This window comes from Ferdinandcohnia sp. QZ13 (assembly GCF_031324165.1).
Taxonomy (GTDB): Bacteria; Bacillota; Bacilli; order Bacillales; family Bacillaceae_L; genus Ferdinandcohnia.
In genome coordinates, this window is record NZ_JAVIVW010000001.1 from 1,614,804 (window position 1) to 1,672,474 (window position 57,671).

The 57,671-nt window shown below is 35.7% G+C and carries 63 protein-coding genes (2 of these 63 cut by a window edge); 12 read left to right on the forward strand and 51 right to left on the reverse strand.

Annotated elements, in window-relative coordinates; translation table 11 throughout:
• The 4 genes in view from RGU12_RS07770 to RGU12_RS07785 are tightly spaced (at most 15 nt apart) and all read right to left on the reverse strand, a layout consistent with a single transcriptional unit that may run on beyond the window.
• A protein-coding gene (locus tag RGU12_RS07770) for a PHP-associated domain-containing protein (protein ID WP_309535566.1) crosses the window boundary here: on the reverse strand, nt 1–534 show its 5' portion. The gene continues 234 nt to the left of window position 1, outside the view; the window shows 534 of its 768 coding nt (coding positions 1–534); it begins with the start codon at nt 532–534; its stop codon lies beyond the left edge, outside the window.
• A gap of 15 nt (nt 535–549) precedes the next feature.
• Complete coding sequence (locus RGU12_RS07775) at nt 550–1,368, reverse strand: energy-coupling factor transporter transmembrane component T family protein (protein ID WP_309535567.1); 819 nt, start codon at nt 1,366–1,368, stop codon at nt 550–552.
• Nucleotides 1,355–3,064: an ABC transporter ATP-binding protein gene (locus tag RGU12_RS07780; RefSeq protein ID WP_309535568.1), complete on the reverse strand. Its 1,710-nt coding sequence runs from the start codon at nt 3,062–3,064 to the stop codon at nt 1,355–1,357. Before RGU12_RS07780 ends, RGU12_RS07775 begins: the two co-directional genes overlap by 14 nt.
• Nucleotides 3,054–3,929: a DUF8171 family membrane protein gene (locus tag RGU12_RS07785; RefSeq protein ID WP_309535569.1), complete on the reverse strand. Its 876-nt coding sequence runs from the start codon at nt 3,927–3,929 to the stop codon at nt 3,054–3,056. Before RGU12_RS07785 ends, RGU12_RS07780 begins: the two co-directional genes overlap by 11 nt.
• A gap of 157 nt (nt 3,930–4,086) precedes the next feature.
• Here RGU12_RS07785 and RGU12_RS07790 point away from each other — a divergent pair, with 157 nt between their 5' ends.
• Nucleotides 4,087–4,929, forward strand: a complete 843-nt coding sequence (locus RGU12_RS07790; RefSeq protein WP_309535570.1) for a MurR/RpiR family transcriptional regulator — start codon at nt 4,087–4,089, stop codon at nt 4,927–4,929.
• A 296-nt stretch (nt 4,930–5,225) separates the two neighbouring features.
• Here RGU12_RS07790 and RGU12_RS07795 read toward each other — a convergent pair whose 3' ends face one another.
• The 18 genes from RGU12_RS07795 to RGU12_RS07880 all read right to left on the reverse strand — a co-directional run bounded on the left by RGU12_RS07795 (nt 5,226) and on the right by RGU12_RS07880 (nt 21,372).
• Nucleotides 5,226–5,567 (reverse strand): hypothetical protein, encoded by a 342-nt coding sequence (locus RGU12_RS07795; RefSeq protein ID WP_309535571.1) that lies wholly within the window; start codon nt 5,565–5,567, stop codon nt 5,226–5,228.
• A 21-nt stretch (nt 5,568–5,588) separates the two neighbouring features.
• Complete coding sequence (locus tag RGU12_RS07800; protein ID WP_309535572.1) at nt 5,589–5,792, reverse strand: transcription initiation factor TFIIIB; 204 nt, start codon at nt 5,790–5,792, stop codon at nt 5,589–5,591.
• Nucleotides 5,793–7,086: 1,294 nt separating this feature from the next.
• Nucleotides 7,087–7,317 carry a hypothetical protein gene (locus tag RGU12_RS07805; protein ID WP_309535573.1) on the reverse strand — a complete coding sequence of 77 codons (231 nt, stop codon included), beginning with the start codon at nt 7,315–7,317 and terminating at the stop codon, nt 7,087–7,089.
• A gap of 277 nt (nt 7,318–7,594) precedes the next feature.
• Nucleotides 7,595–7,723: a hypothetical protein gene (locus RGU12_RS07810; protein ID WP_309535574.1), complete on the reverse strand. Its 129-nt coding sequence runs from the start codon at nt 7,721–7,723 to the stop codon at nt 7,595–7,597.
• Between the two features lie 497 nt (nt 7,724–8,220).
• Nucleotides 8,221–8,562 carry a DUF1048 domain-containing protein gene (locus tag RGU12_RS07815; RefSeq protein ID WP_309535575.1) on the reverse strand — a complete coding sequence of 114 codons (342 nt, stop codon included), beginning with the start codon at nt 8,560–8,562 and terminating at the stop codon, nt 8,221–8,223.
• Entirely contained in the window at nt 8,562–8,903 is a 342-nt protein-coding gene (locus tag RGU12_RS07820) for a PadR family transcriptional regulator (RefSeq protein ID WP_309535576.1), read from the reverse strand. The genes RGU12_RS07815 and RGU12_RS07820 overlap by 1 nt, the downstream gene beginning before the upstream one ends.
• A 289-nt stretch (nt 8,904–9,192) precedes the next feature.
• On the reverse strand, nt 9,193–9,663 hold the full coding sequence (locus RGU12_RS07825) for a DUF1648 domain-containing protein (RefSeq protein WP_309535577.1): 471 nt from the start codon (nt 9,661–9,663) through the stop codon (nt 9,193–9,195).
• 254 nt (nt 9,664–9,917) lie between these two features.
• Entirely contained in the window at nt 9,918–11,219 is a 1,302-nt protein-coding gene (gene ltrA, locus RGU12_RS07830; protein WP_396232295.1) for a group II intron reverse transcriptase/maturase, read from the reverse strand.
• 546 nt (nt 11,220–11,765) lie between these two features.
• Nucleotides 11,766–12,569, reverse strand: coding sequence for a class I SAM-dependent methyltransferase (locus RGU12_RS07835; protein ID WP_309535578.1), 804 nt, complete (start codon nt 12,567–12,569; stop codon nt 11,766–11,768).
• Between the two features lie 173 nt (nt 12,570–12,742).
• The gene (locus tag RGU12_RS07840) at nt 12,743–13,618 is read right to left on the reverse strand and encodes a GNAT family N-acetyltransferase (protein ID WP_309535579.1); all 876 of its coding nucleotides are present in this window, start codon (nt 13,616–13,618) and stop codon (nt 12,743–12,745) included.
• Nucleotides 13,619–13,777: 159 nt separating this feature from the next.
• Complete coding sequence (locus RGU12_RS07845; RefSeq protein WP_309535580.1) at nt 13,778–13,966, reverse strand: hypothetical protein; 189 nt, start codon at nt 13,964–13,966, stop codon at nt 13,778–13,780.
• A 29-nt stretch (nt 13,967–13,995) separates the two neighbouring features.
• Nucleotides 13,996–14,481: a DUF5412 family protein gene (locus RGU12_RS07850; RefSeq protein ID WP_309535581.1), complete on the reverse strand. Its 486-nt coding sequence runs from the start codon at nt 14,479–14,481 to the stop codon at nt 13,996–13,998.
• Between the two features lie 511 nt (nt 14,482–14,992).
• Complete coding sequence (gene ltrA, locus RGU12_RS07855) at nt 14,993–16,294, reverse strand: group II intron reverse transcriptase/maturase (RefSeq protein ID WP_396232295.1); 1,302 nt, start codon at nt 16,292–16,294, stop codon at nt 14,993–14,995.
• A gap of 870 nt (nt 16,295–17,164) precedes the next feature.
• Nucleotides 17,165–17,452: a hypothetical protein gene (locus RGU12_RS07860; protein WP_309535582.1), complete on the reverse strand. Its 288-nt coding sequence runs from the start codon at nt 17,450–17,452 to the stop codon at nt 17,165–17,167.
• 102 nt (nt 17,453–17,554) lie between these two features.
• On the reverse strand, nt 17,555–18,040 hold the full coding sequence (locus tag RGU12_RS07865) for a GNAT family N-acetyltransferase (RefSeq protein WP_309535583.1): 486 nt from the start codon (nt 18,038–18,040) through the stop codon (nt 17,555–17,557).
• A gap of 1,029 nt (nt 18,041–19,069) precedes the next feature.
• Entirely contained in the window at nt 19,070–19,540 is a 471-nt protein-coding gene (locus tag RGU12_RS07870) for a CcdC protein domain-containing protein (protein WP_309535584.1), read from the reverse strand.
• A gap of 210 nt (nt 19,541–19,750) precedes the next feature.
• On the reverse strand, nt 19,751–20,719 hold the full coding sequence (locus tag RGU12_RS07875; RefSeq protein WP_309535585.1) for an NAD(P)-dependent alcohol dehydrogenase: 969 nt from the start codon (nt 20,717–20,719) through the stop codon (nt 19,751–19,753).
• A gap of 77 nt (nt 20,720–20,796) precedes the next feature.
• Nucleotides 20,797–21,372 (reverse strand): Crp/Fnr family transcriptional regulator, encoded by a 576-nt coding sequence (locus tag RGU12_RS07880; protein ID WP_309535586.1) that lies wholly within the window; start codon nt 21,370–21,372, stop codon nt 20,797–20,799.
• A gap of 228 nt (nt 21,373–21,600) precedes the next feature.
• On the opposite strand from RGU12_RS07880, the gene RGU12_RS07885 reads away from it, so the two are divergent.
• Nucleotides 21,601–22,854, forward strand: a complete 1,254-nt coding sequence (locus RGU12_RS07885; RefSeq protein WP_309535587.1) for an amidohydrolase family protein — start codon at nt 21,601–21,603, stop codon at nt 22,852–22,854.
• A 122-nt stretch (nt 22,855–22,976) separates the two neighbouring features.
• On the opposite strand, the gene RGU12_RS07890 is transcribed toward RGU12_RS07885, so the two are convergent.
• Entirely contained in the window at nt 22,977–23,939 is a 963-nt protein-coding gene (locus RGU12_RS07890; RefSeq protein WP_309535588.1) for a helix-turn-helix transcriptional regulator, read from the reverse strand.
• A 109-nt stretch (nt 23,940–24,048) separates the two neighbouring features.
• On the opposite strand from RGU12_RS07890, the gene RGU12_RS07895 reads away from it, so the two are divergent.
• The 4 genes from RGU12_RS07895 (at nt 24,049) to RGU12_RS07910 (ending at nt 26,745) form a co-directional block, all read left to right on the forward strand.
• Nucleotides 24,049–24,528: a GyrI-like domain-containing protein gene (locus RGU12_RS07895; RefSeq protein WP_309535589.1), complete on the forward strand. Its 480-nt coding sequence runs from the start codon at nt 24,049–24,051 to the stop codon at nt 24,526–24,528.
• A 14-nt stretch (nt 24,529–24,542) separates the two neighbouring features.
• Entirely contained in the window at nt 24,543–25,007 is a 465-nt protein-coding gene (locus RGU12_RS07900; RefSeq protein WP_116353742.1) for a DUF8821 family protein, read from the forward strand.
• 199 nt (nt 25,008–25,206) lie between these two features.
• Nucleotides 25,207–25,410 carry a protein YkzT gene (locus tag RGU12_RS07905; RefSeq protein ID WP_309535590.1) on the forward strand — a complete coding sequence of 68 codons (204 nt, stop codon included), beginning with the start codon at nt 25,207–25,209 and terminating at the stop codon, nt 25,408–25,410.
• 210 nt (nt 25,411–25,620) lie between these two features.
• Entirely contained in the window at nt 25,621–26,745 is a 1,125-nt protein-coding gene (locus RGU12_RS07910) for a LysM peptidoglycan-binding domain-containing protein (protein ID WP_309535591.1), read from the forward strand.
• A 197-nt stretch (nt 26,746–26,942) separates the two neighbouring features.
• Here the strand turns inward: RGU12_RS07910 and RGU12_RS07915 are convergent, their stop codons facing one another.
• The 17 genes from RGU12_RS07915 to RGU12_RS07995 form a co-directional block, all read right to left on the reverse strand.
• Entirely contained in the window at nt 26,943–27,794 is an 852-nt protein-coding gene (locus RGU12_RS07915; protein ID WP_309535592.1) for a hypothetical protein, read from the reverse strand.
• Nucleotides 27,795–28,691, reverse strand: a complete 897-nt coding sequence (locus tag RGU12_RS07920; RefSeq protein WP_309535593.1) for a fumarylacetoacetate hydrolase family protein — start codon at nt 28,689–28,691, stop codon at nt 27,795–27,797.
• Nucleotides 28,692–28,701: 10 nt separating this feature from the next.
• On the reverse strand, nt 28,702–29,712 hold the full coding sequence (locus RGU12_RS07925) for a zinc-dependent alcohol dehydrogenase (protein WP_309535594.1): 1,011 nt from the start codon (nt 29,710–29,712) through the stop codon (nt 28,702–28,704).
• 86 nt (nt 29,713–29,798) lie between these two features.
• Nucleotides 29,799–31,136: a hypothetical protein gene (locus RGU12_RS07930; protein ID WP_309535595.1), complete on the reverse strand. Its 1,338-nt coding sequence runs from the start codon at nt 31,134–31,136 to the stop codon at nt 29,799–29,801.
• Nucleotides 31,137–31,152: 16 nt separating this feature from the next.
• Nucleotides 31,153–32,379: an ROK family transcriptional regulator gene (locus tag RGU12_RS07935; RefSeq protein ID WP_309535596.1), complete on the reverse strand. Its 1,227-nt coding sequence runs from the start codon at nt 32,377–32,379 to the stop codon at nt 31,153–31,155.
• Nucleotides 32,380–32,399: 20 nt separating this feature from the next.
• On the reverse strand, nt 32,400–33,050 hold the full coding sequence (locus RGU12_RS07940; protein ID WP_309536285.1) for an RraA family protein: 651 nt from the start codon (nt 33,048–33,050) through the stop codon (nt 32,400–32,402).
• Nucleotides 33,051–33,085: 35 nt separating this feature from the next.
• Nucleotides 33,086–34,339 carry an ABC transporter substrate-binding protein gene (locus RGU12_RS07945; RefSeq protein ID WP_309535597.1) on the reverse strand — a complete coding sequence of 418 codons (1,254 nt, stop codon included), beginning with the start codon at nt 34,337–34,339 and terminating at the stop codon, nt 33,086–33,088.
• 41 nt (nt 34,340–34,380) lie between these two features.
• On the reverse strand, nt 34,381–35,715 hold the full coding sequence (locus RGU12_RS07950) for a neutral/alkaline non-lysosomal ceramidase N-terminal domain-containing protein (RefSeq protein ID WP_309535598.1): 1,335 nt from the start codon (nt 35,713–35,715) through the stop codon (nt 34,381–34,383).
• A gap of 15 nt (nt 35,716–35,730) precedes the next feature.
• Complete coding sequence (locus tag RGU12_RS07955) at nt 35,731–36,822, reverse strand: aldose 1-epimerase (protein WP_309535599.1); 1,092 nt, start codon at nt 36,820–36,822, stop codon at nt 35,731–35,733.
• Nucleotides 36,822–37,910 carry an alanine racemase gene (locus RGU12_RS07960; protein WP_309535600.1) on the reverse strand — a complete coding sequence of 363 codons (1,089 nt, stop codon included), beginning with the start codon at nt 37,908–37,910 and terminating at the stop codon, nt 36,822–36,824. The genes RGU12_RS07955 and RGU12_RS07960 overlap by 1 nt, the downstream gene beginning before the upstream one ends.
• A 21-nt stretch (nt 37,911–37,931) precedes the next feature.
• Complete coding sequence (locus RGU12_RS07965) at nt 37,932–38,765, reverse strand: carbohydrate ABC transporter permease (protein WP_309535601.1); 834 nt, start codon at nt 38,763–38,765, stop codon at nt 37,932–37,934.
• A gap of 3 nt (nt 38,766–38,768) precedes the next feature.
• Nucleotides 38,769–39,710 (reverse strand): carbohydrate ABC transporter permease, encoded by a 942-nt coding sequence (locus tag RGU12_RS07970; RefSeq protein ID WP_309535602.1) that lies wholly within the window; start codon nt 39,708–39,710, stop codon nt 38,769–38,771.
• Nucleotides 39,711–39,740: 30 nt separating this feature from the next.
• Complete coding sequence (locus tag RGU12_RS07975; RefSeq protein WP_309535603.1) at nt 39,741–40,517, reverse strand: MBL fold metallo-hydrolase; 777 nt, start codon at nt 40,515–40,517, stop codon at nt 39,741–39,743.
• Nucleotides 40,518–40,547: 30 nt separating this feature from the next.
• Nucleotides 40,548–41,858 carry a M20/M25/M40 family metallo-hydrolase gene (locus RGU12_RS07980; RefSeq protein ID WP_309535604.1) on the reverse strand — a complete coding sequence of 437 codons (1,311 nt, stop codon included), beginning with the start codon at nt 41,856–41,858 and terminating at the stop codon, nt 40,548–40,550.
• A complete protein-coding gene (locus RGU12_RS07985) occupies nt 41,846–42,595 on the reverse strand; it encodes an SDR family NAD(P)-dependent oxidoreductase (RefSeq protein WP_309535605.1) in 750 nt (249 codons plus the stop codon). Before RGU12_RS07985 ends, RGU12_RS07980 begins: the two co-directional genes overlap by 13 nt.
• Before the next feature lie 42 nt (nt 42,596–42,637).
• Nucleotides 42,638–43,108 carry a RidA family protein gene (locus RGU12_RS07990; protein ID WP_309535606.1) on the reverse strand — a complete coding sequence of 157 codons (471 nt, stop codon included), beginning with the start codon at nt 43,106–43,108 and terminating at the stop codon, nt 42,638–42,640.
• A 355-nt stretch (nt 43,109–43,463) separates the two neighbouring features.
• A complete protein-coding gene (locus RGU12_RS07995; protein WP_309535607.1) occupies nt 43,464–44,237 on the reverse strand; it encodes an SDR family NAD(P)-dependent oxidoreductase in 774 nt (257 codons plus the stop codon).
• A gap of 645 nt (nt 44,238–44,882) precedes the next feature.
• Here RGU12_RS07995 and RGU12_RS08000 point away from each other — a divergent pair.
• From RGU12_RS08000 to RGU12_RS08010, 3 genes are all read left to right on the forward strand, one after another.
• Entirely contained in the window at nt 44,883–45,200 is a 318-nt protein-coding gene (locus tag RGU12_RS08000) for a PadR family transcriptional regulator (protein WP_309535608.1), read from the forward strand.
• Nucleotides 45,187–45,759 carry a DUF2812 domain-containing protein gene (locus RGU12_RS08005; protein ID WP_309535609.1) on the forward strand — a complete coding sequence of 191 codons (573 nt, stop codon included), beginning with the start codon at nt 45,187–45,189 and terminating at the stop codon, nt 45,757–45,759. The genes RGU12_RS08000 and RGU12_RS08005 overlap by 14 nt, the downstream gene beginning before the upstream one ends.
• Before the next feature lie 247 nt (nt 45,760–46,006).
• Nucleotides 46,007–46,231: a hypothetical protein gene (locus RGU12_RS08010; protein WP_309535610.1), complete on the forward strand. Its 225-nt coding sequence runs from the start codon at nt 46,007–46,009 to the stop codon at nt 46,229–46,231.
• Nucleotides 46,232–46,285: 54 nt separating this feature from the next.
• Here RGU12_RS08010 and RGU12_RS08015 read toward each other — a convergent pair whose 3' ends face one another.
• From RGU12_RS08015 to RGU12_RS08065, 11 genes are all read right to left on the reverse strand, one after another.
• Nucleotides 46,286–46,792 carry a type 1 glutamine amidotransferase domain-containing protein gene (locus RGU12_RS08015; protein ID WP_309535611.1) on the reverse strand — a complete coding sequence of 169 codons (507 nt, stop codon included), beginning with the start codon at nt 46,790–46,792 and terminating at the stop codon, nt 46,286–46,288.
• Between the two features lie 269 nt (nt 46,793–47,061).
• A complete protein-coding gene (locus RGU12_RS08020; protein ID WP_309535612.1) occupies nt 47,062–47,502 on the reverse strand; it encodes an SMI1/KNR4 family protein in 441 nt (146 codons plus the stop codon).
• Between the two features lie 20 nt (nt 47,503–47,522).
• A complete protein-coding gene (locus RGU12_RS08025) occupies nt 47,523–48,221 on the reverse strand; it encodes an SMI1/KNR4 family protein (RefSeq protein WP_309535613.1) in 699 nt (232 codons plus the stop codon).
• A gap of 176 nt (nt 48,222–48,397) precedes the next feature.
• On the reverse strand, nt 48,398–50,326 hold the full coding sequence (locus RGU12_RS08030; RefSeq protein ID WP_309535614.1) for a serine hydrolase domain-containing protein: 1,929 nt from the start codon (nt 50,324–50,326) through the stop codon (nt 48,398–48,400).
• Nucleotides 50,327–50,351: 25 nt separating this feature from the next.
• Nucleotides 50,352–50,927: a TetR/AcrR family transcriptional regulator gene (locus tag RGU12_RS08035; RefSeq protein WP_309535615.1), complete on the reverse strand. Its 576-nt coding sequence runs from the start codon at nt 50,925–50,927 to the stop codon at nt 50,352–50,354.
• A 337-nt stretch (nt 50,928–51,264) separates the two neighbouring features.
• Entirely contained in the window at nt 51,265–52,872 is a 1,608-nt protein-coding gene (locus RGU12_RS08040) for a DUF2326 domain-containing protein (protein ID WP_309535616.1), read from the reverse strand.
• Nucleotides 52,856–53,089, reverse strand: a complete 234-nt coding sequence (locus RGU12_RS08045) for an ABC-three component system middle component 7 (protein ID WP_309535617.1) — start codon at nt 53,087–53,089, stop codon at nt 52,856–52,858. Before RGU12_RS08045 ends, RGU12_RS08040 begins: the two co-directional genes overlap by 17 nt.
• Entirely contained in the window at nt 53,089–53,931 is an 843-nt protein-coding gene (locus RGU12_RS08050) for an ABC-three component system protein (protein ID WP_309535618.1), read from the reverse strand. Before RGU12_RS08050 ends, RGU12_RS08045 begins: the two co-directional genes overlap by 1 nt.
• Nucleotides 53,932–54,155: 224 nt before the next feature.
• Entirely contained in the window at nt 54,156–54,455 is a 300-nt protein-coding gene (locus RGU12_RS08055; protein WP_309535619.1) for a hypothetical protein, read from the reverse strand.
• Entirely contained in the window at nt 54,448–55,383 is a 936-nt protein-coding gene (locus RGU12_RS08060) for an LAGLIDADG family homing endonuclease (protein ID WP_309535620.1), read from the reverse strand. The genes RGU12_RS08055 and RGU12_RS08060 overlap by 8 nt, the downstream gene beginning before the upstream one ends.
• Nucleotides 55,384–55,767: 384 nt before the next feature.
• Complete coding sequence (locus tag RGU12_RS08065) at nt 55,768–56,031, reverse strand: hypothetical protein (protein WP_309535621.1); 264 nt, start codon at nt 56,029–56,031, stop codon at nt 55,768–55,770.
• Nucleotides 56,032–56,417: 386 nt separating this feature from the next.
• On the opposite strand from RGU12_RS08065, the gene RGU12_RS08070 reads away from it, so the two are divergent.
• The 3 genes from RGU12_RS08070 to RGU12_RS08080 form a co-directional block, all read left to right on the forward strand.
• On the forward strand, nt 56,418–56,987 hold the full coding sequence (locus tag RGU12_RS08070; protein WP_309535622.1) for a hypothetical protein: 570 nt from the start codon (nt 56,418–56,420) through the stop codon (nt 56,985–56,987).
• Nucleotides 56,988–57,132: 145 nt separating this feature from the next.
• The gene (locus RGU12_RS08075; protein WP_309535623.1) at nt 57,133–57,606 is read left to right on the forward strand and encodes a hypothetical protein; all 474 of its coding nucleotides are present in this window, start codon (nt 57,133–57,135) and stop codon (nt 57,604–57,606) included.
• 48 nt (nt 57,607–57,654) lie between these two features.
• A protein-coding gene (locus RGU12_RS08080; RefSeq protein ID WP_309535624.1) for an ankyrin repeat domain-containing protein crosses the window boundary here: on the forward strand, nt 57,655–57,671 show its beginning. Its footprint extends 340 nt past the window's final position; 17 of the gene's 357 nt are visible here — the first part of the coding sequence; its start codon is at nt 57,655–57,657; its stop codon lies beyond the right edge, outside the window.

Below are 57,671 nucleotides of genomic sequence, written 5' to 3' on the forward strand. Positions count from 1 at the left end.
CGCAAATGAATGGACATCCTCTTGGTTTTTCTCGATTCCTCGTGTATGCAGGTCCTTGCCATTTAAATCAAAAGCATCTAATTGAATGAGTAAAGCTGAATGTAAATCCTTCAATGGGGTACTTGGTCTAAATGGATGTGCACCGATAACCAGCATCTCATAGCGAGATACAAATTCTAATAATCTAGCAAATGGGACAAACGCTTCTTTTTCCGTATACCCCTCTAAATCATCTCGTAATGACCGAATATCCGAACGATCACCAATACAGAGGATATGCCCAACTTCTTTGATATCCACTTCCATGCCTGGAAAGACTTTTAATCCTAAAATGTTATAATATCCATCCTGGTAAGGGAAATGCTCATCTAATTTGTCATAAACCTCATGAAAATTTTTCGTATTAAAATGTTCGGTTAACGCTAGACCATCTAACCCGCTTTCTAAAGCATGGTTTGCCATTTGTATATAATATTCGACCGAAAAGTCAAATGCCTTTGCTAGCTTTCCGTGTGTATGAAAATCAAATTTCAATGTACCGCACTCCTTTTATAGAACAAAATGTAAACTATGAACAATCAGTAAATAGAAGAATGTTATTAAAATAAATGCATAATCCAAATAGGTTAGTTTTAAATAACTCGTCTTTAATTGGATGAGCTTGCGATTATTGGTTCCATAAGTAAAACCTTTTGTTTCCAATGCTTCTACCGTTGTGCGCGAACGCTTTGCCGTATTTAGCATTAACGGGTAAAAAGACCGAATAAAGATTCGTAATAAATAGACAATCTTTCGCCAGTAAAGCAGTCCACTCCGTGAAGGCGATTTCCCTCTTAATCGATAGGATAAAATAATTTGTTGAAATTCCTCGAAAAGAGTTGGCAAAATACGATAGCCATAGGCAATACTAAAGGAAAGCTTATCAGGAAAGCCCAGTCTCAGTAGGGCGTCACTGAATTTTTCAGGATTCAAACTTGAAAATACAGAAACACTTGCTAGGGAAATGCTAGCTAGTTTAATACTTAACCAGAACATAGGTAGCATGGCCTCGATGTTCCCACCAAATAATAGAGAGAGGAGAAATAATAGACCAACCTCTCCTATTAAGCCCAAAATAAGAACAGTAAGAATAAGTGGGCTAACCTTTGCTTTATAGGTTAAGAAAACCATAAAGATAAAATAGCCGACTAAGATTGTGTGGCTATAAATGAACCAAGGAACAATCCCAAAATAACAATACCAAATGAGAAGGACACGCGGATCAAGCCTGGTTAACATGTTCTCTTCCACGCTATAGGCTGTTCTAACAAGCTCATTTTTTATATATTCTAGGGAAAGCTTATCTTGAAAAAATTTAGCCAGTTCCAACTAATTCACCTCGTTCTTTAGCTAGTTTCCAACATTCAACAAAGGATTCCACTGTTAAATGGATTGGAAACTGAAGTTGATTACTAAGCGTAACGATCTGTGGAACAATTAAACCAGCACGATTCAAAATGTCTTCATGAGATAATACCTCTTCCGTTGGACCGTCATTAATGAGTTGACCATCGTGCATGACGAGAATCCGATTCGCCCATTCCGCCACAAGCTGCATATCATGTGTCGCAATAATCACTGTATCGACATGTTCTTCAAGCTTCTTAAGCATCAAAACTACTTTATTTTTCGTAGCAATATCTAGATTGGCAGTAGGCTCATCTAAAATAATGATAGATGGACTCATCGCAACACCAATCGCCAGAGAAACACGTCGTTGTTGACCACCGCTTAATAAACGGGCATCTCGATCTTGCAAGTCAATTAAATCGAAATCAGCCAAAATCCGATCAACTTTTGTTGAATAATCCTCCACTTTTCTCGCTTTTAAGTAATATTCGATTTCCTTTCGAACACTATCATCAATAAACATTTCCTCTGGATTTTGATAAATATAGGCGACATGGTTTGACATGACTTCAGGCGTAAACTTCGTGATTGGAAGATCCGTAAACTCAATATCTCCATCTGAACGTTTCACAATCCCACTTATGACTTTTAAGAGAGTAGATTTACCCGAACCATTGTTTCCAACCAAAGCAACCTTATCTCCCTTAAAAAATGTCGTCGAAACGTTTTTTAGCGCAGCCTTTGGTTGTTTTTGAATGGAACGGTAGTGAACTGTAATATCCCGTAATGAAAGAATGGGGTTTGTACTCTCTTGTTTTACGTTCTCTAGCTCATCAACAACAGGTATTCTCCCGCTAAAATAATCAACAGCTTCTTCTATAGTAATCGGATATTCAGCATTTTTATTCACATGATAAGCTGCTAAAGTAACCTGTGGTGGATAGATTTGTCGGGAAACCAACTCTTCTACTCTCGAAAGGGCATCACGTGCCTGTTTCTTCCAGAGCACTTTCCCCTTATCCATCAACACGACATTGCTACAATAGTCTGCAATAAATTCTGCATGATGTTCAATCGTGATAATCGTGATCCCATATGTTTCATTTAGCTTTTTTAAGACATCATAAATTTGCCTTGCATGATAGGGATCAAGCTGGGACACTGGCTCATCTACTATTAATAGTTTTGGTTTCATCGCAATTGCGCCTGCCAACGCAAGTAAATGCTTTTTCCCCCCACTTAACTGCCAGGTAAACTCATTCGCTACGTCAGAAAGTCCGGTTACCTCTAACGCCCATTTCCCACGTTCTTTAAAATCAGCTAACCCATAATTTAACGGTGCAAAAGATGCGTCATCGATAACGGTGGGACGTAATAATTGATTTTCAAAGTCCTGATACACATATCCAATTACTTGTGAAAGCTTTGCCACATCATGCTCAGACGTATCTAATCCATCAACAACAACGTTCCCCGAAAATTCACCAACATAAAATTGGGGTATAAGCCCATTCATCGTTTTACAAAGAGTTGATTTACCAGAACCATTTCCACCGATAATCGCGAGGAACTCCCCCTCCTCTATCGTTAAAGAAGCCCCATTTAAAACTTTGGTATCACTACCAGGATATTGAAAACATACATTTTGAATCTTAACGAATGGTTTAGCCTGCACGGTTGATATCCTCATTTGATTTGTTTTCCTTACCTTTTTTCAATAAGAATAAAATGATGCCCAATGAACAAATAGCTGCAACACCAATTACAATCCAAATCACCATATCACCATATACATCAACAAACTCTGGCTCCCAAACCGCAAATTCAATATCCATTTCACTTAGGGTTTCGGCACCAAAAGCTACAAGAGATAAAATAATGGCAGTAATCACAAATCTCGGTGTAAATACTTTTCCTGCTGAAACTCGAACTTGACTTGTGCGAGGCTTCATTCCTAGTAATGGTTCAATTTTTCCATATAATCGCGGTACTAAATACATCGTTGGAAGTAAAACAAATAATGTTCCAGAGAAGATTAAATCCGTTAGAAACTCTACCCCTTCGACCACAAAGATACTCTCTGCCAAGCCTTCGACTGCTTCGAAATCTTCTACCCCAATGACAACCTTTAAAATGTCAACCACCGTAGCAATCACGAGAAAAATACCGTAACCTGCGATCGCAGCAAATCCGACCTGTGCTGCATTTTTAGGATTGCGAACGATCATACCACCGATTGCCATTCCAAGTGAAAAAAGTATAAACTTTTCAATTTCCCCAATTCCACCAAATTGTCCAAGCATAAGTTCACCAAAGATGATTTCACCAGTTGATGCACCAATCGCAGCATAAAGCGGATGAAACAAAATACATAATGTTAAAGGTATAAATGCAAAAGCGTCAATGGACAATTCAATTGGACCTAAGTTTACTGAAGGAACCAATTCTGTAAACATGTTGCTTAACCCGTAAAGACACATTGATAAAATAAAAACCATCATTTTTTGAGACTGCGTTAATTCGTATGGCTTCGTTACCATAATAAATCCCTCCCCATGTTTTATATCAACTTCATTGTAGGTAATGATTGTAAATCTAGTATTAAGGATTTATATGGAAATTGTAATTTATTTTCAAAATAATCTTAATGAAAAAAATTTTTCATTTTGTGTTACATTAATACTGGAGGAGATTGTAATGAACTTTTCTTGTGATGTATCACAACTAACTACAAATCAAATGAAAATTGCAGATTTCATCAAGAAAATGGGAGATCGTATTTTATACTATTCTGAAACAGAGCTTGCGAAGGAATTGAGGATAAGCAATGCAACGATTTCTCGTTTCTGGAAAAAAATCGGCTATGAAAATTTTAAAGCCTTTAAATCCGATATCATTCAAAATGAACAAATAGCACCCGAGAAAAAGCTAGAGCATTCATTAACACAAATCCAAAAACAACAGGTAAAAATCCATGAACATTTGTTATCAATCATGGACCTCCAGATTACACATACACTGGAGGAACTCGATGTAAAACGATTTAAGGAAGCCATTGCCCTGATGTCTACGTGTCGGCGACTTTATATTCACGCGCCTTCCTCTGCTGAAGGAATCGCTGTCCTGATGAAGCATCGCTTAAAGCGATTTGGTTTGGATATTGAAATCGTCCCAAAGAGTGGCCATGAATTATTTGAATCTCTATTGCATATTCAAAATGAGGACGTGGTGTTTTTATTTGGATTTGTTTCCATGACAAAAGAAGCCTATGTCATTCTTGACTACGCAAAAAAGAAAAACTATAAAACCATCATCATCACAGATCAACTGATTTCTGACTTTCAAGACCAAGGAGATTATATTTTCTACACAAACCGGGGAGAACTATGGGAGTTTCACTCAATGATAGCTCCCACATTTTTAATTGAAAGCTTCATTCTCGGTATTGGTCAATTCTTAGAGGAACAATCGTTACGAAATTTGGAGCAGCTTAGCGAATTACGAAAAACATACAAGGATCAATTACCTCGATTGCGGTAAGAAGGGGTGGAAGTTGGATAACGCATATGAAATCACCTGAAATAGCAGAGAAATTCTATCAGAGTTGACTCTTCTATTTTAGCGCGAATAGACTTGCTGATTTTATAATAAGGTTTTTTTCGTAAAGTTTGTGGCTTTAAATGAAATAAGGTTGTCTCATAAAAAAACTTAGAGTCATAAACTTTAAGTTTTTTTGTGTGCTATTTACAGGGTAATTCAGCCTGTTATTTTAAGTTTTCTCCACAACAACTGAACTACTTATTTTAACCTGGAGGGCTTAATCCTTAAAAATCCCTTTACGTTAATTTCCCCGCATATAATAATTTGTTATAACTAATAATGAAAATTGTTACTACTACGAAGAAAATTACTTGTCTGAAAAAGATCCTTAAATTGATGTCGGAAAAAACAACATAGATCAATCCCAAAATAGAAATTAGATCAATTAGCGTTATTTTATTTCTCATATTTTGTCGTATTAACCGATGTTTAAATAGTAGCAGGACTCCACCAGCAAACAACATAGCCACCCATAAGAAATATAAATCTTGATTTATTGTATAGCCGAATAAAGGGGCATACAACATGCAGTATGTCCATTTTGAAAGTGTAAGTAATTTTTGTGCACTTTCATCCAATTGATAGGTCCCCCTCAGCATCTAAAGTGTCCCCTTAAATTTCTCTGGCTTTTTTACATAGCTTTCGATGATATATCCACATTCAGTACAAATTATGTATTCAATTACAGACCCTAAGCTCATCTTATTTTCTGGGTACATAGTTGCATATCCACTATGTTTACCTTTCCCCAATTCTTCTCCACCACATTTTGGACAGACTGTTGCTTTCGTAGAATGGTTCATGTGAAGACCTCCTTGTAATAATTTCAATAAAAGAAAATCCTTATGTTATTTCCTTTCAAGTGATTGAATCACCTGTTCTTCAACTCTTGCACCCTTTAGGTTAAACTATTTATTAGTGATTTTAAATAATTTTTGAGAGATAAAGTAGGCTAAGGTTGCGACTAACAACGTTGCCAAAAATGGAATGATAGAAGTCTGCCCAAACACGACTTCTTGACTCGTATTATTGTTCATTGAAGATAAAATAGACACGATTAACTATTGATTTTATACATCTAACCCCCTTTAGCAAAAAATGGGCATTCCCCCCTGAATTTCAACTAAAGTAAACTCTTACATTTCTTCTCTCCACAGTCCTACCTCCGAAAACCTTAGTCCTCTAACAAATATTCTTAATGTACCAAACTGCATCAATAGTACTGATACTTCTATTCTATAAAAAAGGGCGCTTCTCCTTCTTTAAGAAAGCGCCCTTTAGCCTCTCATGAATCGCAAAAAAACAGCGATTCGCCAAAGAGAATGAAATTGGTTAGGTAGTGTCAATACTGATACAGACCTTGATTCAGTCAACCAATCCATAGCAATGAATTGCGGCTTTCTCAATTTTTTAAAACAAGCGAGATGGGTTCTCTTTAGTATTGTCTTTTTTCGAAATTAGACAAGTTTAAAATCATAAGAAAATGACTCTTATTAAACAGTCGTGCGATTGCTGACTTAATCTTGAACGTAATCCCTTTTAAGTTTCTTATGAAAATATATATAAAACAAAGAAGCCACTATACCTATTATTCCTAATACATTTACTGCCGTTTTAGAATAGCTACTAACCATAATGATCACAATAAATAATATCACTAAAAGTACTTGGGTAGCCCTATATATCTTTTTCATTACCTCTCTCCTTCGAAGTTTATGAGTATTTTGATCCGATTATTGAGCACAAGTTAAAGAACACTCTGAACTAACCTGGTACCTTTAGTTTAACAAATCCTATTAAAAATTGCGTTAATCCCTATTAGCTCAACGCAAACGTCACCAAATAAGCAAATTTGTATTCAAAAATAGAAATAGAAAAGTATCATTGATTATCTTTTTTATTAGTTTTTTTATAATAAATTTATTTTGGTTGTTAGGTATACCTGTGACAACTAAATATAACAAAATAAATACGCCTATAAAACTACCAGTTCTTACATATTTGTACTTTAACTCTTTTCTATTACCCCATTCAGTTGCTCCAATTATAAATATAAATCAACGCACGCGTTTGTTTAAATACATTTGAAACCAACAGTTATCCAAAGTAATTATGAAACCACCAAACAACAAGAAACATACTCACTAATCCCCAAGCTGTGGCACTCACTATCCACCAAATTATGGATTTAGCTTTTTTTGAACTTTCCTCATCTTCCTTATTCGCTTTTATAAAAGCAAGCTTACTTTCCATACCTTTTTTCATAGAGGTGAGAACAACAAATCCGATTATTATGAAACCAATAGTTATCCAGAGTAATAAGTCCACCTTTTATACCTCCCTTTTTTTGTGAATTAATTTCGTTTCAATCTTTTTTATTCAATTTTCCTGCTTCAATAGTAGAAGAAGCAATTCCATTAGTTATTGATGATTAGTCTCATCATTTTCTTCAACTAATTCATTGAGTTGCTTATTTGCTTGTTGATTATATTTTCAATATCATCAATTGGTTCACCTAAAACTTCCTGTATATAACAATTTATATACGCACTTGTTTCAGTTGTTTTCTCAATGTATTTTTTATAATACTCCTCTGGAGCCAGTCTTAGCTTTTAGCCTGTGGTTCTACAAACTCACGAATTGAATTTGCTGCCTCTGTATCAATATGGTCAGGTGGATAATCAGCCAACACCTCAATCGTTTCTTTTACTTCTTTAGCTACATTGATGTTCATTTTTTTGCTTCCTGTATTACTAATTTAGCTTTTATGGTCCCGTCAATCATATTAAGTATATCTGCATCAGGATATAAAAAACGTAATTCACCAATTGATATCTCTTCTCCTCTTACTATTGCAGCAACATCTTCATCAATATACTTAGGAAAATCCGAGCATCCCGTTAATATGATTAAATATATAACAATGATAAAAGGGTTTATAGATAACTTACACACCTCTCTTCAGAACCATAACTGACTAATAATAGTTACGAATAACCTTACACAAAGTTTCTACTTTTTACTAACCTCCCCCGTCAGTACAATAACTTCTTCAAAAAGGGTGCTACTCCTTTTTTAAGGAAAGCACCCGTTACTTTAAACAAAAAAGTGCATTAATCCTTCTTAGATCAACGCACCCGCTTAATACTTTGTTTCCATAAACTTTAGTAAGTTTGGAGTTATATTCTCAATTTAATAAAATTCATTGAACCAAACACTTGGATTTTATCGTTAGCCACGACCAATGGTATCGTTCAACTTCTTGCGATATTTGTCCCTCCAAGTTTTCTCGTCTTTCACTAGATCGTCGCAGAAAGCAGCCACGTCCTCGCCCGTTAGGTCAGTAACTTTCTTACCTTCAGCTGCCCCTTCCTCAAAAAGGTCGAGAATGCCGCAAAAAATACGGTTGGTATCCTTCCAGTCGGTTGGACCGCCACCAGCAGTCCACATATATTTTTGGATAGCTTTGTATGCGTTACAGTACTCACTAGGTAGTGCCTTCGAACGTGCCTCCATCGCTTTCCACTCCCGCTTATCATCCAGACTTCCGATAATTTTATCAAATATACTCATTATTCATTCTCCTTTTTGATTTTTTTCGTTTTGAGTTCGTTAAGTTTACTCGAGATAAAGTCCCATTTACCCCAAAAATTTTCGAGCCTGTCTTGACCTGCTGCGTTGAGTGTGTAAAATTTTCTCGGAGGTCCCATAGTGGATGGCTTTTTCTCGATATTCACTAGATTATTTTTCTCAAGGCGCATGGTAATCGTGTAAACCGTTCCTTCAACTACATCAGTGAAACCAAGTTCTCTAAGGTGTTGCGTAATTTCATAGCCATATGTTTCGCCACGGCTGATTATTTCAAGCACACAACCCTCAAGCACCCCTTTCAGCATTTCCGTAATATTTTCCATATGTTCTTCCTCCATTGCATTTCGCTTATGCTTCAGTACTCTGTATCACCGGTATTCAGTATTACTTATTACTGAGTATATAGTAACGCAGAGTAGCATCGACTGTCAATAGTGAAAAAATCATTATCTTCCTGAACAATCCTGCTCCGTTAGTAAAGATCCTTTTATAAAAGGCTCTGTTATCGTTTAATGTTGATATTCAACATAAAAAATAGAACTTCCAAATATTGAAGTTCTATTTTTCTATAATGGCTTCTTCAACTAATGCTTTTTAGTTCAATAATATAATCTAGCATTTCAAAGTTGCTGCCCAAATTAAGAGATATATGGGAGCAATTAAACAAAGAGCCAGTAGAGTGAGCGAGGTGACAAAAGGTATATTAGACTCCATTCCGACTGAATATCTAAGAAATGCCTCGTTCGCTAATATTAAAAATAGAAAACTAAAACTTTGAATCAATATCATTACTTTTTCAGCTCTTGAAAACTGGATTTCTTTGTTTGCTTCTGTTAAATTGACGTAATTTAGTTTTTCTGGTTTTTTAACTAATATACCAATAAGAAACCAAACGATGATACTTAAAATAGGCATTATCAACAAGATGTATTTGGAACCCCAGTTATCAGGCGTATCATTAGTAAAGTGTATAGCAATAGAATCTGGAATAGTTGTCCAAAGAGAGACTAAATTAAAAATATGGTAGCAAAAAATAGAGATTGATATGATTGAAAAAGTTATTTTAAAGGGTTTGTTACTCACTTTATCACCTTCCTCCTTAAAATTTAATGAACACCTCTAACCATTTGCTCATATTTAAATTAAATATTGGCTAATTAAAGAAAACTCTTGTTAAACTAATCTGTCCTTTAGTTCAATTGCTTGTAGAGTAGAGAACTGATTTCAATGGGATAGCTTACGCTATCTTCATTTAATTTCAGCTCCCCCTCATCAAACCGTACGTGAAGTTTTCCCTCATACGGCTTTCCGATGTTCTTCTTTCTTGTGCATTACGGTTAATTCAGTGCAAGTTTCACGATTAAATGATTTACTTCATCCCGAATAGTCTTTAAGTTACCATGTTTTCTTCTGATGTTCCTTTTCTTGTTGTAAAAGAGTGTGAGCCTTTTGAGCACATACCAATCAATCTGATTTAGCCACTTATATGCAATTGGTGAAATCTTGTAATAATTCTTATAACCTTGCAGTATTCTATTTAAGCCTTTTACCAATTCTTTTATGTCTAAATATAACTTGGTTCTTGGCTCTGTATATGCCTTAATCTTTGCTCTCATCTTTTTCATGGCATTCTTCTTCGGAATGTGAGCCATAGCGTAAAAGGGTCTTCCCCCTTTATTATGTACCTCGAATTTACGATTGTGGAAACCTAGGAAATCAAACCCCTCTTTATTATCAAACAAGTGGACTAGTCTTGATTTGTCCCGATTAATAGTCAAGTCCAGCTTTTTCATAATTGACTGTAATACTTGTATACTCTCAATCGCTTGTTGTTTTGTTCTTGTTAATATTACAAGATCATCTGCATAACGAACGAGTTCTCCTAGGTGATGGAATTTCTTTAACCAGAGCTTGTCCAATGTATTTAGATAAATATTTGCTAGTAAAGGAGAAATCACTCCTCCTTGTGGTGTCCCCGTTAGGGGATTTCTAACATTTCCTTCTTCCATTATCCCAGCACGTAGCCATTTTCGGATTAACTTTAAGATTCTGCGGTCATTGATTTTCTGTTCAATTAATTTTAACAACTTTTCTTGGTTAATGTTGTCAAAATATCCTTGAATATCTATGTCTACTACCCATGAACTTCCTTTGCTTGCATTTCTTATGCTAGCCATAGCTTGATGTGCATTTCTTCTTGGTCGAAAACCAAAAGAACATTCTTGAAAATCTGCTTCAAATATCGGTTCAATAACCAACTTTGTAGCCATTTGTACCACTCTGTCTTTTATAGTCGGAATCCCTAATGGTCTCTTCTTTCCATTTTCCTTTGGAATATACGTTCTTAGTACAGGGCTTGGATTATATTTATTCTCTTTTAGCTGAGTATATAGCTCATTTAAGAAATTTCTTTCCCCGTACTCAGTAACGATTTCTTCAATCGTTTGCCCGTCTACTCCTCCACTACCTTTCTTTCTTTTTACACGCTTCCAGGCTTCTAGTAATATATCTGGTCGATATACTTTATCATATAAAGCATGAAACTTACGTTTCGGATTCTCCTTGGCACATAGATATAGTGTTTTCCAAAGTTCTTGAGCTTTTACATCGGTGTAGTTAGCTAATTTCATAGCATTCACTTACTCTTACCTCCTTTAAACACATGAACAAAGTAGAGGTCCTTCCCTATATCATGTTGTGTTGTCATGATAATCATTGGTACTATGACCTCCTCCGACTCCCTCTTTACAGTCCACCATTTCGCAATTGCTTATAGGCTTTCTCTCTCCTTAACCATAAGGGTAAAGTAGGGTCTCCCCAGTTCCGATGATTACTGTCTTTACATGTCGTTCCCCATACCCCGAGAGATTCTTGAGTGTTGTTCCAAGTTCCACACACCTTCCATGGTCTTCGCCCTTTGTCGCAAGGCTCGACTTCTCTTTGTCCTGTTTCCAGGTTGCTCTTGACGAGGCGGCAGGATTCACTTTATGTTACAACCTGTAAAGTTGCTGGCACAGGGCTTCAACCTTAGGATTACTCCACCAGCTGCCTGTCAGCTACTAGGCGACTTGGTTCTTACCTAGACTGGACTTTCACCAGTTAGCAATTAACGGCTTGCCTGGGCACGCCAACAAAAAAGGTGCGTTATCCTTCTTGGATCATCGTACCCGTTAGTTGAAGTATAATCATTCCGTTTTTTTTCCGATATACATTAAATGTTCAGCTAAACTAAGTAAATCCTCTCGTTCACATACCTGCTCTGCCAAATCTAACCAAGCATTTATAACATCTTGTTTCTGCTTGAGTAATTCTGGTTCACGAAGGTATAAGAAACTTTCACTATTTAGTAAATGAAGTTTTTCAAGATTAAATTGTTTGAAAAACGGAAGTACATTTTTAGGAGATATATAAAAGTTATCTGAAAACCCTTTTCCTTCAAAGTCTTTACCGTCCACAATTTTGTTTAGCTCTAACTTTCTGTCGCTATTTAAAATAATTTCAGGATTACGAATAAGATAATCCCACACAAATGAATAAGAAGAAATGAATGCTACGAAAATAATCCCATTTGGTTTTAGTTTTTTTAGACATTCTGTTATGGTCTTAGCTCGTTCATCCTCATTTTTAAGATGATACATTGGTCCCATACATAGAACGTAATCGAATTGACTATCTTCAATAATAGACAAATCTCGTGCATCTACTTGTAATCCTTTAAGTGCAAGGCCTTGTTCACTTGCTATATTCAATGCAAATTCAACATTTTTTTCTGATAGATCAGCTAATGTTACATCACAACCAAGTTCAGCAAGATATAAAGAATACCTTCCTGGCCCACCACCAAGGTCCAACACTTTGTCCCCCGACTTTATATAACGGCTTAAATAGCGTTTGGTAAGTTCAAACTCTACTTTGTGGCGTTCAAGTCGTTCCCACTCATACTTTACTGTATCATCATAAAATTTCCTCACAGTTTCAATGTTCTCCAAATTAAACCCTCCCTTGTTTATGCAACGATTCTGCTTCGTTAAGTTCAACCAATTCTATAAAAGTAGCGTTAATTCCTTCTTAGATTCAACGCACCCAATAGTTGAGGAAGCGAAGTTTATTAAACTAGTATGGACGTTTCCTCAGGATGACGGTCCCAACTATTAATTAAAGATCAATTATGATTTGTATTTTTAAAAAATGATTTTGTTTGAGCAAATCGTTCAAACCCAATAGACTTGTAAAATTCATAGGTTTCCGTAGAAGTACAAACAACAATTGCAGTTTTTGCTCCTTTTTCACTCAACGCATTGAGAGCAAGTTTACAAACAGAGCTACCTAACCCCATTCTCCCAAATCTCGGATCCGTTCCCACAGGTTCCAGTAATCCAACCTTGTTAACTTCATCAAACCAAATTAAACAAAATGCTACAAAATCACCATTTGAGGATTCTATGACCCAATCAAGAGATGAATCGTAAGGATAGGCATTCATAACATTCAAGTAACTTTCTTCTGTGACTCGTAATGATTGAAATGCAGCCCTATGTACTGCGACTCGTTTCTTTATATCTTCAGAGCCCTTGATATGTCGAGCTTTAAACTTATCTGGCAATTTAACAGGGAAAGGACGGCTATCCAATGAAATTTTTGTGAGGACTTCAGGAGCTTCTTCTACTGGGTTGAATAAAGAATCTTCTAAGGCTGAAATAAGATGGGACTCTGTTTCTAAGACAGTTACCCTTAGTTCATTGGTTTCGGTCATGTTTTCAAACCAATCAATGACATCCTTGGATAATTCAGAATAGTTTGGGTCAACTTGAAATGTTAAACTGCCAGGTAGTCTAATCCATCCCCAGGCCACTGGTTTACCATCCAGTTCCCAAATTGCAGTAATCCATTCATCCTCAAGCCCAACGTGTCGATTGCGTTGCCAAGCTAGATCGCCAATATGGTAATTAGATACCAGTGACCATATAGCTTGTGTAAGTTTCTGCATACGTTTTAAATCACTTGAATCTTTATAAACTCGAATGACGGGTTTAGTCATTTATCTAATCTCCTCGATTCTTCTTGTTACTTGTAATAATTGATTACAATTTTTACATACATAATATGCTTTAGGGTTTTTCTTAGTCCAAAATATACTTCTATAAAAAAGAGCACTTCTCCTTTTTTAAGAAAAGCACCCTTCAGTACAACAACATTTTCATTTCTTTATATTTTTAAATACATTTTTCATATTGATTTTAGGCGCAAATACAACCGCAACTATTAAACCAATATAGAGAGGATAAGCTAACAATTTATTGGTTGAATACCCTAATAAATAAGGCATTCCTACCACAATAGACAATAATCCAATTAGGAATAAAATAAATGATAATTTCTTATACATAACATCCCCCTTTTGTGCAATAAGGTAAATTAGTTTTGATAGCAAGTTTCATATTTATCTTTCATTAACAAACTTTTGCAAGCCTGACCATTTTCATGATAAATCTCTTTACCAATTTCTAATTTAATGCTTCTATCTGAATTTGGAAAATCAGGATTATCATTTAGAATATATAAGGTGTCCTCATCTAACCATTCCATCGAAAAATGATCTTTTGCATCGGCATAATAAACAGTTCTTACTTTATTGTTATCATTATTGTATGTGATTTCTACCCATACATTAACGCCGCCTGCTGCACCACCATATAGTTCATAATAAGCATTTGCTGTAAATTTTTCAGTAGGTGAGGTTACAGGTCCAGGTCCCTTTTGGGTGAATTCTCTATCAATTTCACTAAATGTAAAAAAATACGTTTCAGATACATAGATTGAAGAAACCAAAACAATCCCGGACAACGTTGCAATCAGCATCTTTTTAGGAAAAGGTTTCTTTTTAATGAAAGAAATAATCATCCAGACACATAAAATCAAAAATAATATAAAAGTAATGAAAGATAGTAAGACACCGAATAAAATTAAAATCAGAAGCCCCCCGTTCTCAGTTCAAAATCTTCATTCCCATACAGGTAAATTTGCAACACTCTTCTTCAATAAAAATCAAAGTCTTATTTGAAGCGGCTTAAACTTTGCCAAAGGGCAACTCCTAAAAAGAATACAATTATTGTCAAGGTAAACCAAGAGTAAATGTTCTTCTTGTCGCGTAATATTCTGTATATAAAGAAAATCAGAATAAAAATCAATATTGCCATTCCCGTTATTGCCAATAGCATACTAAGCACGAACATAATAAGCCTCCCACTGTTAAACTAGCCTGACCGTTAGCTAATAACTTGTAGAGTAGAGAACTGATTTCAATGGGATAGCTTACGCTATCTTCATTTAATTTCAGCTCCCCCTCATCAAACCGTACGTGAAGTTTTCCCTCATACGGCTTTCCGATGTTCTTCTTTCTTGTGCATTACGGTTAATTCAGTGCAAGTTTCACGATTAAATGATTTACTTCATCCCGAATAGTCTTTAAGTTACCATGTTTTCTTCTGATGTTCCTTTTCTTGTTGTAAAAGAGTGTGAGCCTTTTGAGCACATACCAATCAATCTGATTTAGCCACTTATATGCAATTGGTGAAATCTTGTAATAATTCTTATAACCTTGCAGTATTCTATTTAAGCCTTTTACCAATTCTTTTATGTCTAAATATAACTTGGTTCTTGGCTCTGTATATGCCTTAATCTTTGCTCTCATCTTTTTCATGGCATTCTTCTTCGGAATGTGAGCCATAGCGTAAAAGGGTCTTCCCCCTTTATTATGTACCTCGAATTTACGATTGTGGAAACCTAGGAAATCAAACCCCTCTTTATTATCAAACAAGTGGACTAGTCTTGATTTGTCCCGATTAATAGTCAAGTCCAGCTTTTTCATAATTGACTGTAATACTTGTATACTCTCAATCGCTTGTTGTTTTGTTCTTGTTAATATTACAAGATCATCTGCATAACGAACGAGTTCTCCTAGGTGATGGAATTTCTTTAACCAGAGCTTGTCCAATGTATTTAGATAAATATTTGCTAGTAAAGGAGAAATCACTCCTCCTTGTGGTGTCCCCGTTAGGGGATTTCTAACATTTCCTTCTTCCATTATCCCAGCACGTAGCCATTTTCGGATTAACTTTAAGATTCTGCGGTCATTGATTTTCTGTTCAATTAATTTTAACAACTTTTCTTGGTTAATGTTGTCAAAATATCCTTGAATATCTATGTCTACTACCCATGAACTTCCTTTGCTTGCATTTCTTATGCTAGCCATAGCTTGATGTGCATTTCTTCTTGGTCGAAAACCAAAAGAACATTCTTGAAAATCTGCTTCAAATATCGGTTCAATAACCAACTTTGTAGCCATTTGTACCACTCTGTCTTTTATAGTCGGAATCCCTAATGGTCTCTTCTTTCCATTTTCCTTTGGAATATACGTTCTTAGTACAGGGCTTGGATTATATTTATTCTCTTTTAGCTGAGTATATAGCTCATTTAAGAAATTTCTTTCCCCGTACTCAGTAACGATTTCTTCAATCGTTTGCCCGTCTACTCCTCCACTACCTTTCTTTCTTTTTACACGCTTCCAGGCTTCTAGTAATATATCTGGTCGATATACTTTATCATATAAAGCATGAAACTTACGTTTCGGATTCTCCTTGGCACATAGATATAGTGTTTTCCAAAGTTCTTGAGCTTTTACATCGGTGTAGTTAGCTAATTTCATAGCATTCACTTACTCTTACCTCCTTTAAACACATGAACAAAGTAGAGGTCCTTCCCTATATCATGTTGTGTTGTCATGATAATCATTGGTACTATGACCTCCTCCGACTCCCTCTTTACAGTCCACCATTTCGCAATTGCTTATAGGCTTTCTCTCTCCTTAACCATAAGGGTAAAGTAGGGTCTCCCCAGTTCCGATGATTACTGTCTTTACATGTCGTTCCCCATACCCCGAGAGATTCTTGAGTGTTGTTCCAAGTTCCACACACCTTCCATGGTCTTCGCCCTTTGTCGCAAGGCTCGACTTCTCTTTGTCCTGTTTCCAGGTTGCTCTTGACGAGGCGGCAGGATTCACTTTATGTTACAACCTGTAAAGTTGCTGGCACAGGGCTTCAACCTTAGGATTACTCCACCAGCTGCCTGTCAGCTACTAGGCGACTTGGTTCTTACCTAGACTGGACTTTCACCAGTTAGCAATTAACGGCTTGCCTGGGCACGCCAATAAAAAAGTGCATTTATCCTTCTTGGATCAACGCACCATTTCGTTGAAAAGAAATCAAATAATACCTGTTTATCAAAAACTAGCTAATCCCACTTTCTAAACGACACTTCAATGGTAAATACATTTTCATCGACATTAGCTACCGCTTTTGCTCCTTGTTTGTTAACAAGTTTATGAACAATATGTAATTTTAGATATAGAAAAAGGCGATCACGTTTAGATCACCTTATTAACTCTTGTTACCCAATTATATATTTTTGAACAATAATTACACTTACAGTTGTCTTTGTTCGAGGGTAAAGAAGTTTATTTTCATGGTAGTTTTACACTAAAGACTTACGCATTAATTGCATATTATATAAATGATGTGACAATAAATCATTTTTTCTTACGTTTTCGTTCTAAAAATATAGGTGCTATATTTAGCAAGATAGAAACAATTGTCAAAAACCAAAATGCCCTTCCCATACCAGGTATTACATCCGATAAAGCAGCCCAATCTTCCGCTTTTACCCACCGAGTTAGATAACTGTAATCTGCACAAATGGTTAATGCTGTAAATGATAATGCCATCGCCATTGCAAGCTTATAATCCTTTCCTGCTGCATACAAAGAAAGATTTATAACAGTTACTACTATTGCAATAACCCCTAATATTAACCACATAACTATACCCCCATTTATTTTTATTTATGTCGTGTAATGATACTAATGTGCTTCGTTAGTAAAAAAGCGACTATCTTTATTAGACAATCGCACCCATAATAATTATATTTTTAAAGCCATTCGCACCGTTTTTAAAATATGGCCTTCGAATTCTTCATCAAACTCTTTAACAATTTCGAACCCTTTTGCTTCATAAAAAGTCTTTCCTATTTTATTATCCTTTTCTACATTTATATAAATCTCTTTTACACCATCTAAATCTTTAATTCCTTGTTGTAACAATGCTGAACCAATTCCTTTATCTTGGTATTCTGGATAAAGATAAATAGAACCCAATTCAACTTTTCCATCTTCTCTTACTGGAGAAAAGTTGGCAAAACCAACAACTCTACCATCAACTTCAGCTACGAAGAGAAAAGATTGTTCTAAGCGTTGCTTCATCCTTTCATCATTGTAAGCTGATTTCAAGAAATTATCCTGTACCTCTAAAGGAATAATTCCTTCATATGTAGCATTCCAAGTTGTTTTCGCCACGTCTTGTACTTGTTTTGTATCTTCGTGGTGCATCTTACGAATAGAGAAATTCACATAAATCTCCCCTTTTGTAATAATTTTCTATTTTGGTTATTGTAGCACAATTAGACTTTAAATAGTTAAAATTGTTGATTAACAAGACGATGCGTATACTCGTCTATCCATACTTCTAGAACTTCGGTTCCAATATTTTAAAATAGGCTGTTTTCGTAAACTTTGTTGTTTTTGGATAAGATTGTGCGAAGAAAAATAGTAATTATTGACCTTCTTGTGATTTCAGCGGATGGTACGAGACTCCTGCAGGAATAGCGAGCCAAGCGAGACCCCGCAGTGAAACGAGGAGGCTTGCGAATCGCCCGCGGAAAGCGAGTACCAGAAGCGGAAATCACCCTATGTTTTAAAAGCAACAATCTTTTAAAAATGAGCCTTAAAATAAAAAAGGCTGCCATCATTTCGCAGCCAACTCTAGCCTCATTATTGCTTACTTCGTTAAGGGAAATATGGTAAACGTAAACGCGGGTATAATTAGAGGTAAGATAAATTAGCCCCACCACATCACACAGACAAAAACTGACCATAGAGATACAAATATCCCTATTATACCGAAAATTAATATGTATAAAAGAATAAATCTATCATCAATCTTTTCAAACTTGATCATCAAATATGCTAATAAAGGGGTCACTAAGTAAATGAGGATACTAAAAACCGTAAAGGTAGTTAAGTAATATACACCTTTATCGGTATTTGTTATGTTTTCCAAGAGATAGGCGAAAGATTGTCCGTATATGCCTAATACCGTCGCAATTATCATTAAAATCCATATAAAAAAATGACCTTTATGCACTGCCAACTCCTCCAGAGTAACCGCTTTTCATAAGTGTAATATTACACTAATCATAACAAAAGACTCCTCATTTAGAAATAGTTTTTTATTAAACTAAACTGTTTCTTTCTTGAAGAAGAATAAGATTAATGCTATTTAAGTGTAATCTTGCACAACATCCCATCCCTTAAGAATAAAAAAGAGCTGCCCAATACAGCTCATTGATCTAAAATGTGAAATAATAATACTCAGAAGACTTACATAGCTACTTGTGAGTTATATACCTTTTTAAATTTCATAAAACTGATGATTCTCCATAACCCAACATATACAAACAGAGAAATAATAGATAAAGCATTTAATGTTAAAGCATCAATGCCTGGTAAAAAGGAATCAGATAATCGACGGCTAACAAATACTATGATTAACGCAATTACAAAACCAATGCTCTTTTTTGCATAAATCTTCCCATCCTCTCGAATCTCGTAACCCGTTGTATAAATCAATGGTATAGATAAAATAATGCCAAATATCACTGAAACGATAATTTCCATTGTTGTCATGTGAACAGATGGTTGGATCACCACAGAAAAGGCAGGTGACATATAGAGCAGCGGAAGCAAAATTCGCAAGCCAGAACCTTTAATTGGGCGGACCATCGCTCTTGTTCGCCTCCAAAGGATCAGTCCAAAAATAATAAGTAAAACTGCGAACATTCCATATTGCATGTTTAGTGTTCACTCCATCCCTTATAATCGAACATCTAAATTGATAATTGTAAAAAACTTGGGTAAATTTACAGAACATTATAAAGGAAGTTTTATTTTCACACTCCCATCAACCAGATTTTCCTTTATTGATTTTCATTTTTTAATATTCAATGAACATAGGCATAAATCCTTTTTGGATCTACGCCCCTTTGTACATTTTTTTATTAACTATATGGTAATAACAACCTTCCCTTGTGAATGTCCTTCTTCAAAATACTCAAATGCATTTGGTACGTCACATAAGGAATAGCTTCTATCAATAACGGGCTTTACCTTTCCTTCTTCAATCAGCTTTTTCAACACGATTAAATCTTCTTGCTTCGGCCTTTGTAAAAAGGGAATGAATTTCTTTTTTCCAGTCATTGAGTACCAGGCCCCTATTGTCATGGATTGATACATTTGGCTTTCTGCGCCACCTACATGAATGAATAGACCATTCTCTTTTAGCAATCTTTTATAAGTAGAAATAGGTTGTGATCCATTCACTCCGAAAATCACATCATAGGTCCTATCAAGGTTCTTAATGTCTTCTTTTTTGTAATCAATCACATGGTCCGCGCCAAGGGACTTTGCAATGTCTACGTTTCTCGTACTCACCACGGCCGTCGTTTGAGCACCATAAGCTTTGGCAATTTGAACCGCAAACGTCCCAACACCACCCGACGCACCATGAAGTAGTACTTCCTGTCCAGCCCTCACCTTCCCTTTGTCTCTGATTGCTTGTAGGGCAGTCATGGCTGCCATGGGGGCGGCAGCTGCTTCAGTAAATAAGAGATTACTAGGCTTTAAAGCCAATGCCTTTTCATCAACGGCTACATATTCCGCAAAGGTTCCCCAACCGCTGCTTGAGATGTCTCCGTACACTTCATCCCCTACTTGAAATTGGGTCACATTCTCACCTATCGCCTCAACAATCCCGGCCATGTCTCCGCCAGGAATCAGGTATTTCGGTTTCCTTAGTCCAAATGCCAATCGGACTGGCAGTGGTTTCCCTCTTAATAAAACTAGATTACTATAATTGATCGATGATGCATGAACTCTTACTAGCACTTGATTCCCCTTAGGTGTAGGTGTAGCGACCTCACGTAGTTTCAGTGTATCGGGTGATCCATATTTTTCAGAGATAATCGCTCTCATCTCAGGCCTCCTATTAACCCTTTTTCAATGATTGTAATCGGAAAATGTGGATGCGGCATTGACTTAAGTTAAGATGTTTATTGAATTCGTTTTTTTATTCGACTTAATGACTCTGGTGTCATCCCGAGGTAGCTTGCCAATTGATGTTGAGGTACACGTGTGAGGAGATCTGGTCGATTTTGGATAATCATTTTGTAGCGGTCTTCTGGAGAAGAGCGAATAAATAGTGCATGTTCATTTTGGATTTGAGTAAGGTACTTTTCCTTCATCCGTCTGGTCATGGTTTCAAGTTCGGTGTATTGCTTATACATGTCTTGTTCAGACTCTAGGTCTCCAACAACCAATACACTATCTTCTTGGCAGGTTAATGTGTAGATGGATTCTTGATCTGGGTCTTCTGCATTAAACAATAAAATCGCTTGATCTTCGGTATAAAAATGAGTCGTAACCTCTTTTCCATCAGTATCCAGATAATATTGTCGGACACAGCCCTTCAATACAAAATAACAATTCTTTGATGGACGATCCCCCTGTTTGATGAGTGTGGTCCCCTTTTCAAACTTCTCTACGATTATAGCGTCAATCACAGCTTGTTGTTCGGCTTCACTTAGAGATGTATATGTAGCCATATATTTCATGAGAATCTCTTTCATGATATGTCTCCTTTACATTTTATGGGCCCTTTATGTCAATAGTACCATTACAATGTATTCACAACATTCCTTATTTATAAGAGCTATCCGGTCAACATGGTGAGGAAAATAAGGAATCCTCCCTAAAGTACATTCCGAAGCCTTTCGTTACATGTTATTTCTGGTTCATGGTAACATTGTAATATAAAAATAAATAATACTTAATCAATGGAAAGGAGTCATGTATACATGAAAAAGTTTATTAACGCGACTATATATGGAGAACCGAACTTCCATGAGATTTTAGTAGAAAACGGTCATTTTAAAGCAATAGGGAATGATTTAGGAAACACAGATGAGGTCATTGATTTAGAAGGTCGTTTGGTGTTACCACCATATGTTGACCCTCATTTACATTTAGACTATATCTTTTCGGGGCTAGGCGAAGGAAATGCAAATGTGTCGGGTACATTATTTGAAGGGATCCAGCGCTGGAGTGATAATAAGAAATCATTAACGGAAGAATTGGTTCGTGAGCGTGCGATGAAAGGGATTCAAAAGGAGTTGAGTCATGGGGTTCAATTTATCCGTACTCATGTGGATATAACGGATCCCAATTTAACTGGAATGAAAGCTCTTCTGGAACTCCGTGAAGAATTGAAAGATATTGTTACCTTACAGCTCGTCGCATTTCCTCAAGAAGGATTCTTTCGATATAAAGGTGCCGAACAGTTGATGGAAAAAGCGCTTGAAATGGGTGCTGACGTTGCAGGAGGAATTCCTCACTTCGAAATTTCCTATGAACATGGTGTTGAATCATTACGTCGGATTGTAGACATGGCCATCAAATATAATGTGATGATTGATATTCATTGTGATGAAAACGATGATCCAAATAGCCGATTTTTAGAAGTATTGAATGCACTTGTAATGGAAAAAGATTATGGTACATATACCACAGCAAGTCATACTTGCAGCTTTGGTTCTGTAGAAAACAGCTATGCGAATAAAATGTTGGGTTTGTTTAGAGAATCAAACATTAACTTCATCTCGTGTCCAACCGAAAATGCACATTTACAAGGACGTGGTGATACCTATCCTAAACGTCGCGGTCTAACTCGGGTAAAAGAACTACTTGCTAACGGAAATAATGTGGCATTTGCCCAGGACTCCATTGCAGATTACTGGTATCCACTCGGGAATGGCAATATGATGAACATTTTAGACAACGGGATCCATTTAGCTCATTATACGCACATTGACGAAATCAATAAGGCATTCGACCTCATCACGACCAACGGTGCAAACATTATGAGAGTGAACGATGAGTATGGGATTGAAGCTGGTAAACCAGCGAACTTTATCGTTTTAGATGCACAGGATGCCTATGAAGCCATTCGTGAACGTGCAGAAGTTCTTGCCTCTATTCGCAATGGTGAGTATCTCTTCAAACGTGAGCCGCGAAAAAATGAAATCGAAATCGATTTCCTAAAACAATCATAAAGTCTTATGGGGCTGTCCGAAGTCATGAAAGTGACTGGTGACAGCCCCTTTTATATGCTCGAAGCTTCTAGTGTAGCCGGCATTTACCAAGCACAAAAATAGTAGGATTTAACTAATACTCATTATGGGTAAAATAAGGATAATCTCTCTTGTAATAACGCTAAAACTTCATTTGGCATTTCCCTGACCTTAGTATCCTCACCGAGGAAAAGGAGCCAATTGGTTAGTTCGGTTAATTCATCTGTATGATGTACATTGATATGAGCCTTTAGAATCGCTGTGGTTTGATAGGGATCCGTATAGGAAATCGAAAATTTTAACGGATGGTATTTTTTGAACTGGGCAATCGCCGTTGGACCAAGCTCAAGGACAAAGTTAATGTCCTCTTCCTGCATCCTTAGTTTATCTAAAAGTTTCTTTTCAGTTACTCTTTCTTCCGAAGTATATGGTTTTACATTTTTGAGTTGGTCGACAGGAAAAATCTTTTTCTTCTCTTCCTTTAGATCAAATCCTTCAATGAGCCATACGCTTTTTTCACGATAAAGGTGCAAGAGATAAATTTCATAGGACGTAATCACCTTCTCTTCTTCGATGAAGATCTCTAAATATCTATCCAAAAGAAGGATCTGGATAAGTTTTTCTAACATCGGATGAGGAAGGTCTGATAGATCAAGTAGGTCAGGATTATTCGGGTTAGTTCCTTCAAATAGGAGAATTTGATTTAACAAAATAAGGTCATCTTGCTGGCTTTCTGAGATGAGTCCTAGCAATTTTTCAGCTAAAGATTGACGGCTCTTAAGGTATGGAAGTTGTAGATTTCTTGTGGCCATAAAGGCAATAAAAAGAGCTTTCACCTCATCATTGGTAAAGCGAACCTCGGGCAGGACAGAGTTATGCATGACAAAATAGCCGCCATCCCTGCCTACTTCAGCGACAAGTGGCATCCCCATCGCCTCAATTTCTCTGATATCCCGAATGGCTGTCGAACGAGAGATGTTAAATTCTCTCATGATTTCAGAAATGGTAAAATGGGAGCGGTTGTTGATATACCGCATGATGATATTAATTCGTTCAACTTTTTTCATGGCGACTCCTAAACAGTATCATTTTTTGACATGGTTTAAGGCTATTATAAACATATCAAATGAAAAGACAAATCATTTGAATTACTTTTAGAAAAGGAAGGTTTTGAATATGGCAGATTATACAATTGAAGAAAAAGACAGTTTTATCGTTTTAGGAATTGGAACTGAGCTCAAGAGCGACTATAGAGACTTTGCTGGTATCAATAAGGAAAAGGCCGATTTTTGGGAAGCCGTAACACAAGATGGAAGACTTGATGCTTTAAAAGCCCTTGCCACAAATGACTACATTTTTGCGGTAAACGAAGCGGTGAATAACAAGATGATGCATTATGCCGGCGTTATGACAGAGGAAACATTACCTGAAGCAACCAGAGTGATCCAGTTTCCAAAGGGTCCATATGTAGTTGTCAAAGGTGAAGCAAAAACGTCTGAAGAGTTAAGTCAAACACTTACTGGCATAGCCTTTGGTCAAGCTTTGGCAGAAGCAACCGATTATGCCTATGTCGGCGGGCCAAATACGACGGTTGAGATGGGACAGCGTGACGGTAAGGTATTTGGTGAAATGTGGATTCCTGTTGTTAAGAAATAATTGGAGTGATGGAAATGTCCTATATCGTCGATTTTAAAAATGTATCTACAGTTGGTTTGGAGTCTTCACCTGTAGCAGATGCACTTGCTGGTTTACGAGCTCATGAAGCCCGTTACTTTATGAACAAATATAAACATGAATTTACGGTTGTACCAGCTAGCGAAAGTCAGGAGACCCTTGACTATGTGAACCGAGTTTTGAAAGAAGAACGTGACATTGAGTTTGCGGCCAAACCTTTAGAAACATCTCGTTTTCAAGTGGAAAATATCAACTGGACCTATGTCTTCTATGAAGATGGTCTTGGGGTCAACGTGTTGTATACAATTGATGATCCTAAGAAGCGTGCCGTTGGTTTTAAGCTTTCTGAGGGGATGGAGATTCCAAAGGAGTTGGAAGGAAAGTTTAAGTTTGCCAGACAAAAGTCTAAACTTGCTGGAACGATTCGTGGCTCGTATTTTGTCATTAAGGGTGAATATTAAAGTTAGAAGATGCAGCACCTCTCTTTTAAGTAGAAGGTGCTGTTACTTTTTTGCAGGAAAATGTGGTTAGATTGTTACAAGTTTTCAAACATAATTATGAAGGATTTGTGAATCCTTTCACAAATCTACCTTCAAGATGCCGAATGGAGATATACTGTAATTGAGTTGAAAATATATCTTCCAAGGAAGGTGCTATGTAATGAAAGGTACAGCATTATTAATCAATAAGGATCACTCAGTTACAGTTTTAGAAAACGTTGAACATGAGGTGTATGAAGATCTAGTAAGTCTAGAAGATTCTAAAAATATACAATGTACCATTAATGACAAAGAAATCCACTTTGATCCGTTTGATAAAGTCGTTTGGTATGAGGAAACAATCGACTGGGAATACGGGTATTAATATATTGGTTCATCCATTAACAAGGCTTGCTGTAATGTAATTACTGCAAGCTATTTTTTTACAGATTTTTATCGATTCGACAACACCAGGTGACGTTATCCTAAAAATAATGGATATCTATTCCTCTATTTCCACATTAATCTACAAACCTAGACAATCCTAGTGTATAATAATTTAGTAGAATGATAGATTTGTGAGGAGGTACAAAAGTTGGGTAATAAGAAAATATATATGTCCGTGACAACAGCTGCATTCATTGCCGCTTCACTATACGGTGCGGGTGAAACTGAGGCAGCAAGTACATACAAAGTTCAAACTGGTGATTCACTCTGGAAGATTGCTCAAAAGCATAATATTACTGTTACACAATTGAAGTCCTTAAACAATTTAACAAGCGATCTGATTTTTCCAAATCAAGTCCTACATACAGAAATAAATGCTACCAACACTACACCAAGTAACAATACGCCAACGACGAACGTAAAAGAAAATCAAAATACGAGTCCTAGTCCTAGCCCAAGTCCATCAAAGGCAACTACATACACTGTAAAATCTGGTGATACACTAAGTGGGATTGCAGCCAAACATAAGATTTCACTTAGTGACTTAATGAAGTGGAATAACTTGAATTCAACTCTGATCTTCCCTGGAAATGTGTTTGTTGTCAGTCAAGCTACAACTACGGAGAAGCCAACCAACACGACACCTCCGAAAACAGAACAACCAGTTAACACAACTCCTGAGAAAACAGAGAAACCACAAGAAGAAAAGGTGCAATCGGCTACTGTTTATACAGTTAAGTCAGGCGACACCTTATCACGAATTGCACTAGAATATAAAGTGACAGTGGCCAACCTTAGAAGCTGGAATAACTTGAAATCAGATATGATCTACATTGGTCAAAAGCTAACTATTGGGGATGGCGCTAAAGTAGAAGCTCCAAAAGTGGAAACCCCACCAAGTGCGATTAGCTATAATGTCGATAAGTTGATTCAAGTAGCGAAAAGCCAATTGGGAGCAGGCTACGCATGGGGCGGATCTTCACCTAATGGCTTTGACTGTAGTGGGTTCATTTACTATGCATATAAGGAAGCTGGTTTAAATACCAACCGCTATTCAAGCGAAGGCTACCATATGCGCTCCTACTATGTAAATACACCTAGTGTGGGTGACCTAGTATTCTTCCAAGGAACCTATAAATCTGGTATTTCTCATATGGGGATATATATTGGTAATAATGAATTTATCCATGCTTCAAATGACGGAGTTGTCGTTTCGAATGTAAATGACTCTTATTGGAAAAAGCATTTTGAAGGGTTTAAGAGATTTTATTAATAGATTATAACGGTTGAGGAAGTTAGTCCTTTGGGATTGACTTCCTTTTTCAGTAGGACTAGCTATAAAAAAGGCCTCCTCAAAAACTTGAAGAGACCTCTGGTACACTTTGTCATCATACGTATACGTACCCAAGAAACTGCAACAGATACTGGTAGCAATTGCTTCATTCGAAAGCAAATCCCTTTACCAAGTTTTTAGTTATGTTTATTATTTTCAATCAATACAACAGACAAATCATCGCTTTGTTTTGCACGTGGATACAAAGTACAATCTTTGTCCTTCTTTTCAATCAGTCTAATCTGTCTAATGGTTTCTTTTATAAAATCTAAATCAAACGAAAAATTTGAAATGTTAACAATACCGTATAATTCAAAAAGCCTTGCATAACCATCGCTAAAACATAAGATTCTTGTGCTATTAGCAATATCAAGAGTACCCTTTATACCATGGGGAATTCCATTTGCATCCAATGAACCAATCCAATAACCGTCTTCCCTGTTTAATAGTTTTCTTGTTTCTTGTAAAGCATTTAAAATCTTTGCATCCTTATTTTCTGAATGTAAGGACTTTATCATTCCGATGTCCTTTTTATGTTGGTTACTAAATATTTCAATACGGTTATCTGTAATGTATTTAGTTTTACTTTTAGAACCTACCAACATTCCACAATCACCTAACACATAATACTCTAATCTATTATTAATAATTCTAACCATAATAATTGCAAATGTTGGTAACTCATAATAATATACTTCAGATAATTTCTCATTAATTTCATTGGCAATTTGATTTACTTTATTCACTGTATTATTTAATATTTTCTCTAATGAAATTTCATCACTAATAAAATGAGGTAGCCATTTATTTATCTCGTTGACAATCCAAACAACATCATTTTCATCCGATATATTATTTTTATTAAAAATAGGAGTTGCACCGTCTATAACCCAAGCAACATTATTAAAAGTACCTACTCTGTCTTCATTATACTCAGCAGTGCCTATTCCACTGTAAGAAAAAATGTACTTCATTACATTCCCTTTCATCTATCTTTCTTCAATAAACGTATTTGTTAACGCACCTACCTTTTCAATTTCTACTGTGACAATGTCCCCTGGTTGGAGGTAGACTTGTTGGTCTTCTGGAAATCCAAGCACAACTCCTTCAGGTGTTCCAGTTAAGATCAAATCTCCTGGTTCAAGAGTCATGTGTTGAGAAATATAGCTTATAATTTCATCACAGTAAAAAATCATATCGGATGTATTCGAATTCTGACGTAATTCACCATTTACTTTTGTTTTAATGGCTAAATTATTTGGATTTCCCACTTCATCTGCTGTCACTAAGTATGGACCTATCGGGCTAAAATCATCACATGACTTTCCTAAAAGCCACTGTTGAGTTCTTGTTTGTAAGTCTCTTGCAGATAAATCATTTACTGTACAATACCCAAATACATATTCTAATGCTTCTTCTCTCGAAACATACTTCGCTTTTTTCCCAATAACTATTCCCAATTCAACTTCGTAATCCAGCTTATGGGTTACCTTTGGAATTTGAATACTACAATTGTGTCCTGTTAATGTATTATTAAATTTATTAAATAAAATAGGAACTTCTGGATACGAAGAATTGGTTTCATCTGCATGCCTTTTGTAGTTTAGCCCTACACAAATTATTTTACTTGGTTGTGTAACAGCTGGTCCCCACTCTATGTGTTGTGGGCTTTCGAGAAATGGGGAATTTTTCTGTAAAGGAAGCTCCTTCAAATAGTAACTTAATATGTCTAGCACTTTAGATCCACCATGAATCACTTCCATAATAGTCGTTGGGACGCCCTCTTTCGGATGAAGAGATAAGGCTCTTCCTATATCTACAATTCCAACTTCTTCTTGGACACCTAACACCCATTTATCCTCATTTTTTATAGTTAAAAGTTTCATTTTTTCCCTCCTACAAGGTTAATAGAACTTTTGTCACATTCCCTGCGTTCTCTATCAGACTTTCAAATGCAGCTTGACCTTCTTCTATTGGTAAATAAACAGTACCTGGAAGAAGCTCAACTTTCCTCTCAATTAACCATTGCAAGGCAATTTCAAAATCCTCAGGCGTATAAGCAAATGCTCCCTGCATATTAATTTCTTTTCGGATAATTTCATTTATTGGAAGACTAGCACGTGACTCATGTAGTCCGGTAAAAATAACTTTCCCAGACGTCTTTAAAAATTCGACACATTGGTTCCGTGTCACATCATATCCAACTGCATCGATCGCAATGTCTACCCCATTCTTAGGTATAACCCCTCTTAATTCTTCAACACTAGAGACGGTACTTGCCCCTAACTTTTCAGCAATTTGTAGTCGTTCTTTATTAATATCCATCATGATAATGTTGCTTGACCCTAAGATTTTGGCAGACTGTAATAGGAATAGACCTATTGGACCCGCACCTATAATGAGTACCGTATCTACCCCAGTAATATTAGCTAACCGACAAACATGGACAGCACAAGCAAGTGGTTCGGTTAAAGCTCCTATGTCTAAAGAAACATCACTTGGTAGCACATAGACATTTCGCTCTGGGACACATACGTATTCCGCAAAAGCCCCTGGAACCTGTGCACCTAATAGTTGTCTGGATGAGCATAAGTGGGCTTTACCTGTTATACACCTATTGCACTTCATACATGAAATCAGAGGGTTTACAGTAACATGATTATGTACTTGAAAAGAAGATACCTTTGATCCTAACTCCTCAATTGTTCCTGAAAATTCATGTCCCATGACAAGCGGTGCTTTACGTAATGAATTATGTCCTAGGTATCCACTTAACTCAGAACCACAAATACCAACTTTCTTTACTTTAATTAGAACTTCATCTTCTCCAGGGGAAGGTACTTGTAAACTTTTAATATTCATTATTCTTGGCCCTTCATATACCAGTGCCTTCATGGTTGCATTCATGACTTCACTCCTTTACTAGTTCCTTTTTTTAGGGCTTTCCAATTCGAGTTGTCGACCAACTATGTTTGTTTTTTTAACAAAGTTACCTATACAGCGTTTACCTTCTTTACCTCTTTTAGCATGCACAGGATTTCGTCTACTACCATTTGCCCTGCTATCGGCAAAAGCTGGCTGGATCTTGCTGTTTTAATTTCATAACCACCTTCAACAAAAGCATTTTCTGTCGGAACATATCCGACACAATCGTTCGCTAAACCAAAAACCATAGTTTCTTTAAAGTGGTCATTTGTTTTTATCGTTAATCCTTGTTCAACGAAGAATTCACCTGGTAAACAGGTAATTGCATGGTCGCCTATTTGAATCACTTGTAATTCAGTTTCTATATAGTCTTCTTTTATTTTACTTAGGGCAATGATTTCCTTAGCATATCCTTCTTTTGGAACTCCATCTAATAGAGAAGGAACTTTCCAATTTACTTGGTCCAGAATCATCTTTGCCTCTTCCGCCATTTCTGATGTGATTTCTCTTCTTGGCAATTGTACTTGTTTAGACAGTACATTTATTTGGTGAAAAGACGAATAATTGATAGACCTAATGACTTCGAGCACCTTATCCGCTAAAATTTCACCGACTCGGTCTGCTTCTTCAAACCCTCTTGATTGATTTGGTTCATTAATATTAATATGATTAATATTTCCTGAAGCTCCATTCGCGAATAGAACAACCAAATTTTCATCAATTACGCTTTCTAATTTAACCGTTAATTTATGGATAAAATCCCTCGATAAGAGCCAATCCTTTCCAACCAATATAGCAGAGTGAAGTGTATAGTTTACTAGAAGAGATTGAATGTTTTGTTGTTCATCCCTTACACTTAACACGAATAGGTCCGGATCTATCGGACCAGCAGGCTTATCTACCTTATGTAGATTGATAGGTTCAAAGTTCATTTTCAAGGAACCATCCTTCATAAAAATTCTTCTATTAAAGGCAACTGATTCCTCAAACCCTTTTCCAACTCCTATTTCTGCTGTCCACTTATGTTCGATGCAGCTTGTAACTCCAGAAACAACTTTTTCTACTAACTCATCAAGGTACTTTATTATTATTGGATGGAAGTCGTCCTTAAAACATTCCATAATATCTGGTCCAGAATGAGTGTGAGTAGCAAAAATTGTAATTTGATTAGCACCTATCCCACATTCCAATTCAATCCTTGTTTTCATTCTTTTCACAAGGAAACCTGGTACAGCTACAACATCCATTCCGATGAAAAGAATTTGCTTTTCTCCATCATTTAAATACAAGATATTAGCAAAGAGGGAATCATGTACACCTCGTGAATAATTATCCTCTCTAACATTCCCACCAATCGGTGCTCCTACAGGTGGTGTGATTTCAACTTTTTTACATCCTGCTTGCAAAAAAATCTCCCCTTCTTTATCTATTTGAAAAAAGATACTCAGGTTTATTAAACGATTCCATATTAACAAGTGCAGCCGCACCTAAAATGTGAACATTTTCACCTAGGGTTGAAAATCTGATTTTCACCCTATTCGCGGGGGCTGCTAAAGCCCGTTCGTCTAACCAGTATTGGATTTCTTTCAGTAATCGATCACCTAGCTGATTAATTTCACCATAAAGGATAACCATTTCGGGATTGAAGATATTAACTAAATTGACAATCCCCAATCCAAGATATTTTCCAAGTTCCTTAATCGCGATTTTTTCAACTAGGTGATCTCCTAGTTCAATGGCTTTAACAATTTGCTTCACTGTAATACTATTATTCTCTTTCACAAGATCTTTTAAGATTGATGTATATTCTAACTGATATTCTATTTGTTTCAATAATGCTGAAGAGGATGCATACGTTTCCCAACAGCCCCTATTTCCACAGCTGCATATGGGTCCATCAAAGCTAATAATCGTATGGCCAACCTCACCGAAACTATTATCAACGCCTCTTACAAGACGTTCATCGATAATAATTCCAGCCCCAATACCAATATCGGTAATCAAACTTACAAAGGAATTCACATCACGACCTAATCCTAACCATTTTTCAGCTAATGCAAAATTGTTATCCTCATTATCTATCCAGACAGGAAGTTGAAATCTACTAGATAATAATTCTCCTAAATTGACACCTGTTAAATCATTAAAGTGAAGCGATTTTTGGATGGTGCCTGAATGTTGATCAACCAATCCAGGCACTCCTCCGCCAATCCCCAATAATTCTATCTCCAATTCATTTGCCACTTTAACAAACTCAGCTACGACACTTTCAATAACTGATAAACTTTCTTTTCCTTTACAACCTTTAATCGATTTTTGGGTCTTATATAGAGTATTTGCATTAAGATCGATTAGAGCACCTGTAATAACCGTTGAACTAATATGAATTGCTATTATTCCTCTACCTAGTGGGTTAAATGTTAAAAGCTGAGGACGTTTTCCACCATGAAATGTTGATTCCCCTTTACCACACTCTTTTACATATCCATCCTTGACTAAACTATCAACTAAGCTGGATACCGTAGGGATACTAATTTTTAGCTCCTTAGCGATTTCTGGCTTCGTCGTTTCAGTTTTTAATTTAATATATTGTAGAATTCTTACCTTATTTGAATGTCTTATATCCGTTGTTGTTAAAGGGGAAGACATAGTTTCACTCCTAACTTAGTTTACAAAATACCATATTTATTAAAGGCACTTACTACACCCATACCGTTCTGTAAAGCCTTCCTCATTTCATTTTCACCATTTACTTTTTCTAATGCCTTTTGCAATACGGGTTCTATTAATTGTTTGGGAACTACAGCGATTCCATCATGGTCTGCAAATACTAAGTCACCTGGAAATACGAGAATATTTCCGCACTTAATTGGGACATTATAGTCTATTACATCGGTTCTTCCTTTTGAATCATATGGACTATACCCTCTTGCAAAGACAGGATATCCTATTTCTCTTATTTTTTCACTATCTCTTGTTAACCCGTCTATTACAGCTCCTCTTGATCCCTTGACCTGTGCTGCTGTACTTAATAGTTCCCCCCAGAATCCACTGCTTGTAGATCCATTTGTCGTCGCTACAACGACATGATCTTGTTTTAACTCATCAATGGCTTGCAGTTCCTTCTTATATGGCTCTTTAGGTATTTCGTAGACGTCTGTAGCTAGAATGGTAAAGGCATAACCTACTATTTTAAAAGAAGGATCTACAGGTCGAATGGTATGGTCCATACCCTGGTTTCTGTACCCAAGCTCATCTAATATATCCACTAAAACAGCACTATATAATTGTTCTTGTAAGAGATTCAAATTTTCCGTCATTTTTGGCAATTCACTCCACTCCTATCAATTTTTGTTTATTCAATTTCTGCTTGCAATGCATCTAATGCTTCTTTCGCTGATAACTCTTTTAGTAGCACTTGTTGGGTTGCTTTAATTGCACCTAACCGTACCTCCGTATATGTTGGGTCAGTAGTGGGATAAAATTTCGCAACTGGTAGTTGTTCTATAAATGTTGCCTTTTCTGGATCTTTACTAGCCATACTCTCTCCTACTTCTTCAATGACTGGCAACATTCCTTCATTTTTCATAAACTGCTCATGATTTTCAGCCGAATAAAAGTACTCTAAAAACTTTCCTACAGCATCTGGATGTTTTGTTGACTTAAACACCATTAACACGTCTTCAACACCCAAGTTAAATGGATCTTTCCCATCGTTTACTGGTATTGTTGATACACCATAGTTCAAGTCTGGAGCATCCTTTGCTAAAATCGTTGGTAAGAAGTTAGCTGAGATCATCATACCTAGCTCCCCAGATCCAAATACCTTATGCATTTCATCACGGTTAATAGCTGTTGGTTCTGGATTCGTGACTTTATGTTCGTGAACTAATTCGCTCATAAATTCAAGAGCTTCCACGTTTTCAGGAGAATTCAAAGCCCATTTGTCATCCTTTTTCCAACCTCCACCATTTCCCCATGTGAAGTATGAAAAATAAGCCTGACCTTCAAAGTTTGTCATTGGGATACCAAATCCGTCTTTACCCGTTTTCTCTTTAATCTTTTTACTTACTTCAACAAGCTCCTTCCATGTTTTTGGAGCTTCTTTAATTCCTGCCTCTTCAAAAAGATCCTTGTTATAGAACAGACCCCGGATAGAGGCTAAGAAAGGAAGCGCATATACTTTACCATCTACTGTATTTGCATTAAAAAAGGATTCGTAAAACTTCCCTTGTAATTCTTGAGAAATTACATCTTCAACAGGTAGAAGTAAACCATCTTCTGCAAAAGCAGCAAATTGCGATGTATTTAAAAGATCAGGAGTTTGATTTGTAGCAACCATTGTATTTACCTTCTGCTCTATAACATCCCAACCAATAACTTCTAATTCCACCTTAATATCCGGATTCTCTTCCTCAAACTTGTCAATTACACCTTGTAAATACGGTTCTGTCGCGTCACTATATTGAGCAGCAACAAATTTAATTTTTTTCACGTCACCATCTGAATCTTTTTGGGAAGTTTCACTATTACTAGAACAGCCAACCAAAAGCAAGAAAACCAGGATTAAAACAAACGCTACTTTCATAAATCCAGACTTTTTTTCCATTTCTTTTTCCCCTTTCAGTGTTCAATTTGATAGTCGTACCATTAATCAACTATTTTTGCATTTAAACGATTAAGCATGTCTTGGACATGTTCGATTACCTGATCTTCTGTCTCAGGTAAAAGCTGGCTTGTTCTAGATGTAATTGTTTCATACCCTCCTTCCTTAAATGCTTGTTTTGTAGGTACATATCCCACATGATCATTTGCCAAACCAAATATAAGAGTATGTGAAAAAGGAGAGATCTCCTTTATTTTCAAACCTATTTCAACAAAAAACTCTCCTGGTAAACCGACAATACAGATATCACCAATCTGAATGGTTTGAATCTCTGTTTTTAATACGCTTTCTGGAAGTTTGCTGAGATAAATTTCGTCTAATGCATATGTTTCCTTCGGTTTACCATCCAATAAAGAGGGAACCTTCCAGTTTACTTTCTCCAGCAGAGCAATCGCTTCTTGTACTCTTTCTTTTGATATTTTCCTGCGAGGGAGTTTTATAGATTTTGTTTGGCTATTTATTTCAACGCCTTCCAAATACTGTATCTTATCTAAAGTAAACACAACTTTAGCGCAAAGCACTTCGCCAATTCGTTTTATCTCCTCAAACCCACGTGTTTGATTTGAATCATGAACATTTATATGGTTAATATTCCCCTCTGCACCATTTGCAAATAAAACGACAAGCTCTTTACTTATTTTTTCTTCTAGTCCATCCGTAAGTGGACCGACAAAATCTCTAGATATTTTCCATTCCTTCCCTACTAAAATGGCAGGATGTAATGTGAAATTTACAAGTACACTTCTGATTCTGCCAACTTGATCCTTAACAGAAATCACATATAGTGAGGGATCAATAGGTCCACTAGTGCCTACTACATCATTTGGGTTCAATGACTCCCAATTCATCCTTAGTGCCCCATCCTTCATAAATATCCTTCTGTTAAAACTAACACTATCTTCATATTGAGTTCCAATCCCTATGTGGCACGTAAAAGTATTTTCCATACATTGTTCAGTGGCTTTGGCAATTTTTAATTTAAGGTTTTCTAAATACTCACGTATAATCGAATGCTTTTCTTCACTAAATATTTGGGTGTCTGGTCCAGAATGTGTGTGTGTTGCAAAAATAATGATATTCTTTACAGGAATTTGAAAAAGAACTTCGAGATATTCCTTGATATCTTTTGTAAATGAATTATGTACATTTATAATGTCTAATCCTATAAACAATATGGAGTGATTGTCGTTTTCTAAATATAAAACATTTGCATACAATGGATCATGAATACCTCTCGAAATGTTATCTTCTCTAATGTTTCCTCCAATAGGCGCTCCAATCGGAGGAGTGATATCAATTTTCGAACAACCTGCTCTCATCCTTATAACCTCTTTTTATTTAGTTTTGTCTATAAATTCAACTTCCCCAGACGGGTGAATTCTTTTTAGTTTCGAATCACCCTCAAAAACTACCATTTTCAATTCTTTATTTACCTCTTGTTTCTTTTTGATTACACTTGCTGTTTTATTTAAAATCGCTTCTTGTAATCCATTTATTCCTTGCTCTGGGATACTTGTAAAGGGTTCAATTGCAAGAGTATACGCGTTGCCGTACCAGGGGTAGCTTTTGTTCCCACCAAATTCTTGCCATATCCAGATATAAGGAAACATCTCAACTGGCCAGCTCATCCCTATTCCAATTCCAAGATTTTGGTTAGTTAAACCGAACCATCCTTCTTTTAAATTACGAGCAAAAAGCATATCCGAGGTACCTTCATTGATACTAACTATCTCTTGCATATCAACACGGTTCCCCTGACTGTCTTTTCCAAGAGGCCACTGGAACGTATCATTTGTTCTAAAACGATTGTTATCTCCCTGTTTTTTCTGCGAAATGATTTCACAATTCGGTAGGGATAGAACACAATCCTCACTTAAAAAAGGTGCACCGAATGCAGGGTGATGTCCCCACATATAATGTAAGTCGATATTTCCATGATTCTTGATCGTTTCATTAATAAAGACAACCTTTTGACCTGCTTTCAATTTGATTCTCTTTTTGATTTCAAATGGAGTCCGAATAGTTTTTGTTGTGAGAAGTACTTCAATTTCTTCTGAAGTGTCTTTTAAAATTTTGTATTCCCATGGTAGATAGGTTACTTCTCCATGAAAGCCAGTTGAGCTTCCTAAATAAGTAGTAGAACCGCTGGCTGAAGGAAATAATTCTTGCCAACCACCGAAATAGGAATCCATAAAATGTTCAGTAGGTGTAGTAGCATAAGGAGTGGAGTTTGGTTGTCTTATTCCAGAAGGAGACCTCCATAAAAAATCGATATCCATTGGTTTGTAAATAAGTTCAAATATGTCGCTTCCTTTATCTACGAACATAGAAAGCCTAAGATATTCATTTTGAAGAACCAGTGCATTCATGCCTTTGTAGGTCCATCCCGTTTCAATCCTACAGCCGTAATTTCTTTCATGTATCATTATTTGTTTTTCCCTCTAGCTTCTACTTGAATGAATCTTTCAATTTTACCTTCGCGGTATCCAATCAGCTCATCCGCTAAATTAACCGTTGGACAAACATGATTCGGAATGATTTCTACTACTTCTCCGATTTGAATATTTGCTCCTACATCCATACTTTCAATTACACCATGTTCTTCAGATAACCAGCTTACATAAACATCCTTATTCTTCACTAATCCAAATCCTTGGTTAAATCCACCCTTATCAGAAGATAGTGTTTTTGAACCAGCATCGACGATTACCCTATTACGATCTGGTTTACTAACTACCGTTGATACGATGGTTAGAGCACAATCCTTTTCATCGATAAGTCCTAGCTCGATTAGGGTACCATCATTGAACACATAGGTACCTGGTCTCATTTCAGTTACCCCGGCAACTTGATGACCCATATAAGAGGTAGGAGTTGATCCAACACTAATTTCTGGAATGTCTATACCTAGCTTTTCTTTCACCAATCTTTGTGTAGCTACCAAGTATTCCCCCTCCTGAACACTAATCTCTTGTAATTGTTCTTTGTTCTTTGTCTTATACGAATGTCCCGCATGAGTCATCAAGCCTTTAATGGTTACATACTCAAAGCCTGCTAATCTTTCAATAAGCTCGACAGTGTTCTCTTTATCTTTTCCAATACGATTTAAACCTGTGTTCACTTCAACATAAACCTGCATTTCTTTCCTTAATTCCGTACCAACTCTATTAATTCCCTCTCCAACCTCTACACTATCTAAGGAGGTAATAATATTAACTTCTTTAGCAAGGGCCTTTAACCTTTCTAGCTTCTTTTCTCCAATGATTGGGTATGCTACTAAAATGTCCTTTATTCCGTGTCTGCTCATCACTTCTGCTTCTCCAAGCTTTGCAACTGTAATCCCTGTCGCCCCGTATTCAATTTGTTTTAGTGCAATATACGGACTTTTATGTGTTTTGATATGCGGTCTCAACTTTATCCCGCTTTCCTTTGCCAGCGTTGACATTCTACGAAGGTTCTTTTCCATGACTTCAAGATTTAATACTAACGCTGGTGTATCGAACTCCTTTAACATAACTATCTCTCCTTCTTCTTCCTAGTGCTTTACACTTCCAGATGTCATTCCGCTGATTAAATACTTCTCGATCATCAAAAAGAGTACAATCGCAGGTATGGTTGTCACAAGAGATGTAGCAAATAAGTATTGCCATTTCACATCAAACTTTCCAAAAAAGGCATAAATTCCAACCGTTAAAGGCTTGTTTGTCTCTGTGGAAATTAGGGTTAAAGCAACAACGAATTCGTTCCATGCCATAATAAAGACAAAGATGACGGTCGTAATAATTCCTGGTACGGCAAGTGGTAGAATAATTTTTCGAAGCGCCTGCCATTTCGTACAACCATCTAACCATGCCGCCTCTTCTAAATCATAAGGAATGGAGGAAAAGTATCCATTTAGGATCCATACAGCAAATGCCTGATTAAACGCAGCGTTTACTAAAATTAATCCCCATATCGAATCCATTAAACCCAAAAACTGGATCTCTCGAAACAAGCCGACTAATAGAACAATCGGAGCAAACATTTGGGTTACAATAATCAGGTAAAGATAATATTTTTTGCCTACAAAGTTTAGCCTAGCCAACACGTAGGCTGCAGGTATCGCACAAACAAGTGTCACTAGCATTGTGCCTCCTGAGATATAAAAGGAATTAAGTAAATAATCTAGTAAAGGTATTTTGTGCCATATATCGATAAAGTTTTGAAATGTCCAATCCTGTGGTAACAAAGTAGGAGGTAACGAATAAACTTCCTTTTCACTTTTCAATGAAGTAATAAGCATTATTAAGTATGGAAATAGTAGGACAGTTGCTAAAAGATAAGCCGTAATAATAAGAAATACTTTTTTCATCCCTCTAGGTTTATGCATTCGTTAGTCCCCCTTTCTAGTTACTAGTTTTAAATAGAATAAGGCAAATGATAAAAGTAAGATAAAACTGATGACCGATACTGCTGCAGCTTCACCCATTTTATTTTCCTGAAATGCAAGTTTATATAAATATGTAGTTACCAAGTCTGTCCGGTTAATTGGATCTCCTTTTGTAATTGCCCAGATAATTGGAAAGGAGTTAAAAACATAAATCGTATTTAATACAGTGCTAACTGTTAGGGCCGGTTTCAATTGTGGTAATGTAATGTAAAAAAAAGATTTGATGGAATTGGCCCCGTCAACACTTGCAGACTCGTACAAAGATGATGGAATTGATTGTAATCCAGACAAGAAAATAAATGAGGTGAAAGGAATTGTCACGAATATCCCTACAACGATCATGAGTGGAAATGAGAGAACTGGATCTGCAAGCCAATATATATTCTTTTCGATAATCCCTAATTTTGATAACATTAAATTGAGAGTACCGTAGTTGAAGTCTAGAATCCATTTCCAAATTACTGCTGTAATGATCGTCGAAACCGCCCAGGGCACAATCAACGTAGCACGTACAAAACGTCTTCCAGGAAATTCTTGATTCAACAAGCTAGCAATCCCTAAGGATAATACGGTGCTGATTCCAACGACTGCAACGGTCCAAATGAGCGTATTTTTAAGCACCTTTATGAATGTTGCATCCTTAAACAGAGTTTTAAAATTTTCCAAACCAATAAATCCCTTGCGTAGACCAGATAGACTCATATCTGAGACAGAGGTAATCAACAATTCAATGATTGGATATAATACAACCGTGAAAATTAATAAGACACTTGGAAGGAGCCATAGATACGGTCCCAAAACGATTTTTTTACGCCTTTTTCTTACCGTCTGAATGTCTTTTTGCTGCGACAATGGTATCTCTACATCAGTTCCATTTACTTTCATGCTCTTCCCCCTTCATTTAGAATTTTGTACCTATCCTTTTTTATAAGTGATTCTTTCACCTACACCCATTAGCAGTGTAATATCAGCAATATTTTTTTCTACTGCGGCTCGATGAATTTCCAAGGGACTTAAATATGCCTCTTGCCAAATATTCCAGTGCATTGGAATAAATAATTTCGGGTGAAGCATTTTTACTGCTTCACAAGCTTCACCTGCTGGCATGTACCAATTGACACCTGGAGGATTAATAGCTGTACTAACAAATGCAATATCGATATCATACTCCTCACCATACTGCTTAAATTTTTCATGTCCAAAACTATCACCACAATAAATCATAGTAATTCCTTCCGTTTCAATTAAATAGATATTCCCATCTGGACATGCTGGGTCAAAGCATTCGAGTGTCGTAATTTTTATATGATCAATATTAAATACATCACCAGCTTTGACACTTCTCAATCGATCATCTGAGAACCCCCATGAAGATGCTTTATTTGTTGAAGACATTGGACCAATAAAAATAGCTTTGGTATTTTTTGCAACTGCTTCAATGGTTTTTTGGTCACAATGGTCATCATGTTCATGACTTGAGAAGATTAAGTCTAATTTTCTAATTTTATCTGCATCAAATGGAATAAACGGTTTTCTCGTTAAATCAGCTGTGTCTGGCAGCGTATTTAGGTACGGGTCCATCATAAATAGCGAATTTTGGGTTTTACATACAAAACCAGCCCCAGCCAAATACCATATTGAAATCTCAGATGATTGAACGTCAAATTCTAAAATCTCATTCATTAAATCCATTTCATTTCCTCCAACCTTTTAAATGATCCCTTACTCCTCAACCCCGCACCACTTTATTATTGTTAGCGCATACAATTTGATTAACTTCTTAAAATCATTTACATAAATGAATTCATCGGGCGCATGGGCATTCCCACCCTTTGGTCCCCAAATAATTGCTGGAGTATTGCTGTACATATTAAACATAAATGAATCACATGCGAAAGGCGCACCATCAATGAGTAATTCTTCCTTACTTTCTTCAGACACCTCTTTAACGACGTCAAGGATTCCGTGATTCTCTGGAATACTAGTACCTGGTAAAAAACGAATGAGTTTCTGAATTTTAGGGGGCATCATCCTTAATAACTCATCCTCTTTTGACTGTTCCAGTATGAAGGCTTCGAACTCCTCACGCAGTTCTTCCTCGGTTGTACCTGGATAGCATTGGAACCAGACGTCCAATGTACATTCACTAGGTACTCGATCGCAAAGTGGGAGATTGATTGGCCCTGCTTTCAAACCTTGTATGTAGGTTGGAAGACCTGGATTTTGTTTATAATACTTTGAGTTAGGTATGGCCTGACTTCTAATTTCTTCAAATTGACGAAAGATCTCTATAAATCTAGCAGCTGGATAAACTGGGTTTAAGAGTTTTTCCCCACTAAAGGATCTACCTGCCCGACCTTGAAATGTAATTCTGAACATACTTCCTCCTTGAGCAGCAGGACAAACAATCATATTTGACGGTTCTGGAACAATTGCGATATCTGCTTCATAGCCTCTTAATCGACATGCTAGCGTACCGTTCGCTCCCCCGTATTCTTCATCCACCACACTTTCGATGATGACATCCCCCTTAAGCCTTATGCCTAATTCATTTAGGAGTTTTAAGGCCATCATGGATGCGGCCATTCCTCCTTTCATGTCAAATAACCCTAATCCATATTGCTTTCCATCCTTAATTTCTCCAGCAAAAGGATCCACTGACCACGGGTCATCCCCTTCCGGTACGGTATCCATATGCCCTGAAAAAATAATAGACTTTCCATTACCTGTTCCTTTTTTTGTACCCACGACATTTGGACGATCATCATAGAATCGTTCCCCGAGGTATGCAGGATGTGCTACTAATCCAGGTACATCAGTAGGTAAAAATACATCTGTATCACAACCAAGTTCTTTTAACGTCTTTTCAACTAATTGTTGTACCTCTTTTTCTTCACCTGTAGGATACCGATTCTGGCTTGGAATAGAGACAAGAGAACGATTGAAAGCAAAAATCTCTTCTTGATTATTTGTAATCCATTGATCAATTTTATCTAAATAATTCGTATCTGATTTATTCACTACTCCTGACATAATTGACCTCCATCTACTACAAGCTCTGTTCCTGTGATAAATGAAGCTTCATCAGAAGCTAAAAAGCAAAACGCATTTGCAACTTCTTCAACCTTTCCATAACGATTTAAAGGGATTTTTTGAGTATATTCTTTTAGATCTTTCTCACTAATCCCTCCTTCAATTGCTAGATCAGTTAAGATAAACCCAGGGCAAACATTGTTTGCTCTGATATTATAAGGAGCTAATTCAATCGCCATTGTTTTCGTAAGGAGCTTCACTCCACCTTTACTAGCATTATAATGTGCTAGATTAGCCTCAGCTAATATTCCGTTACTAGATGACATATTTACTATCGAACCATATTTCTGTTTTACCATCTCTCCTGCAATAACTTGTGAGCAGAGGAAAGTTCCTGTTAAATTTACTGAAAGTGTTTTATTCCAATATTCATCTGACACTTCAAGAAATGGTTCAAAGTGAGCGATTCCTGCATTGTTTGCAAGGACATCGATTCTCCCTAGCTTCTCTTTCGCAAAAGCAACCAGAGACTCTACTTCTGAGCGGTCCGTAATATTTACCTTTTTCGCGTACACTTCGCCATATTGACGAAGTTCGTCCTCCGCTTTGTTTAAATTTTCTTCATTAATATCACAAATTACAACCTGCGCTCCTTCTTGGAGAAACTTCTTTGCAATGGCTAAACCAATTCCTCGTCCTGCCCCTGTAACAATTGCCTTTTTTTCTTTTAAACGCATAAACTCACTCCTTATCAGATTTTCCATATAAAAAAGCTTGTATTAATCTCCTATTTCAACTACCATTTCGATTTCCACAGGTGTATTAAAAGGTAGGTCACTCGTTCCTAATGCTGATCTCGCATGTACGCCTGCTTCACCAAATACTTCTTCGAAAAAAGTTGACGCCCCATTGATTACATACGGCTGTTCAACAAAGCCTGGTGCACTGTTTACAAAACCTAATACTTTTACAATGCTTTTAATACGATCAAGATTGCCAAGATGCTCTTTTAGGACAGCAAGTAAGTTAATTGCTGTTTGTCTAGCAGCCTCCTGACCTTGTTCAATCGTTAAATCAATCCCAAGCTTTCCTTCATACATTAATTTTCCGTTTACACGGCAATCGTTACCGGATGTATACACAAAATTACCGTTACCGAAGGTTTTTGCAGGAACATACGCTGCAGCTGGTTTAGGTGCTTCTGGTAATTCAATTCCTAATTCTCTTAATCTTGCTTCTACTTTTGACATATAAAAAACATCTCCTTAAACTAATTTTGTTAATAAAACTAAGTTATTTACTATACAAAGCAACAAGCCTTAAAACGTATACGTATCTTAATATCAAAGAACAACATGTTTTGAAGGCATTTGTTACATGACTACTTTTGTCAAATGCGAGAGTATCGGTCATGGAGGTTCGGATATGCGTCATCTATTGAAGTAATTGATTATGCGTCTTCTTGTGAGGTCGATATAAGATTTATTACGAAGTTGCTTATTAATAAGGTTAGATGTATGAAAGTTAAGTAGTTTTACACTTTTATTTAATTGAAGTCAGTTATTTAACCTATTTTAAGAACCTTGATAATTGAGGAAATATTTTTTAGTTTAACTTTCCATTTATGACTCCACCGTCAATGACGAAGGAGGCTCCCATCATAAATCGAGACTCATCTGATGCAAGATAAAGCGCTGCAAATGCCACATCGATTGGTCTTCCTAATTCCTGGCTTAATTGTCTTCTTTTAATTGCATCAAGTGCTGCTTCTGGGTTTGGATCTCTGGATAAATAATCCTCCACAAAAGGTGTATAAATAGTACCTGGCATCAATGCATTTACTCGAATATTATATTTTGCATAATCAACCTGCATTGATTTCGTTAACGATAATACAGCTCCTTTACTAGCTGTATATGAAGCTCTATTAGCTAATCCTATATCCGCTAAACAAGAAGACATGTTAATAATGGATCCACTCTTTTGACTCATCATAAAAGGGAGCACGTATTTTGAAACTAAAAATACACCATTAACATTGACATTCATCACACGTTGCCAATCCTCTAATTCCACTTCATGCAGTGGACCAACACCACTTATACCAGCATTATTAAATAGAATGTCAACCCGATTAAATTGCCTAATCATGTTCTCTACTAAACTCTTAACTTCTAATGGATTTGTAACATCCCCTTTGATGAAAGCAGCCTGATGATTATTCTCCCGTATTTCACGCACAACAGCTTCTCCAGCAGCTACATTAACATCGTTAACAACAACCACAGCACCCTCTGCAGCAAACAAAATGGCCGATTCTTTTCCGATACCTGAACCAGCACCGGTGATAAGTGCAACTTTTCCGTCTAACCTTCCCACATGATACCTCCCCTCACTTTTTAATGCTAACGCTTACATTTGGTTGTTTTTATAGACTCAAAAACCAACTAAGGATTTACTTAGTTAATAAAGTCAGTTATTAAAGTAACTTTATTAACTAATTTATTACATAATAGCATCTATATTAATCCATAGTCAATACTTTTAGGCGCAATCTTTTGATTATTTTAAATATTTAAATATAAATAGGATGGTGCTAAAGTAGAAGCTCCACCAGTTGAAACCCCACCAAAAGAAATTAGCTATAATGTTGACCAGTTGATTCAAGTAGCGAAAAGCCATATGGGAGCATGCTACACATGGGGCGGGTCTATGCCTTCTGGTGCTAAAAGATAGAAAACATTGTTTTGAGAAACAAAAATGTTGGTTGTTATCCAAATTTGATTGATTTTTAAAAGAGAGCAGTCTTCCACGATCGGGTCATTTAATTGAATAAGACTACACCAAAGGTCCCTTTCTTACATAAGGAAAGCGAGCTTTTTAAAATGATTTATCCTTTGTTATCAAGCTTTTCATTTTAAGTTCCTTTGACTATTTTTGAAAATGTTGTTGACTATTCAGTTGAACTGTATTAACTTATTATTAAGTTGAACTATATAGTCGAACTGAATAGAAGGTGAAGATATGAAACATAAATTATTACCGTTGTCAGAAACCATGCATTATATTTTATTGGCTCTACGTGAGCCACTCCATGGCTATGCCGTCATGCAGAAGATCGAACAGATAAGTAACGGTACTGTTATTTTAGCAGCTGGTACATTATACGGTGCGATTGAAAACTTGAATAAGCATGGCTGGATTGAGCCTGTTGGAGAGTCAGGTCGGAGAAAAGTTTATATGATAACTGCGGAAGGAAGAGCCATTTTGAAAATCGAACAAGACAGGTTAATGCATATTTTATCCCTGTATGAAGGAAGTGAATCGAGTGAAGAAATTTAAGATGTTTTTTGATATTGAAAAAGAGGAGCAATGGCTGAACGAGCAATTACAAAAGGGCTATCGTTGCACAAATATTAGTGGATTGGGAATATACACTTTCGAAAAAACCGACAAAAGATATGTGATCCGACTGGATTATCAAGATTATTTATCCAAGAAAAAGTTCGAAGATTACAAAGGAATCTATGAAGACTTCGGTTGGATTTATATAAATGGCCCGTGGTTTAGTGGTATTCGATATTGGCAAAAAGAAGCTGATGATCAAAATGAAATCTTCTCGGATCGCGAATCAAGGAGTAATTATTATAAAAGGTTAATGGGTTATTCATTTTGGTTGGGGGCGATTATGCTGTCTTTAGCCTTTTCTTTTATATTTGATAAGGATTCAGAATTATATCATGAAGGTCTTTGGAGTATGGAGGGTTCATTATTTTGGAAGGCATTTTTATTTGAAACTCCATTTGCCCTTTTGAAATTGTCTCCGGCACTTCTGGTTGTTATTTTTAGTAGCAGTTACTATAAAGCTTATCGAAAGTATTCAATGTTAAAAGAAAAATAATGCGTTGTAATTATAAGCCGTACTCTTTTGAGTTACTCACATATGAAAAAACATATATAAAATAAATAAACTATAACAGCAGTGGATTTCACAATAGAAATTACACTGCTGTTAACATTTCCTTGAGCAATCTATGGTAAAATTAGGAAAGGAACTTATTACACAAAAGAGAAACGACGGCGGAAAACTCACTTTTTGGGATGACAGACAGTTTGAACTTAAATAAGATGAAGGGAGTATAAAAATTTTGAAAAAACTTTTACATTCCGAGTGGAGATTAAGTGTAATGACTCTACAGGCACTTCTTGGGACTTTTATTGCCATCTTTGTCGTCCAACGTGAACTGAACTTAACATTTGCGATAGGCTATTTGACCGTTTTTGCAGTAGTGGTGGCTGGTAATGCGATTTACGTGCTCTATAAGAGAAAGAAAAACAACGGGAAAGGAAACAAGAATCAAAACCACGAATAGGTCTGCACCGAATATAAAAAAAGCCTCTTCAAAAACTTGAAGAGACCTTCAAACTTATAATTTATTTAAAATTTCCTTAATAAATGCTGGCTCGTCCTTAGGTGTACGAGACGTGATAATATTTCCATCAACTACTACCTCTTGGTCTAAATAGGTAGATCCAGCGTTCTTCAAATCATCTCGGATTCCAATATAAGAAGTTGCCTGTACCCCTTTTAGGATATCTGCACTAATCATTACTTGTGGGCCATGACAAATACCTGCAATCACTTTACCTTGTTCATTTGCTTGTTTTACAAATTGAACGACTTCATCATTGACACGAAGTGCCTCTGGAGCTCCGCCGCCTGGAATAATCACCGCATCATAATCATCAGCCTTCGCTTCACTTATGGATAGATCAGAAGTATAGGATACCGTTCCTTTCTTCCCTTTAAGCTCAGCACCTTTTTCAATTCCAACAATAACGGTTTTGTGCCCCGCTTCATTCATTGCATCATAAGGGTTCTTCATTTCTGAATCTTCATAGCCATTTGCAAGTAAAAAGCATACGTTTGCCATCTAAATCCCCTCCTATGTAATTTGAATACACTTATATAGTAATGGATTCATGTGGTTAGTTCAAACAAAGTGATGCTTAACTAATCTATTTTGGGTCATGCGCATGTTTATTAATTCTTTTTCATAAAAAAGGTACGAACCTATGATTTGCGAATGTCAAAGGTGTTTTAACAATTACGTATAAAAATTTTCGCCATTAATATCCTCTTAATGCTAAAAAACCTTGAAAAGCTTTTAGCCAATCAAGGTATGAGTTTTATTATCGTTTTTTAATCAACTAGTAACTCCAAGTAATATTTATCATTTTCTTCTATCTTTCTTAAAAATTCTTCAAGTGCAGTCGCAATTTGAATATCATAATAGTAAACTGGACTGTTATTCTTTTCATTCAATTCGATTGACATTAAAGCTGATTCACTACCTTCAAAAAATATTAGTTTATTATTTTCAAATTCATCATAGATTTCTATGTCGGGATAAAACTCAAAATCATTAACTCTTAACCGAAAATCTCTTACGGAATAAGGGTCCATAATACGATTAATATTAAACTCTGAACCCTTAATAAACCCGTAGCCAACCTCTTTATAAAAATTAACTAACTCCTTAGGAAAATTCAAATTGAGTTCCTTCTTAACCTCTTTTATTTCTTTTTCAGTCACTGGATAAAAACTATTTTCTTTGTTTTCCTTCAGAAGTTCATAGCCCATTTTTTCACCCTCACATTAATCTAACTGTCTTGGAGCCCTATTACAATCCATTCATCTACAATATCCCAAAAATTCAAATTATATTCAGGGTTATCATTAGTAAACCATAGTGTTGCCACATCGTCGGCACAATTGTTTAAATCTATAGCAACATATCCTCCCATGCCATTCTCAAAAAAGCCATATGTTGTTTCCAGATTAATACCTAATGGTTCGTCTAAATCTTCAAGTATCCTCCACTCATGTTCCCTAAAATGAGTTATATTGGTTATAGGTACAAGTCCCATGGCTCTACTTGGCAGATAATAAAACCCATTATGCAACTTTTCATAAAAATTCTTAACAGTAATTGGAACATGTAACCAGTCTTGTTGCATATCTGATATATAAACAGGATTGTTTGGAATACCACCTTCATAATAGAGAATTTCGTCATTTTCACTTAATACGCTATATAGTACTGCATATTGTCCATTATCTATAATTAGTTCAAATTCTAATAAATACTCTTTCAAATATGATATGGTATTACTTAATTCCTTTTCACATACACTATTCCATAAAGCTATTAATTTCTCTTTCTTTTTACTTTTATCTGTTTCTATTAATATTTCAAGCCAATTTTCAGGAATTTCTTCCTTACCAATATTGTGTATGTCTTTGTTAGAAACAAACTCAATATTTTTTCTGTATTGTTTTAAAAAAGATATTTTATCCACCTAATTTCACTCCTTTTTATTTTTCTTAATGATTCAAAAGTCATAAACACGAAATTCAAACAACAGGTATTAAGTGCTATTTTCAGTCCTGTAATGCTCCTAAAGTTAAATATCCTTCGATACCATGGGGACAGGCATCCCGTCTTGTATTCCGGTAAACCCATCCCCATGCCACTCTAATACAAATTCCAATACCAAAAAATCCAAATCAGATGCATCATCATAAGACATAACAAGGAATAATGAAGAAGGCTAATGATTTGCCAGTATCTTCCCCGCCAAAGGAGAACCGTGAAGATGAGCATTACAATCCCTAAGATCGTTAAAAGAAGGGGAATAACATTTAAAAGTGGGCTCCATGCAGGTACAATGCCTAAGGCTTCTTTTGGTAGTTGGTAGATGGGATCGACTCCCCCAGATATCGCAATGCTGGCCACTAAAAACAACAGGAGCAGCCCCGCTGCAATGGCCAACCCCTTCCCCAAAACTACTAATTTAGGTTGAGAGGTTTTCCTTTTTCTTCGAATCAATGCTTTGATACTCCAATAGAGAAGACTTCCAATAAAAAATAATATAACGAGGATCAGCGATAAAAAAGTAAAGCCACTCGACGCATACCATGGTGCTTTCGAATAGGACATCGGGCCATCGGTGGTAAGCATTATATTCCCATGGGGATCTGTTTGAAAGACGATTGTTCGAAATTCACCATAAGCATCAATCGAGGGTCCCTCACTCGTATTCTTGTAAACACCAGGTTCTGTTTCGACAAATTGATTGGTTTCTCCGTTTAGAGTCACTACTAAATCTCCAGTATCATTTAATTGGACTTGGATCATTCCCATTATTAGACTGCTAATCCGATCCTCATTCGTAAAGCTTTTCCGATTATGATGATATTCACCGACATATTGACTTGATTCCTCTCCACCCATTGGCGTGATGGTTACACTCTCGTCTGATGGAAAATAATGATCCATGAATACCTCGAAAAGCTCTGTATGCGTGCGAAAATTTTTTCCACTATACGAGATAAATAGACCGATATTTTCTTGAGGTAATAAGTACAATCCCGAATCAAACAGTGCTGTATTTCCAGCATGATGAAGAATTTGTTTGCCATTCATTGTCTTTTCGATAAACCCTAAAGCCATCCCATCTAACTGGTCATGATGAGTAAATTGTTGTTGGAACATATGCTGAACGGTATCCTCTTCTAGAATCCTTTCTCCATTGTGAGTTCCACCCGCAAGGTAGGCTTGCATAAACTTTGCCATATCATTTGCCGTGCTACTCATTCCTCCGGCAGGTCCAGGTACAAACTCGAAACTTCCTTCTTTGAATTCCCCATCGATATATCTGTAGGCTTGTGCTAGATTAGTAGAAAGTTCCGTTGGTAATGGTTGTTGAAACGTACTGTGGTTCATGTCAAGCGGCTTAAATATATTCTCTTCTACATATTCTGAATAAGGCATCCTCGAAACCTGTTGTACAATATACCCAGCTAGAGCCGTACCATAATTCGAATAGGCGAGCACTTCACCAGCAGGAAATACGCGTTCTGGTCGATATTCACGCACATATTGATCAAGTGGAGGCATCTCGTCAGCAGTTAACCTAAAAATAGCACTCGAATAATCCTCAAATCCAGGTGTATGCGTCATTAAATCTAAGAGAGTAATTGGTTTTGGTTGTTCTTTATTCGGACCCACTGCAAGCCTATCTGGGATATCAAAATCTAAATATTGATTAATATCCGTATTTAGATCAAGCTTTCCTTGCTCGACAAGCTGCATGATTGCCGTCCACGTGAAGAGCTTGGATACGGACCCGATTCGAAACATCGTGGTTTCTAGATTTACCTTAGCTCGCTCCTTGATATTCGCAAAACCATAGCCTTTTTCAAAAACGACTTCCCCATCAGCTACAACAGTAACAGCCATATTCGGAATATGTTCTTCGTCCACTTTTTTCTGTAAAAACTCATCCATAAACGTTTCAATATCTGATAAGTCATAAGCACCTGCAGCAAAAGACAAACGACTGTCAATCAACATGAAAACCAAAAGCATACAAGCAATAATGGATGTCTTAATTATTTTCAAGCCGGTATATCCCCCTTGTTTTGGATTATGTCCCTTTCTTTTGTAAATAGGCAGATGTAATCACATCGGTAGCCATACTACCTAATAGCTCAACTCCCATTTCCTCGTTAAACTCTTCTGGAAGCATTCCACTTGCAACCATAACAGAAAGTCCTGTTGTAAAGATTCGCATTTTCAAAAAAATGGTCATTAGTTCGTCCTCAGAAAAGCCTTCCAGATCTTCATCACCTTTCATTTGGTCAATTAACCCTTCCCCCATATTTTGATCATAGTTTTGGGTATACTTGTTTTGATTCATGACAAAATCCTGAAAAAGAACTGGATATTCTCTTGCAAATCGGAGGCTAGCTACCCCAATGTCGTGGAATGGCTTCCCAGAATTCTCTTCCGCTAAAAGCTGATAACTTAATTCAATGATTTTTTGCATGACGGCCTCGGTTAGATCATCAATAGTATTGAAATTGACATAAATAGGTGCAATCGAGCTTCCCAAATGCTCCGCGACTTTTCGAATCGTAATACTGGACATCCCCTCTTCCTTTGCGATTTCAAATGCAGCGTCAATTATTTGTTGTTTAGAGTATTTTTTCTTTGGTGCCATGGTTCGTTCCTTTCTTGCTATAAATCGCATGATATAAAACATATGTTATATATCGTTTATTATACAATGATTTTGGAAATAGTAAACCGTTTTTTTCTTGAAGATTCAGAAAAGTCGAGCAGGGACAATCTATTTATAATGCAAAAAGAGACAAGGGTTAGGCCTTGTCTCACGTGTTGTGGTGATGATATTTATTGAGTTGTGTGCTAAGGTTAGATACCGGTGGTCGGGATACAACATTCCCTCTAGACCCTTGATATATAAGGGTTCTTTAAGGGCTTGTGAAAAAATTGTGTAAATCTTACTTTATTAAGAAAATATGAATAAACTTTTCATTCTAATTCTTATTAGTTCTCCAATCCTTAATAAATAATAATTTATCCTTTGACAATTTAATAACTTTGCTTTTATTAATTATATCTTTAGTATCTTTATTATAGATATTTATTACATCAATCGCAATAAATATCTGTTTATCAAATGAATGATAATATTTAATTAAGTTTTCTACTGCTTGCTTTTCAATATTCTTAAATAAAAATGAGTCATGTGTGATAAATGGCAATTCCGTTAAATTAAATATAGCTAAGTCGAACGCTATTAAATTTACATATGCGTTTCCTGTCCCAGTGTTATCAGTATAAACATACTCATAGTTATTAGGTGTCAAATTTAACTTGGGTTGATTTCTTTGTTCATTATAAATTTGAGTATAAATATTATTTATTTCACCGTTAATTTTTTTACTTATATCGTTAACTAAATCCTCTTTGACTTTTTCAAGTTCTGATTTCTTTTTATCAATACTATCTTTCAAGGACTTTAACTTTTCATAATATGTGTTCTGCATTTGTAAATTTTTTAGATTAGAAGAGGTCTCTATTAAACTATCAACAAAAACGTTTGGTTCCTCGTTTGGATTTAATATTTCATCTAATTTATCATTAATTTCCAAAATTTCAAGTTCCAAAGAATTAATTTTCTGTGTTAACTCTCTTTCAGCCCTTTTCAACTCATTATGTAGAATAGAACTTATACCTTCATGAAAATCCTCTATCTCCCTCAACTTTTCTAAATTCACTTCAGGGAAGAAGTCTATCAATGCTTCAAATTTAATATTTACAGATTTATTTATATTGGTGTTTATACGATTAAGCCTAGACTTATTATATTCTCTCTGATTCAATAATATTTTTTTCTTTTCTCTCAATTCCAGCACTTCATCTGAAACCATTTCTGAAATATTAATAATTGGGCTGTAAAGACTCTTACTTAACGTTCTAATTTCTTCTTGTAATCTTTGAATTTCTCTTTTGTTACTTTCATAATTCTTTTTATTTATTTTAGGTATTACCTGCAATCTTCCCGCTTTATCCCTTAATCTCTTCGCTTCATTAAGCTCTTTAATTTCTTTATCCTCTTTCTCAATCCGCTCATACTGATTAAATAATTTAATCAACCTCGTAACTGTATCAATGAATTTTTCATTACTTACCGAATGCAGTGGTTTTTTTACTTCTGAATTATTTTTTCCCCAAACTCTCGAATACAAACTCACTATAGATCTAAATGTTAACATTAGGTGGTCCAAATCATATTGTTTTTTTAGAAGATTCGTGTATTCTCTTAACGAAAGTGGGGTTTTTTTCTTGTAATCTAGAGTACATTTATAAACATAATTTGGTTCTTCCGTTCCTCTGGAGAAAAATAATTGTTCTTCATTAAATTCAAACATAAAATTGAATTCATGGTGACCTAAATTTTCAACTACATCAATATTATGTGATAAATATGTATTTCCTCCAAATACAAAATCAATAATCATAAGTAAGTTTGACTTTCCAATAGAATTCGAGCCTTCATTATCACCTAATACAATATTTAATCCTTTATGAAATTTAATAGGTTTTTCGGAGAATATCTCACTACTAATCTCTCTCAGCATACTTTATTACCCCTTTATTTAAATCAACATCAATAGCTTCGAGTATATATAAAACGTCCAATGATAATATGAATTCATCTACTTCATCAAAATAGTCTTGTGTACTCATATACAGTTGCTCGATAGTTGTTTCTTGTTTTTTTAATTCACTTAAAATAAAAGGTATCTTCCCTAGAATCGATTCATTAAATCTAGTTACTTTATTAGGTACAATCATTAAAATACCTCACAATTCTGTATAAAGAATGATATGATTATGCTACATGCTTCTTTTGAACTGTTTTCTGTTTTTTTAAATAACCACTCTATTAATTGTTCATAAATTGTTTGTTGAGAGCTTTCAGTTTTTCTTAATTTCAAGTAAAATACCTTAACCTGTGTAGCTATTAACTCAAATGAATTTTGTTCTTGCTTATCTAATAACTTGAATTGTTCTTTTATGTATATGTAGTAATCAGTTACATCATTAATAATTTTCCTTTTAGTCAACCCACTTAGTGTTTCATCTGTCTTTTCATCAATTTTTAAAACCTTCAGCGAGAGAGGTGTAGAAGTTGCTTCAGTAAATTCATTTACAAGTGTAAAAATAATCTGTTTAATTTCTAACTCAATTTGGTAATCATGGTATTCCTCTCGCGCTTTTGATCTTGCAATTAACTCTCTTTTTAAATTATATAGTTTTCTATATTCCTCCACTGTTCTAGGGTGGTCAAATTGTTTATGACATTTTCTGCAAAGAGCAATCAAGTTATCTAAATGGTTTACATCCTCATGTAGACGCTTTTCATCCTTTAATAATTCAATTTCTTCCGGGGTCGGATTTAAAGGATATATATGGGCAGCTTCGAAGCGTTTTTTCCTTTGCCCTTTTTTCTCATACATTAAAGTAATAGAACATAGAGGACATAAATTCTCGACTTCGGATAATAACAATGCCGTTTCATTTTCAGTTGGCTTTCTTCTAGGCCTAGACATAAAAACACCTCTGATACCGTCAGTCATCTTTATTAGCAATAAAAGCATTTGCCAATTATACATGAATTCGACATTTTCTATCAAAAACCCTTCTTTTGTACTGTTTTTTTCTTGAAATCAATTAATTTCCTTAATTCCATATTACGGGGTAAATAGCCTTATGAAATACCCAACAATTTACAATACAAAGCACACAAAAAGCTTGAGTAGATTCTCAAGCTCCAAGCTTTTAACTTAATCATATAAACTTCCATCAGAATCGGATATGAATGGTTTCTCTGATGAAGTGGTTGACGAAGAAAATTTCATCAAGCATTTTCACTTTCACTCTGTGATATGATGATCTTTATTGTCTTTTCTTGTAATCCGAAATGTTCACACAGCTCATATATACTCATTTTTTGCTCATATAATTCTATAATCTTTTGAGCAACCAGCGATTTTCTTTGCCTTCTATCTATATTGTTACTTTCTAAAATTCGATAAACTTCGGTTTTACTTATGCCTAATTCCTTGCCAATAGTTGGCGCACCTAATTTTTCCATTACATACATTTGAATAACCTTTTTCTCCAATACTGGTCTTTCTAACTTCTCATTGCTATGCATATATATCACCTTTATTATATGCATTTAAAAGCTTCTTTCTTTTATCTACTCTATATAATGTACACCCATCACTATACAATATATCATATAGCATTTGAAGCTTATCTTTCCCGCGAACATACACTCTAAATAGCCATGTCTCATTAGGTTTCTCTAGATTCAATTTAGGATCCAGATCATACTCTTGGAGAATATCATAGAATGATAAAGCAAAAGATTCACTTGCAGTTACAAAGCCTGCTTCTCTCTTTGAAAAGTGTCCATCACCATCAAAAAGCCCTCTTAATAGTGAAGGTCTAAATTCTTTAGGTACTTGTGGCATTTCCAATGTTTTAGACTTATTAGGGTGTAGCATAAAAGTTTCTGATAATGAGTTGACCATTTTTTGACTTCTTACTATTAACACAGGTATTTTACTATTTGTATGTTCATAAATAATTTCTTCAGTTGCTCCCATATTAATTGCGATTTTCTGTAACAATTCATGATCTTTTTGAACAATGGAGAATCCAAGATAATCTTGGTGAATATTCCCATCTGTTTGTATAAGAGCAAGTACGTACATACTATCTGGAGTAAATAATGAAAAATACTCTTCATCTATAGGATGCTTTCTAGGCTGGGGTCTTATTTCAACCCCATTCTCCCTTAATATACGCAGTACGGAATCGCCTGAAATACCCCCAAATTCCTTGCCTAACTCAACAGCGGTTACTTTTTGCGAGGAATTATACATATCAATCATTTTTTTAACTTTCAAATCCGAGAGATTTATTCGAGGATTTCTATCTGGTGTAATATTGTTTCTCTTTAAAGCTCTATATACTCCGCTCTTATCTTTATATTTAGAATGCTTAACAATCTCTTCCATTGGCTTCCCCAGTAAATACCAAGAAATAATGTCACTTTCATTTAATACTTTGTCCATATTTTTAACCATTCTCCATCAATCTTATTTAATATTAAATATTGACCAATTATTAAAATATATACTGTACTCATTTTATCTATCTACATAAACCTTGATAGACCAATGTTTTTGTACGTCTAAACTTACAATAAATAATTAGGATGAGGTGCTGGAGAAAAAGATAACAGAGTCACTGGATGTTTAGGACATTTCTTCTTAGACATCTATCGTGACGACCAAACTTACTCTAATACACGACGTTCAGTGCAGTCAGTGTTTAATAGATTAATTGTAAGAGTTCGTTATCTATTCAGTTGTTAAAGCTAAACATTATAAATAACTAATAACCAAAAAAAGATGACTCCTGCTGTAACCAACAAAAGTCATCTTTTTCATCTTTACTTATTGCTGCCACTTAGAAATAATTATCATAGCCCCTACTTCTTTAAGTACTACTCGATTGTTTTCATCATATTTCAACTCTCCATCTGCTTTAAAGATGAAAAAGTCCTCTTCCTGCATTTCTTCATTATTGATATCGAAGTTGTCATATCGGACTTTTAAAATCGCCTTAGCCTCAGCTAGAGACATTGCATCAATCACTGCAAATTGCTCATCCTTCTCCTTAGTTCTTCTTACAACAAGGTACTGTTCCATTTGATTCATTTTGTTTCCTCTCCTTTTACTGACTTTTTATATAAAAAAACACCGATAAGAATGCTAACGATTGTTTTATCGCCACACATCTCACCGATGATTTTTTTCATTTACATGGACCCAAAAGGTCTTTATTAATATTTTGTTTGAAATAAAAGTAAATAACAATAATTGCTATACTATTATTATAACTTGTATATTGCAGTATTTTAACAACTCTACGTGTCTATTATAAAAGGGGGAGCTTGCCATAAATGGATATTCTTAAAATAGTTTATAACTCTAAATCGTTCATTCATGACCACGAAACGACCTGTTGCGGATATTAGGTATAAATCTTACATCAAAACACCTATAATAGCTTTAAATTAGTAAATTAAAAGTGATGTGAAGGTATGAAAATAAAAGGCACGACAAAAAGAGCAGGAAAAAGACCAAACTTTTGGGGGAGATATGAGAAAAAGATCCCTGAGAGCGTAAAGGATCTAATCTATCATCATTACTACAGCTTTGAGACATTGTATGTTTATTGTGACTGTTCCATGCAAATAGAAAAAAATTTAATGTCTATTGCCTGTTCGTATGTACATAATGGATCTGTAATAGTCGAAAGTAACGTTATTTATCCCCCAAAAGATTGCAAAGGAAAAAATATTTATGGGGAATTACAGGCAATTATATCGAGTCTTTGTAACTTCGAAACGCATCTGAACAGTTTCATTAAGAATATCGTAATCTATTCAGATGTTAATAATATAACCGAGATATTAACTTATAAATTAAACTTCAATAAGGTCTTTTCATTATCGAATACTCAAGCAGAATTAATCCATTTATTCGAAAATAAGCAAATACAAAATCCTAATCTAGAAATATCAATAAAATACTTACCAAAAGTTCTAAGGGCTAATAACCCTTTCGCTAAAAGCGCTCATAATGCAGCGAGAAAAGTATTACAGAAATAGACGTAGATTTCTTTTAAAAGAAGTAACGAAAATTTTTAAATGTTAATTTAATAATCTTCTCTGTAGATGAATGAATGAATGAATGAATAAAAAACAAACCGTTTTTTACATATAATATTAATAGAAAGGTGAGGGATCTTTTAATATGGGTACATTTTACGTATTTGGTATTGTAGAAAAATTCGAAGCAAAGTCAACACAACCTCTCGAACAAGTTGATTGGATAAGGTACTTAAATGTAAGGCTTGATTTGGAACAATATCTTACAAATTTTGATGACAAAACTGCAAAGGGAGAATTAAAAAAAGAAGTCTTTGAAAAAAACATTGAGGATTTTTATAACAAACTCGTCGAGATAACTAGCGATGATAATATTGCCATCTACTTCGAAAGTTTCGGAACAGACATCGAAAAGTATCAAAGCAGAGATGTAATAATGACTTTTGAGTATAGTGATACACATATTACCCTATCGGCTGATATTGCCATATTATTTATCGAAGGAAAGGTACTTGTTGAGGAGTTTAGTTTTGAACCAAAATTAGTTAATTGGCTGTTCCGGCACGCCAACATATCGAATCCACTTATAGGTTGTGTAATGAGCGATGTACGTTCATAGTAAAAGATAAATGGAAAATTAGAAATTTATTATAAGAGGTGTTTAGAAATGGATTATTTTAAGCT

What these genes read in the sequence shown, in the direction of transcription:
- RGU12_RS08000 (WP_309535608.1), top strand. Translation starts at nt 44,883, where the DNA reads ATGAAACATAAATTATTACCGTTGTCAGAAACCATGCATTATATTTTA.
- RGU12_RS07985 (WP_309535605.1), bottom strand. Translation starts at nt 42,595, where the DNA reads ATGCGTTTAAAAGAAAAAAAGGCAATTGTTACAGGGGCAGGACGAGGA.
- RGU12_RS07925 (WP_309535594.1), bottom strand. Translation starts at nt 29,712, where the DNA reads ATGAATGCAACCATGAAGGCACTGGTATATGAAGGGCCAAGAATAATG.
- RGU12_RS07895 (WP_309535589.1), top strand. Translation starts at nt 24,049, where the DNA reads ATGGCAGATTATACAATTGAAGAAAAAGACAGTTTTATCGTTTTAGGA.
- RGU12_RS07955 (WP_309535599.1), bottom strand. Translation starts at nt 36,822, where the DNA reads ATGATACATGAAAGAAATTACGGCTGTAGGATTGAAACGGGATGGACC.
- RGU12_RS07940 (WP_309536285.1), bottom strand. Translation starts at nt 33,050, where the DNA reads ATGACGGAAAATTTGAATCTCTTACAAGAACAATTATATAGTGCTGTT.
- RGU12_RS07980 (WP_309535604.1), bottom strand. Translation starts at nt 41,858, where the DNA reads ATGTCAGGAGTAGTGAATAAATCAGATACGAATTATTTAGATAAAATT.
- RGU12_RS07845 (WP_309535580.1), bottom strand. Translation starts at nt 13,966, where the DNA reads ATGTATAAGAAATTATCATTTATTTTATTCCTAATTGGATTATTGTCT.
- RGU12_RS08075 (WP_309535623.1), top strand. Translation starts at nt 57,133, where the DNA reads ATGGGTACATTTTACGTATTTGGTATTGTAGAAAAATTCGAAGCAAAG.
- RGU12_RS07935 (WP_309535596.1), bottom strand. Translation starts at nt 32,379, where the DNA reads ATGTCTTCCCCTTTAACAACAACGGATATAAGACATTCAAATAAGGTA.
- RGU12_RS07820 (WP_309535576.1), bottom strand. Translation starts at nt 8,903, where the DNA reads ATGGAAAATATTACGGAAATGCTGAAAGGGGTGCTTGAGGGTTGTGTG.
- RGU12_RS08055 (WP_309535619.1), bottom strand. Translation starts at nt 54,455, where the DNA reads ATGCATAGCAATGAGAAGTTAGAAAGACCAGTATTGGAGAAAAAGGTT.
- RGU12_RS08065 (WP_309535621.1), bottom strand. Translation starts at nt 56,031, where the DNA reads ATGAATCAAATGGAACAGTACCTTGTTGTAAGAAGAACTAAGGAGAAG.
- RGU12_RS07960 (WP_309535600.1), bottom strand. Translation starts at nt 37,910, where the DNA reads ATGTTAAAGGAGTTCGATACACCAGCGTTAGTATTAAATCTTGAAGTC.
- RGU12_RS07880 (WP_309535586.1), bottom strand. Translation starts at nt 21,372, where the DNA reads ATGAAAGAGATTCTCATGAAATATATGGCTACATATACATCTCTAAGT.
- RGU12_RS07785 (WP_309535569.1), bottom strand. Translation starts at nt 3,929, where the DNA reads ATGGTAACGAAGCCATACGAATTAACGCAGTCTCAAAAAATGATGGTT.
- RGU12_RS07875 (WP_309535585.1), bottom strand. Translation starts at nt 20,719, where the DNA reads ATGAGAGCGATTATCTCTGAAAAATATGGATCACCCGATACACTGAAA.
- RGU12_RS07790 (WP_309535570.1), top strand. Translation starts at nt 4,087, where the DNA reads ATGAACTTTTCTTGTGATGTATCACAACTAACTACAAATCAAATGAAA.
- RGU12_RS08040 (WP_309535616.1), bottom strand. Translation starts at nt 52,872, where the DNA reads ATGCTGAGAGAGATTAGTAGTGAGATATTCTCCGAAAAACCTATTAAA.
- RGU12_RS07920 (WP_309535593.1), bottom strand. Translation starts at nt 28,691, where the DNA reads ATGAAACTTTTAACTATAAAAAATGAGGATAAATGGGTGTTAGGTGTC.
- RGU12_RS07990 (WP_309535606.1), bottom strand. Translation starts at nt 43,108, where the DNA reads ATGTCAAAAGTAGAAGCAAGATTAAGAGAATTAGGAATTGAATTACCA.
- RGU12_RS07965 (WP_309535601.1), bottom strand. Translation starts at nt 38,765, where the DNA reads ATGCATAAACCTAGAGGGATGAAAAAAGTATTTCTTATTATTACGGCT.
- RGU12_RS08060 (WP_309535620.1), bottom strand. Translation starts at nt 55,383, where the DNA reads ATGGACAAAGTATTAAATGAAAGTGACATTATTTCTTGGTATTTACTG.
- RGU12_RS08015 (WP_309535611.1), bottom strand. Translation starts at nt 46,792, where the DNA reads ATGGCAAACGTATGCTTTTTACTTGCAAATGGCTATGAAGATTCAGAA.
- RGU12_RS07860 (WP_309535582.1), bottom strand. Translation starts at nt 17,452, where the DNA reads ATGTGGTTAATATTAGGGGTTATTGCAATAGTAGTAACTGTTATAAAT.
- RGU12_RS07890 (WP_309535588.1), bottom strand. Translation starts at nt 23,939, where the DNA reads ATGAAAAAAGTTGAACGAATTAATATCATCATGCGGTATATCAACAAC.
- RGU12_RS07950 (WP_309535598.1), bottom strand. Translation starts at nt 35,715, where the DNA reads ATGAGAGCAGGTTGTTCGAAAATTGATATCACTCCTCCGATTGGAGCG.
- RGU12_RS07900 (WP_116353742.1), top strand. Translation starts at nt 24,543, where the DNA reads ATGTCCTATATCGTCGATTTTAAAAATGTATCTACAGTTGGTTTGGAG.
- RGU12_RS08045 (WP_309535617.1), bottom strand. Translation starts at nt 53,089, where the DNA reads ATGATTGTACCTAATAAAGTAACTAGATTTAATGAATCGATTCTAGGG.
- RGU12_RS07975 (WP_309535603.1), bottom strand. Translation starts at nt 40,517, where the DNA reads ATGGATTTAATGAATGAGATTTTAGAATTTGACGTTCAATCATCTGAG.
- RGU12_RS08070 (WP_309535622.1), top strand. Translation starts at nt 56,418, where the DNA reads ATGAAAATAAAAGGCACGACAAAAAGAGCAGGAAAAAGACCAAACTTT.
- RGU12_RS07945 (WP_309535597.1), bottom strand. Translation starts at nt 34,339, where the DNA reads ATGGAAAAAAAGTCTGGATTTATGAAAGTAGCGTTTGTTTTAATCCTG.
- RGU12_RS07850 (WP_309535581.1), bottom strand. Translation starts at nt 14,481, where the DNA reads ATGATTATTTCTTTCATTAAAAAGAAACCTTTTCCTAAAAAGATGCTG.
- RGU12_RS07800 (WP_309535572.1), bottom strand. Translation starts at nt 5,792, where the DNA reads ATGAACCATTCTACGAAAGCAACAGTCTGTCCAAAATGTGGTGGAGAA.
- RGU12_RS07915 (WP_309535592.1), bottom strand. Translation starts at nt 27,794, where the DNA reads ATGAAAGGGAATGTAATGAAGTACATTTTTTCTTACAGTGGAATAGGC.
- RGU12_RS07810 (WP_309535574.1), bottom strand. Translation starts at nt 7,723, where the DNA reads ATGAACATCAATGTAGCTAAAGAAGTAAAAGAAACGATTGAGGTGTTG.
- RGU12_RS07870 (WP_309535584.1), bottom strand. Translation starts at nt 19,540, where the DNA reads ATGCAATATGGAATGTTCGCAGTTTTACTTATTATTTTTGGACTGATC.
- RGU12_RS07840 (WP_309535579.1), bottom strand. Translation starts at nt 13,618, where the DNA reads ATGACTAAACCCGTCATTCGAGTTTATAAAGATTCAAGTGATTTAAAA.
- RGU12_RS08035 (WP_309535615.1), bottom strand. Translation starts at nt 50,927, where the DNA reads ATGGCACCAAAGAAAAAATACTCTAAACAACAAATAATTGACGCTGCA.
- RGU12_RS07885 (WP_309535587.1), top strand. Translation starts at nt 21,601, where the DNA reads ATGAAAAAGTTTATTAACGCGACTATATATGGAGAACCGAACTTCCAT.
- RGU12_RS07905 (WP_309535590.1), top strand. Translation starts at nt 25,207, where the DNA reads ATGAAAGGTACAGCATTATTAATCAATAAGGATCACTCAGTTACAGTT.
- RGU12_RS08020 (WP_309535612.1), bottom strand. Translation starts at nt 47,502, where the DNA reads ATGGGCTATGAACTTCTGAAGGAAAACAAAGAAAATAGTTTTTATCCA.
- RGU12_RS07970 (WP_309535602.1), bottom strand. Translation starts at nt 39,710, where the DNA reads ATGAAAGTAAATGGAACTGATGTAGAGATACCATTGTCGCAGCAAAAA.
- RGU12_RS07815 (WP_309535575.1), bottom strand. Translation starts at nt 8,562, where the DNA reads ATGAGTATATTTGATAAAATTATCGGAAGTCTGGATGATAAGCGGGAG.